Consider the following 57671-nt stretch of genomic DNA (forward strand, 5'->3'; position numbering starts at 1 on the left):
CAGATTGACCGGGCACTTGAGCAGGCCGGCCAGCAACCACGGGCCTTGCGGAAATGGCGCCGGGTGGCCGAGAAAATCCACCGTCACGCTGCGCCCGCCGTGCAGTGGCACGCGGTCACCGGCAATCGCCAGCCACTCGCCGCGTTCCAGCCGTTCATGCAGTTGCAGCATGATCACCGGGTCGAGTTCGCTGACCTGAATCAGGCGCAGATTGGTCGCCCCGGCCTCGCCGAGCAGGCGGTTGAACTGTTCGGCGTGCTTGGTGTGCACCAGCACGTTCATGGTGACCTTTTCGCCGATCTCCGCCAGCGCCCGGCACACTTCGAGATTGCCCAGATGCGCGCCGACCAGCAGTTGCCCGCGACTGCCGCGCAACTGCTTGCGCAGCAGCGCCGGGTCGATGATTTCGATCTGCTCGATGCTCAGCTTGCCGTTCCACACGTCGAGCTTGTCGAGCAGCGAATCGGCAAAGGTCATGAACTGGCCAAACACCCGCCAGTGGCTCGGGCGCAGGTCGTCGCGCCGGCTCCACTCAGCCAGCCGCTGCTGGTACTGCCAGGCACTGCGCCGGGCGACGCGGCCGAAGAGGAAAAAATACAGGACGATGCCGTACAGCAACGGGCTGAGCAGGCGCCGGCCGAGGACTTTGGCGGCGAACGCGGTGAATTTCATCAGCAGGAAACTTCCGCGCTCTTCGCGGTCGGCCCAGTGCTTCTTGTCGACTTCTTCGCTCATGGTTTCCACCGCCGCCAGAGGATCACCGGCCAACGCAGCAACATGCCGAAGAACAGCCGCGTGTGCATGCTGGAAATCAGCGCGTTGTCGTGGAACAGGCGGAAGTGCGACACGCCGTCCAGCGGGTAATGCACGCTGGTCTGCAGCCAGCGCATCGGCTGATTGCGCCAGGCCAGCCGCACAAGAATGTCCGAGTCGAAATCCATGCGCTTGCCGACCTTCGCCGAGTCGATCACGGCCAGAGTCGGCGCCAGCGGATAAACACGGAAGCCGCACATCGAATCGCGAATCTGCAACGACAGGGTGTTGATCCAGACCATCACGTGGGTCAGGTAGCGTGCGTACAAACGCCCTTTCGGCACGCTCTCGTCGAACAGCGGATAGCCACAGATCATCGCCTCGGGATGGGCGCGGGATTCGCCGACGAAGCGCGCGACGTCGTGCAAATCGTGCTGGCCGTCGGCATCGACCTGCAAGGCATGGCTGTAACCCAGACGCGAGGCTTCACGCAGACCGGTCATCACCGCGCCGCCCTTGCCCTGATTGGCCGTCAGGCGCACCAGGAAAACCCTGTCGCGCGCGGCCAGGGCGTCGAGCACCCGCGCGCAGGACGGCTCGCTGGCATCGTCCACCAGAATGCACGGCAGACCTTGTGCGAGCAGGGCATCGACCACGGTGGTGATCGCGGTTTCGTGGTTGTACACCGGGATTACGGCGCAGGGGTTATGCATGGGCAGGCCCCATGAGAATGCGTCCGCTGGAACAGGTCGCCGTGTCGTTGCGATAAGCGAAATACAACTTGCCGCGCTCGGCATCGAAACGCAGATGCAGCTGGATTTCATCACCCGGGCGCACCAGTTGCTGAAACTTCAGCACCTCCATTCCCGCGAACCCGCCATCCAGCTTCAGCAACTGCCGACCCAGATTCAGCGCCCATTCCACCTGCACCACACCGGGCAACACCGGTGCCTTGGGAAAATGCCCGCTGAAGTAGGCCAGATCCGGCGGCACGCTGAGTTGCAGGCTCCACTCGCCGTCGCTTTCGCTTTGCTCCAGCACTTCGGGGGCTTTGGGTCGCGCGGCCAGCAGCAATGCTCCGACGTCGGCTTGCGCCAGTTTGCCCTGGCTGTTCAACGGCATCTGCCGCAGCAGGCGCCAGCGTCGGGGCAGGGCGAGGGCTTCGCAATGCTGGCTCAAATGTTTGCGCAGGGTCTCGGTCAGGCCACGGCGGCCGTGCTCGCGCAGGGCGAACAGACCCGATTCGCTGAGCACCAGCAGCGCGCCGAGCGAGGCGCGGTTTTCCTGGACCACACCGAGCCGCGCCTCGGCGACCCAGTCATGGGCTACCAATGCCTGCTCGAGCATCGGCAGCGAGATGCGTTTTTCTTCCAGTTTGACGATGCGGTCCAGTCGCCCCAGCAGTTCGAAGCGACCATCGGTGGCAATGCGTGCGGCGTCGGCGCTGTGTTCGACGTGACCGGCAGGCAGGTAAGGCGAGGCGATCAACAGGGCACCGTCGCTGTCCTGGCTCAGTTCGACGCCAGCAAACGGCCGCCACAACGAATCGCCCTGACGCCAGGCGATGCCGCCAGTTTCTGAGCTGCCGAGGATTTCCGTCGGCCATTGCTGCAAGCGCTGTTGCAGACTTTGCGCCGCTTCCGACGGCAACGCGCCCCCGGAGGAAAACACCCGGCGCACCGCGCTCAGGGCCGGCCAGTCGAGGTTGTCGCCCATGCGCTTGAGCAGCGCCGGGCTGGCGACCCAGGCGAAGGCCGGGTATTCGCGGCTGGCGCGCTGCAAGTCTTCGGAGAACGCCAGTTGCCGGCGCACGAACGGGCGCCCGGCGCACAATGGCCACAACACGCGAAACAGCAGGCCATAGATGTGTTGCGTGGCGACACTGCCGATGATGCAGGCTTCACCGAGGTCTGCGCCCCACAACTGTTCCAGCGCTTCGACCTCGTTGGCCAATTGGCGCAGGGTCTTGTCGATGCGCTTGGGCTCGCCGCTGGAGCCGGAAGTGCACAGGCTCAGGCGGCATTGATCGAGATCCAGTTGTGCTCCGGGCAGGCCGGGCTGAGTGAAGTCGTCCAGCTGTGCATCGCCTGATTGATCGGTCAGCCATAGATCGACTTCCTGCGACCAGCGCTGACGCGTCTGCGCTTGCAGATCCGCCGGCAGCAACACGCTGACGCCGGCACGCCACGCGCCGAGCAGGGCGATGGCGAGGTCGGCGGCATCTTCCAGATGCACGGCCAGCCTTTTCACGCCTTGGCTTTGCAGACCCGCGGCGACGCTCAGGGCCTGCGCTCGCAGTTGCGTGTGATCGAGTGCCGGCGCCTGGCAGATCGCCCGTGCCGGCAGTGCCTTGAGCAACAGCTGCTCAAGTTTTATCCAATTCATGTACGGCCTCTTACCCGTTGTCGTATCAGCCATTCAATGGCAAACATCAGGCCGATCAATCCGTAGGAGATCAGGCCGGTGTACAACATCCACCAATCCAGCGGCGCCCACAGGGTGAGGAGGGCGGCGCACAAACCGTTGCAGAAGAAAAACACGCTCCAGGCCAGCGTGACCTTGCGTGTGTAGCGAACGGCAACCTCCGGCAGCTCCGGCTCACGCAAGCGAGCCAGACGCTCGACCATCGGCGGGCCGAATTTCAGGCTTGCGCCGAACAGCACCAGCATCAATGCGCTGATCAGCACCGGGTACCAGCGCAGCAGCTGCGGGCTGTCGAACACCGCCAGCAGCAGGCAGAACACCATCGCCACGCACGCCATCCACAGGCTGCCAGGCTTGCGTTCGCCGGTCAGGGCCCGCGCCAGCCACAGGCTGCCCAACAGCAGCGCAAATTGCCACGGGGCGAAATGCTCCATGCCGAAATACACCGCAAAGGGGTACAGCAGACCGGCCAGCAGCAGGCCCAGGCCGATCAGTCGGCTCATGCGGCCGGTTGAACCAGACGGAACACCGCCTCGACCACGTCACCGACGGTGCGCACCGATTTGAACTCTTCGGCGGCGATTTTCTTGCCGGTCTGGCGTTTGATGTGATCGATCAGGTCGACCGCATCGATGCTGTCGATTTCCAGATCCTGATACAGATTGGACTCTAGGTTCACACGGGCCGGATCCAGCTCGAACAGCTCGACCAGGGCATCGCGCAGGGTGTTGAAAATATCGTCACGAGTTTGCATGGTCCGGTCTCAAGCTGCCTTTTTTGCCGTGACGAACGCCGCAAGGCTGGCCACGTTGGTGAAATGGTTGCGGGTGTCCTTGGCATCGGCGTCGATCTTGATGCCGTATTTTTTCTGGATCGCCAGGCCCAGTTCCAGCGCGTCCACAGAGTCCAGGCCGAGGCCTTCGCCAAACAATGTCTGCTCGTCGCCGATGTCCTCGGGGCTGATGTCTTCCAGGCCCAAGGCGTCGATAATCAGCAGTTTGATGTCACGCACCAGGCTAGCGGTGTTCAGTTCGCTCATCTGCGGCGAGCTCCTTAATGAAATAGTCATGCAAATAATCGTTGAGCTTGCGCGAGGCCTGCGGTGCGGGGCCTTGCGCGGCGAAGGTCTGTGGGTCTATATCGGCCCCTACGCGAAAACTGAAGTGCACGCGGCGATGGGGGATGCGATACCACGGCTCGGCTTTGGTCAGGGTGGTCGGGCTGACCTTGATGATCACCGGGGTAACGATTTTCGCACCGCGCAGGGCAATTGCCGCCGCCCCCCGATGAAAGGCCGGCGCCTGCCCCGGCTGGGTGCGGGTGCCTTCGGGGAAAATGATCAGGGTCTGGCCGTCCTGCAATGACTGCGCGGCGGCGTCGAGCATGTCCATGCTGCCGTCGTTGCTGATGTACTCGGTGCGGCGCAGCGGGCCACGGGTGAACGGGTTTTCCCAGAGGGTTTTTTTCACCACGCAATTGGCGTGGCGCACCAGACCGATGAGAAACACCACATCGATCAGCGACGGGTGGTTGGCAATGATCATCTGCCCCGGTCGGCCAAGGCGCTCGGCACCCTCGATGTCGTAGGTGAGCACGCCGGTGCGGGCCATGAAACGCACGAAAAACCAGAACAAGCGACTGACCGTACGCCGCGCGCGCAGGCGATGGACCAGCGCGTCACCGGGCAGGCAGCCGAGCAGCGGAAATACCAGCAGGCGCAGACACAGCCCGCCGAGCCCGAACAAGGCGAAGCTCGCAGCAGTGGCCAGCAGGCGCCAGTAGTAGGCGTCGCGGTGTTTGGCGGTCACGGGTTGCGATGCCAGGTCCATACACGATTTTTCCACGCATGTTGGCAGTCAGGTTGCTGGCCGAGCAGGGTTCGCAGCAGGTTGAGCGCGTGCGGCCAGTGCGCCTTTGACCGGGTTTCGGTGCTGCTGTTCAGGGTCAGCCGCCAGTCGGTACCGGGCGTGAGCAACAAGCCCAGCGCATAAGGGAACGGCACATCATCGACCCACTGCGAATACGCCTCGGGCGGCTGCTCTTCGGTGATCACCAGCAGCACCGCCGGGGCGCCTTCATCAAGCAGTGCCGCTGCTTCGAGCATGCCGTGTTCGAGGCCGTCGCCAGCAGCGGCGAGGGCGGTCATTTCGCTGGTTTCACCGCGCATGATCGACCACAAACCGATGATCGCGTTATGCACCGACAGGCTGAATTGGGTCGGCGACAAGGGCTGCTCGGTGGCCAGATCGCGGAGGATTTCAAACGTGCGGGGGGTTTCGCCGTGCCGCGAGACGAACACCAGCGGCAGGTTGTCCCGCCCGTCGGCCAGCGGCCAGCCAACGCTGAAGGCCATCCGCGCCAGCCTGCTGAGGCGGCGGCGCTGCATGGCCGGCAGAAACGACACATCGGGCGCGGCATCACTGCTCTGCAGCACGACCGGTTGTCGGCTCCAGGCCTGCCAGGCGTCCACGCTGTCGAGCCCCGGGGCCCACGCGCGCCATTGGGCGATGTTGAAGTTGATCACGGACATTCATCCCGCCCCTGCGGGCTTTCGTTGACGCGTTGAGTCGCCAGCGCCGCAGCAGGCTTGGCTTGGCGCAGGGCGCCGGGTGGCGCGCATTATCCCGGTGCGACGGGTGTGTAGCAAATGTTGGTTACATTTTGCCCAACAAAATGTACCGAGCGGTTCGCTGCATGGCTATCACTTGGCCATTATCCGGATTTGACGCGGCGTGTCTGTCAGGTGTCTCCGTAATGGCTGGCGGTTTTTTCCATGCCTGGGCGTCGATTTTTACACCTGACGACGTAGTCCATGTCCGTGAAGGTAGCGAAGCGCGGTCACCGCCAACTACACTCGGTCATTCTTTGATACACGGAGGTTTGGTCATGCGGCGCGTGGTGTTCAATCAGAAAGGTGGCGTGGGCAAATCCAGCATCGCCTGCAATCTGGCGGCGGTCAGCGCCAGCGAGGGTTATCGCACGTTGTTGGTTGACCTCGATGCCCAGGCCAATTCCACTCAGTATCTGACCGGGCTCACCGGCGACGATATCCCGATGGGTATCGCTGACTTCTTCAAACAGACCCTGTCCTCCGGGCCGTTCTCGAAAAAGAATCAGGCGGACATCTACGAAACGCCGTTCGACAACCTGCACATCATTACCGCCACCGCCGAGCTGGCCGACCTGCAGCCCAAGCTCGAGGCGAAACACAAGATCAACAAGCTGCGCAAGTTGCTGGACGAATTGTCCGAGGATTACGACCGGATCTATCTCGACACCCCGCCTGCACTGAATTTCTACGCGGTATCGGCGCTGATTGCCGCGGATCGAGTGTTGATCCCCTTTGACTGCGACAGCTTTTCACGTCAGGCCCTGTATGGACTGATCGCCGAGATCGAAGAGTTGAAGGATGACCACAACGAAGGATTGGAAGTCGAAGGCATCGTGGTCAATCAGTTTCAGGCGCGGGCCAGCCTGCCACAGCAGATGCTCGATGAGTTGATCGCCGAAGGCTTGCCGGTACTGCCGGTGTACCTGAGCAGTTCGGTGCGCATGCGCGAGTCGCACCAGGCCAGCATGCCGCTGATCCACCTCGATCCACGGCACAAGCTCACGCAGCAGTTCGTTGAACTGCACAATCTGCTGGAAGGCCACTGATTCCCCGACTCACACGCAAATCCTGTGGGAGCGAGCCTGCTCGCGAAGAGGCCGGCACATTCAACATCGGCGCTGAATGATCGACCGCCTTCGCGAGCAGGCTCGCTCCCACAGGGGGATCTGTGCTGGATCAGATGCCTTGGCTACGCAGCCACGCCATCAACTGCGGCAATGGCAACGCACCGCTCTGTCGCGCCACTTCCCTGCCGTTTTTAAACAGAATCAGACTCGGAATCGAGCGAATCCCCAACTGCGCCGACAATTGCTGGTTCGCTTCGCTGTCGAGCTTGGCCAGCCGGCACTTGCCTGCCAGCTGCGCCGCAGCCTGTTCGAACACCGGCGCAAACGATTTGCACGGCCCGCACCAGTCCGCCCAGACATCCACCAGTAACGGCAGATCGCCCTTGATCTGACTGGCGTAATCGCCTTGCTTGAGTTCGAAAGGCTTGCTCAGCAGTACCGCAGATTTGCAGCGTCCGCACTTGGGTTGATCGGCGAGACGCTCGGCTGGAATGCGGTTGACGCCATTGCAGGAGGGGCAGGGGATGAGGAGTGGGGTGGTCATGATTGGTTCTCTGATAGGCAGTCTATAGAACTGATTTGGAGTCGATCTGCCAACTTATCAATGTCGCAACTGCTCACATTTTTCTCAAAACAGTTCCGGGATCGATGGCTAGTCTGAAGACCAATTCGGCGTTTTACGCTTGTCGTGAGGAGATCGCTTTGTCTTTATCCGCGTGCTACTTTTGTTGCACTAATCCAGGAATCGATGATTCCTATGCATCAAATCGGAGCGACATAATGTCCGTAACTTCCAAGATACGCCGCCAAGGCGGCGCTGCCGTCATTACGATTCCGCCCACGCTTTTAAAGTTGTTGCATCTGGAGGTTGGCGCACAGCTAGAGCTGAATGTGGTCGATGGCGAACTGATTGCTCGTCCAGCCGTAGCCGCTACGCGTAAGCGTTATAGTTTGTCAGAGCTACTCGAAGGCGCAGAAGAATTGCAGAAACTTAACGCCCAGACTAGCGAGACCCTTGAAGGTGATTCTGTCGGCCGGGAGCTGGGTTGATGGTGCGCCGACAGCCCCCTCAGCGGGGTGACGTTTACTGGATTGATCCAAACCCAGTGGCGGGGCGGGAGATGATGAACAGACATCGCTTTGTGGTGATCACGCCCAGAGAGATCAACGCATTGGGCGTGAGCATGACGGTGCCTATTACTAGCGGTGGGAATTTCAGCCGGTATATGGGTTTGGCGGTCGCCATTACTGGCCACGAAACCAATGGTGTAGCGGTGTGTAATCAGGTTCGCAGTTTTGACATAGAACAACGGGTACGAGACGGCACGGCCAAATTCATCGAGCGACTGGATGACGTGACAATGTCTGACATCGTCGACCGTGTAATCAGTGCAATCGACCCGCTAAGCTGAAGCGCCTACGAAGAACAACTGATCTCCAAATGCTTTCCCCACTCCGGTGGCCGCTCGGCGTAACCCTCCATCCCCGGCTGCTCCTCAAACGGTTTGCTCAGCACCGCATGCAGTCGGCGTACCTCGGCATAATCCCCTTGTTCCGCCGCATCAATAGCCTTTTGCGCCAGATAATTGCGCAGGATGTACAGCGGATTGACTGCATGCATCCGTGCGCGGCGTTGTGCCTGATCGGCATTGCCGTCGCGGCCGACCCGGGCGACGTAGCGTTTGCCCCAGGCATCGAAACCTTTGATATCGACAAAATCGTCGCGCAGGCGGGCGATGGCCTGTTCGGCTGACTCTTCACCGAGGCGGCGGAAGAATAGCGTGTAGTCGACGCCGCTGTTCTGCATCAGTTGCAGCAGGTTTTCCAGCAGTTGCTGATCGTCGTCCTCGGCGGTGGTGAAGCCGAAGCGGCGGCGCATCAGGTCGAGGTAGTGCGCCTGGAACAGCGGCAGGTACAAGCCGAGGGTTTCGCGCAGGGCCTCGACGCTGATGAACGGCGTCAGCGCCTGGGCGAGCGCGCTGAGGTTCCACTGGCCCACCGGCACCTGATTGCTGAACGAGTAGCGACCCTGATCATCGGAGTGATTGCAGATGAAATGCGCGTCGAAGTCATCGAGGAAGGCGAACGGGCCGAAGTCGAAGGTGATGCCGAGGATCGACATGTTGTCGGTGTTCATCACGCCGTGACAGAAGCCGTAGGCCTGCCACTTGGCGATCAGCTCGGCGTTGCGCTCGACGATCTCGCGAAACATCGCCAGATACGGTTCCGGTTGTTCCAGACACTCGGGAAAGTGCATCGCCAGCACATGCTCGCCAAGCTGTTTCTGCTGCTCGGGGCGCTTGGTGTAGTAGAAATATTCGAAGTGGCCGAAGCGGATATGGCTCGGCGCCAGACGCAGCACCATCGCCGCGCGTTCCTGCTTTTCCCGCCAGACCGGCGTGTCGGAGCCGATCACGCAGGCTGCCCGCGAAGATGGAATGTTCAGCGCAAACAGCGCCTCGGAGGCGAGAAACTCGCGAATCGATGAGCGCAGCACCGCGCGGCCATCGCCCATGCGTGAAAACGGCGTCTGCCCGGCGCCTTTGAGGTGCAAGTCCCAATGCTCGCCAGCGTTGTTGTACACCTCACCCAGCAGCAGGCCGCGCCCGTCACCCAGTTGCGGGGTATAACCGCCGAACTGATGCCCGGAATACACCATCGCCCGTGGCTCGGCATCGGCCCACAGCTTGTGGCCGCCAAACAGTTGCGCAAATTCTTCGGTTTCGGCGCTGGCCGGATCAAGATCCAACAGAGCCAGGGCGGCCGGGCTGGCGACCACCAGACGCGGATTGTCGATCGGTTCGGGCAGCACGTGCGCGGAGAACGCGTCGCCCAGGCGGGCGAAGCGATTGTCGAAAGTCAGTTCGTCGAGGGCTTTCACGGGCCGGCTCCAGCAGAATGTCCGAGCATTCTGCTGGGACCATGTCGGTTAGTCGAGTTTGCTCGGTGGCGGTTCCGGCAACGGTTTCTGCCCGTCGACGACCGGCACGATGGTTTTGTTCTCGGGTTCCACAGGCACCATCTTGTATTCCTGGCCGTGCAGGTTCTTCAGATAAACCTCCATCTGCCGGAACGAGATGTTGATGTGTTGCTTCTTGAACTCGCGATTGATGAAGCGGTTGACCTCATCCAGCACCGGGTTGCGGTCACCGAGATCGCGCACATGCATGCGCAGTTCGTGGTCGAGGGTGCTTTCGCCGAAGTTGAGGAAGTACACATGTGGCTCCGGTTCTTTGAGCACACGCGGGTTCTCCCGGGCCGCTTTGAGCAGCAGTTCCTTGACCAGGTCCAGATCCGAGCCGTAATCGACGCCCAGTTTCAACGTGACGCGGGTGATGGTGTCGGTCAGCGACCAGTTGATCAGTTGCCCGGTGATGAACGTCTTGTTCGGGACAATGATGTCCTTGCGGTCGAAGTCGGTGATGGTTGTGGCGCGGATGCGGATCTTGCTCACCGTACCCGAGAGGTTGCCGATGGTGATGGTGTCGCCGATCCGCACCGGGCGTTCGAAGAGGATCATGATGCCGGAGATGAAGTTGGCGAAGATCTCCTGCATACCGAAACCGAGGCCCACCGACAGCGCTGCCACCAGCCATTGCAATTTGTCCCAACTGACGCCGAGGGTCGACAGGGTGGTGACAAAACCAACGCCAGCAATCACGTAGGACAGCAGCGTCGTTGTCGCATACGCACTGCCCTGGGCCAGGTTGAGCTTGGACAGCACGAACACTTCGAGCAGGCCGGGCAAGTTGCGCGCCAGGGCGAAGGTGATGCCGATGATGATCAGCGCGCCGAGCATGTCGCCGATGCTGATCGGCACCATGCTCATGTTGGCGCCGGTGCCGCTGGTGTATTCGTAAAGGGTGATGTTGTCCAGATACGAGAACACCGAAATCAGGTCCGACCAGACCCAGTACAGCGCCGCAATGAAGCCGCCGAGCAGGGCCAAGCGGATCAGACGCAGGGACTGTTCGTTGACCTTTTCGATGTCCAGGGTCGGCTCTTCGATCACCGCTTCGCCGTCGCCGGCCTCTTTTGCCGCCTGCCGCTTGGCCAGCGCGCGCTGGTAAGCCAGACGCCGCGCGGCAACGCTCAGGCCTCGTACGAAGGTGGCCTCGATCACCAGCCAGAACATCAACAGGTACAGGGTATTGATCAAGCGGTCGCTGAGTTTCAGTGCGGTGTAGTAGTAGCCGAAGCACACCGCGACAAACAGGGCGATCGGCAGCAGGGTGAACATCACTCCGACGGCTTTGCGGAACAGCGAAGCGTTCTGGTGCGTCGGGCTGCTGATCAGCAGGCGACTGAGTAGCCATGCCATCAAGGCGTAGCAGGTCAGTACCACCGGCATGCCGAGCACGTCATCGGCCAGCGCCGCCGGTTGCAACTCGGCGACGGCCACCACGGCCACCAGCGCCATGACCACAAGGCCCAATCGACGTACCCAGCCCTGAAGGAACTCGACCTGCGGTTTTTCCCAGCGGAAGTGCAATTCCGCCACGCCACCCGGCGCAAGAATCCGGTACGCGGTGTAGAACACCAGCCAGGCCTGGCCCATCTGCAACAGCGCCGCGCCCATGTTGGCGTTCTGCCCGCGCGCGTCAATCTGCAGGGCCAGACCGCACAGCGCCAGACCCAACGCCACCGGCATCGCCAACAGAATGTTGATCAGAATCGCCTGCGGCGTGTGCCACTGGCTATCGCGCTTGAAGTGGCCGATGTCCTGGTGAACCTTGTTGAGTCTTCCGTACAGCGCTTTGCGTCGCCACAACAGGGCGCCGATCAGCAGCGCCAATGGCAGAAACAGCAATGGCCGCTGGGTCAGGCCGTCAGTCAGTTCGCTCAGACTCGACGCCCAGGGCAGGGTGTTGACCTGTCGCTCGAGACGCTCGGGCACGCCGCGCATCCATTCCACGTCCAGCGGCTTGTTGCTGGGGATCCAGAACATCTGTTCGTCGAGGGTCGCGCGCAGGCTTTGCGCGGTGCTCAGCAATTGTTTCTGGTTGAGCTGCAGGGTGATCGATTCATTGAGCATCGCGCTCAATTCGCGGTTCAGGCGCTCGAGCAGATCAGCACGGGTGTTGGCCAGATCGAGCAGGCTTTTGCGCAGTTGCGGGGTGACCTGCTCTGGCGGCTGCGTGGCCAGCAGATTGTCGACATAGGTCGCCGGATTGCTCAACAGCTCCCGCTGCTGGCTGACATCGAACTGATACAGGCGAATATCGGCAATCTGGTCGGCGAGGTCGCGGTCGACCTTCAAGTGCGGCAGCGCCTGCTTCTGTTTGTAGAGAATTTTCGACAGCAGCAGGCTGCCCTTGAGCACGCTGATCTGTTCGTCCAGTGCCGAATCGCTCTGGGTCAGGGTGTCGAGTTGCTGTTTGGTCTGCAGGTTCTGCTGCGTGACTTCGTTGAGACGGTCGGTGCTCTTGAGCAAATAGTCGGAAAGCTTGAGATTGGTCGCGCTCTCGCTCGCCAGCAGGCTGCTGCCGCCGGCCTTCTGTGCTTCGATCGATTGCTGGGTAACGGTTTCCTGCGACTGCGCCAGACGCTTCTGGTTGATCAGGGTTTGCAGTTCCTGGATCTCGCGGTCGAGGCGATCGGATTTCTCCGAGAGCAAGTCATGCTGAGCGTTGCCCAGATCCTGCAACTGGGTGTTGCCTGCCAGTTCCTGGCGGCGCAATGGAATCAGTGCATTGAGTGCGGCCAGTTCGGCGTTCAACTGGTCGCGCTGTTCGGCGGTGACCGTTTTGCCCGTGTCCTTGCCGGATTTGAGGATGGTGTTGATCTGCTGGATGCGCGTCTGGCTGGCGGAAATCTCCGCCTGCGCACGCTCGGGGCGAGTCTGCGCGGTGATGATCAGACTGTTGGCTTCGGCCAGGGCTTTTTGCAGATCGCTTTGCTGGGTCGAGCGATCGGTGAGGATCTGCTCCAGTTGCTGGATCGACTCTTTCGGAAAACGTTGCGCTACCGGCACCGGTGCGGTGGCCTTGAGGCGGCTCAGTTCGCGGGTATTTTCAATCGTCTGCTTCGGCGCGTTGGCCAGCTGACGCTTGAGATCGATCAGCTTCTGCTCGTAATCACGCTGGTTGTTCAGTTGATTGAGGGTGTTCTGCAGGACGGTCTGCAGGGTCTTCTTGTCGGCGTCCGGCAGTTTGCTGTCAGCCAGCTTGTCGAGGCTGGCCTGCACGGCATCGCTGGACGGTGGTTCGGCAGCATGCAGCGGGCCGACGACAAGACTGAGGCCCAGCAGGGCCGCGGCGAAAAAGGAGCGCAGGGTAGGCATAGAGACCGGTCAAGCAAGTGAGAGTGGAAGCAGTTTAGAGGAAGAGTCCGGGGCCCGGGCGACTTCCTTCGGGGAATCTGACGCCCACTTTGCCGATCTTGTTCCCGTCCATGACCGCAACCGTCCAGTGGGTGTTGTTCCACTCCACCTGGTCACCGACGACGGGTGCACCACCGACTTTCTGGGCGATGAACGCGCCCAGGGTCATGTCCGGATCGATGCCTTCGGCCGGCAAGCCATACAGCGCTGCAACCGCTTTAAGCTGGGCATCTCCTTCGAGTACGAAGTCGCCGAAGAAGCGCAGATCGAGGCCACGTTGCGGCGCCTGGCTGAACAGTTTGCCGAGGGCCGACAAGTTGTGTTCATGGCCAATAACACACAGCAAATCATCGACTTCCAGCACCGTACTACCCGACGGATGGAGCAGTTGCTGGCCACGAAACAGCGCCGCGATGCGTGTGCCCTCGGGCATTTTCAGCTCGCGCAGCGGCGAACCGATGCACCATTTCTCCGCGCCGAGCTTGTAAACGAACAGTTCCCACTCGCTGGTGACGTGCACTTCCAGTGCCGCCCGGGATATCGGCGCGGGTTCTGGCGGAACGGTCACCTTGAGCAATTTGGCCACCCACGGCAGGCTCGTGCCTTGCACTAGCAGCGACACCAGTACGATGAAGAAGGCCAGGTTGAAATACAGCTGCGCTTGCGGCAGCCCGGCCATCAGCGGGAACACCGCGAGAATGATCGGCACCGCGCCGCGCAGGCCGACCCAGGAAATAAAGGCTTTTTCACGACCATGGAAAGCCTTGAACGGCAGCAGGCCGACCATCACCGACAGCGGCCGCGCGAACAGGATCATCCACAGCGCCAGACCGAGGGCGGGCAGGGCGATCGGCAGCAGATCGTGGGGCGTGACCAGCAGGCCCAGCACCAGGAACATGCCGATCTGCGCCAGCCAGGCCATGCCGTCGAGCATGTGCAGAATGCCGTGGCGGCTACGCACCGGGCGGTTGCCGATCACCAGACCGCACAGGTACACGGCGAGGAAACCACTGCCATGCAAGGCGTTGGTCAGCGCGAACACCACCAGACCGCCAGCGATGATCAGAATCGGATAGAGCCCGGCGGCGAGATTGATGCGATTGACCAGTTGCAGCATCACCCAGCCACCGCCCAGACCGATCACACCACCGATGCCGAACTCGCGGATCAGGTGGGTCAGCAGGCTCCAGTGCAGGCCGGTTTCGCCGCTGGCGAGCATGTCGATCAGGGTGACGGTGAGAAACACCGCCATCGGGTCGTTGCTGCCGGATTCGATTTCCAGACTGGCGCTGACCCGTTCGTTGAGGCCTTTACCGCCGAGCAGCGAGAACACCGCAGCGGCGTCGGTCGAACCGACGATGGCGCCGATCAGCAGGCCCTGAATCAGATTGAGGTCGAACAGCCACGCAGCGGCCATGCCGGTCAGCCCGGTGGTGATCAACACCCCGACCGTGGCCAGCGACAGCGCCGGCCATAACGCCACGCGGAAACTCGACACCCGCGTACGCAAGCCGCCGTCGAGCAGGATCACTGCCAGGGCGAGGTTGCCGACCAGATAGGCCGTCGGGTAGTTATCGAAAATGATCCCGCCACCATCGACCCCGGCCGCCATGCCGACCGCGAGAATGATGACCAGAATCGGAATGCCGAGACGTGAAGAAAGAGAACTGACAAGAATGCTTGCGCCTACCAGCAACGCGCCGATCAAGAACAGGCTGTTGATGGTCGTCGCATTCAAAGGCAGTACTCCAGAAGCGTAAAGACGGGGGCACAAACTGACCATGCAGTCTGCGTGCCAGCGATTCTAACCTGTTGAAATGTGATGCTGTCAAAAAGGTTTTCAGGGTGCATCAGGTTTTGCGGCAGGCGGAGGATTGCGGCCCTCACCCTAGCCCTCTCCCGGAGGGAGAGGGGACTGACCGAGGTGTTTGTGCAGGTTACACCGACTTGCAATATCGAGCCGAACTCAAAATCTGAAAGGCCCTCAATCTGCTCCCTTTCCCCCTCGCCCCCTTGGGGGAGAGGGCTGGGGTGAGGGGGGTAGCCTTTGATCTTAGAGGCTGAACCGCCCAACCATGTTGTTCAGATCCAGCGCCAGGCGCGACAGCTCATTGCTCGCCGCGCTGGTCTGATTGGCGCCGGTCGCCGACTGCACCGACAGATCGCGGATGTTGACAAGATTGCGATCGACTTCCCGCGCCACCTGCGCCTGCTCTTCGGCAGCGCTGGCGATGACCAGGTTGCGCTCGTTGATTTCGACGATGGCGCTGTTGATCGTGTCCAGCGACATCCCGGCGCCACGGGCGATGTTGAGCGTCGACTCGGCGCGCTCGGTGCTGTTGCGCATCGAATCCACGGCATGCTCGGTGCCGCTCTGGATGCTGCCGATCATCCGCTCGATTTCGCTGGTCGACTGCTGGGTGCGATGGGCCAGGGCGCGCACTTCGTCGGCCACTACGGCGAAACCACGACCGGCCTCACCGGCACGGGCCGCTTCGATCGCTGCGTTCAATGCCAGCAGGTTGGTCTGGTCGGCGAGGCCACGGATCACGTCGAGCACCTTGCCGATGTCGCGGGATTCATTGGCCAGGTCGCCGATCAGCGAAGCGGTGCTCTGCACATCGGCGCTCATGCGTTCGATGGCACTGACGGTTTCCTGCACCAGATCACGACCGTCGCCCGCCGAAGTGGTGGCGTTTTTCGAGGCTTCCGAAGTGCTGACCGCGTTGCGCGCGACTTCTTCGACGGCGCTGGTCATCTCGTTCACGGCAGTGGCCGCCTGCTCGATTTCGTTGTTCTGCTGGGTCAGGCCGCGAGCACTTTCATCGGTGACGCTGTTCAGCTCTTCTGCGGCAGACGCAAGCTGTGTGGCCGAACCGGAGATGCGCTGCAGGGTATCGCGCAGCTTCGATTGCATCTTCCCCATCGCCGCCAGCAAGCGCCCGGCTTCATCTTCGCCATCGACATGGATCGGCTGGGTCAGGTTGCCTTCGGCGATGGTTTCCGCCGCCTCCAGTGCCTTGGAAATCGGCTTGGTAATGCTCACGGTCAGCAACCAGGCGAACAGCAGGGTCAGGCCGCTGGCGATCACCAGCAAGGTCACCACCAGATTGAACGACATCGAATACTGATCCTTCGCGCCCTGGTCGGTTTCGGCGATCTGCTGGGTGTTGATCTCCAGCAAGCGCGCCAGCGCGGTATTCACCGCTTCCGAATTGCTCAGCAAATCGCTGTTGAGCATCTGCCGCAACTCGTCGATCTGATTGTTGCGCGACAGGGTTTTCATCCGCTCTTCGAGCTGACGGTACTGCGCCAGCAATTGCACGTACTGATCGTACGCCGCACGTTCCTGCGGGCCTTCGATCAGTGGCTCGTATGCGCGTTGCGCATCGGCGATCTGGCGATTGCGCAGGTCGAACAGTTCGATGGTTTTCTGCTGCACGTCGGGTTCGCGGTTGATCAGCAAACGATAGGAGAGCACGCGCAGGCGCAGGGTCAGTTGGGTGAATTCGTCCAGAGCCTTGATCGACGGCACGCTGGCGGTGGCGATGTCTTCGCCGGCCGCGCGGATCTTGCTCATCTGGTTCAGTGCAAACACGCCGAGGATCAACATCAGGCCGCCGATCAGGGCGAAACCGGTGAACGCCCGTGGGGCGATATTCATATTGCGAAGGGACATGGGCGGATACCGAAAAGGGCCGCATCCATGCGGGCTGAGACTGCTGTATGGGTGACTTATCGGTCATACGACTAAAGTCTTGAGGTGGTGTGCGTATTTGTCGCAGACAGGCTTGAGCGACGAAGTGCAGGAACCAGATCGACCAATCACAGTCTTTTAAACTCGCGAGAAGCTTCGCCACCCAGGAAAATCAAGGCCTTGCGCCGGTTTAACCCTGGCATCCGTGGTGACTTTTCTTTATCGTACGCGCCCTTTGAAAAACGCTTGGAAGATCAAAATGTTGGAAGCATCCCTCAGCCAATTGGAACAGCTCGTCAGCGACCTGGTGCAACAGAACCAGACCTTGCTGCAGACCAACCAGACCCTGTCCACGGAACTGGCCCAGGCCAAGGATGAAAACGAAAACCTGCAACTGAACCTGATGGAGCAGGAAGAAAAACACGGCGCCACCGCCGCGCGCATCCAGGCGCTGGTTGATCGCGTCAATGCCGGTCCTGTCAGCGCATGAACCACGGCACAGCAGGGGTAAAAGTCATCTCCATTCTCGGCGAGGACTATTCGATCAAGGCACCGGCCGGGGAAGAACAGACCCTGTTGGACGCGGCGATGATGCTCAAGGCGGCGCTGGAAGACACCAAGCGCAAATACCCGACGCTGATCGGCGATCGTTTGCTGGTGCTGGCGGCGATGAATCTGTGCTCGCAGCAGATCGAAATGAAGAAGCAGCACAAAGCAGAACTCGAGCGTTATCAAGAGCAAGTCAGCGCCACGGTCGAGACGATTGCCAAGACCATCAGTCAGGGCTGATGAAGTTGCGCACAACCAAGGAATAGATTGTCGGTTGGGATGTATACAATCGGCACGGCTGTTGCAGTGTTTCGGCCACTTATTCCTTGGGGGTGCTCCATGCAGTGGTGGCGACGCAGTATTCAGTGGCAGTTGATTCTCGGCATGGGCACGGCCCTGCTGATCAGCATCGTGATCGTGGTTGGCATTTATACCCTGGTGGTCAACCGCCTCGCCCAGAGCTATCTGGTCGAACAGGCGCTGCCGTCGAGCATTGAAGCGACGCGCAACGATATCGAACGCATCCTCGTACAACCGCTCACCGCCGCCAAGGACATCGCCAGCAACAGCATGGTGCGTGACTGGCTGGCGACAGGCGAGGACAGCAGCAAAACTGCTCTCTTCGCGCAGTATCTGGAAGGCATCCGCGCTGAACACAAGGCTTTCACCGCGCTGATCATCGGCACCGAATCCAACCACTACATCACCGAAAAAGGCCTCGATCGCACCCTCAGTCGCGCGAAACCGGCCGACGCCTGGTTCTATTCCTTTCTCGACAGCAATCAGCCGCGCACCCTCAATATCGACAACGACGGCGCCACTGGCGAGCTGGCCCTGTTCATCGATCTGAAGGTCAAGCAGGCCGGCAAAGTTGTCGGTGTCGCCGGGCTCGGGCTGAGCATGAAAGAGCTGTCGGAGCTGATTCACAACTTCAGTTTCGGCGAGCGCGGCAAGGTCTATCTCGTGCGCTCCGACGGTTTGATTCAGGTCCATCCTGAGGCGCAGTTCAGCGGCAAGCGCACCTTGACCGAGCAGATCGGTGCCAACGCGGCGCAAGCGCTGATGGGGCACAAATCCGCAGTGAACAGCAGCTTCCAGCGCGAGGGTGAAGACTTCCTCGCTTTCAGCCTGCCCCTGCGCGATCTCGGCTGGACGCTGGTGGCCGAAGTGCCGCAGTCGCAGATCTACGCCGAAGCACGGAAAGCGATGTGGATGAGCGGCGGCATCGGTCTGGTGGTGGCGCTGGTCTGCCTGGCGTTGGTGGTGTGGCTGGCGCAGGGGCTGGTGCGACCGATTCGACAAGTAACACGAGCGCTGGTGGCCATCGGTAGCGGTGGTGGAGATTTGACTCACCGGTTAGATTCCAGTCGTGCCGATGAGCTCGGCGACCTCGCGCGCGGCTTCAATCGTTTCCTCGACAGCCAGCGCGCGATGATCGGCGAAGTGCTGACCACCAGCGAGCGCCTGCGCACAGCCGTGGGGCAAGTGGCGAAGGTGGTGGACAACACCGCCGAGCGTTCCGGCCGGCAGCAGGAAATGACCGACATGGTAGCCACCGCCGTCCACGAAATGGGCCTGACCGTGCAGGAAATCGCGCAGAACGCTGGCAACGCCGCGCTTGCCTCGCAAACCGCGCGCGATGAGGCGTTGCAGGCACGGGAAGTGGTTGGTGGCTCGATCCGTCATATCGAGAGCATGTCCGATGAGATCGGCGTGGCGGCAGGGGCGGTGGGTGAGCTGGCGCAGCAAGTGGCGTCGATTGATTCGGTGCTGGCGGTGATTCGTGGCGTTTCCGAACAGACCAATCTGCTGGCACTCAACGCCGCCATCGAAGCCGCCCGCGCTGGCGACATGGGCCGCGGCTTCGCGGTGGTCGCCGATGAAGTGCGCACCCTCGCGCGCAGGACCCAGGCCTCGACCGACGAAATTCAACTGATGATTGGCAGCCTCAAGCAAGGCGCGGAAAACGCCGTGTCATCGATGCGCACCGGCCAGGCCGCGACCGGCACCGGGGTTGAATCGAGCCAGCGGACCGGCGCGTCGCTGACGGCGATCACCGGCCAGGTCGAGCGCATCAGCGATATGAACCATCAGGTGGCGACGGCAACCGAAGAGCAGTCCGCGGTGACTGAAGAGATCAACCGCAACGTGCAGGGGATTTCCGATCTGGCGCGGGCGACGGCGGGGGAGGTTCGTGCGTGTCGTGAGGATTGTCAGATGTTGCAGCGGCTGGCGGATGATCTGGCGCGGCAGATGGGTGGGTTCAAACTGAGTTGAGTATCAGACCTGAAAAGCCCCTCACCCTAGCCCTCTCCCGGAGGGAGAGGGGACTGACCGAGGCGTCTATCGCTATACGTCGACCTGAAAACACCAGTCGATTATGGATCCGGCAAGGCCCTTTCAGGTCGGCGTACTTCTTGAATATCCCCCATTCGGCCCCCTCTCCCTCCGGGAGAGGGCTGGGGTGAGGGTAGCGTTTCAGAACCACGCATCCCGCATCCCCAGACACGTATCATCCCGCGCCTCCAGCAAGTCCAGCTCATGCTGGCACCCCGGCACTTCCCATGTCAGGAAATACCGCGCCGCCTGCAACTTGCCCTTATAGAAGTCGACATCCGCCGCATTCCCTTTGGCCAGGCCTTCCTCGGCGCGAATCGCCTGCTCCAGCCAGCGCCAGCCGATCACTGCGTGGCCGAACACTTTCAGGTACAGCGCCGAGTTCGCCAGGCTGCTGTTGACCTTTCCTTGGGCCAAATCGGTGAGCAGGCCGATGGTCACGGTTTGCAGGCGGGCAACGAGTTTTTCCAGCGGTTCGCGCAGGGTGGTCAACGAATCGTATGCAGTGGCACGTTCGGCCGTGTTGGCGATCAATCGAATCAGTTGCTTGAGACCGGCGCCACCGTTCTGCGCCAGTTTGCGCCCGAGCAAATCCAGTGACTGGATGCCGTGGGTGCCTTCGTGGATCGGATTCAAGCGGTTGTCGCGGTAGTACTGCTCCACCGGGTACTCACGGGTGTAGCCGTGGCCGCCAAGAATCTGGATCGCCAGTTCGTTGGCTTTGAGGCAGAACTCCGAAGGCCAGGATTTTACGATGGGCGTCAGCAGGTCCAGCAGCTCATGAGCCTGTTTGCGTTCGGCTTCGGTTTCCAGCGTGGTGGTGTCATCGAACAACCGCGCGGCGTACAGACCGAGGTCAAATGCCCCTTCGACGTAGGATTTCTGCGTCAGCAACATGCGTCTGACATCGGCGTGCTGAATGATCGCCACCGGCGCGGTGGTCGGATCCTTGCTGTCCGGCACCCGACCCTGCGGCCGCTCGCGCGCATATTCCAGTGAATACAGGTAACCGGCATAACCGAGCATGACCGCGCCCATGCCGACGCCGATCCGCGCTTCGTTCATCATCTGGAACATGTAGCTCAAACCATGGTGCGGTTTGCCCACCAGATAGCCGACGCACTCACCGTTATCGCCGAAGTTCAGCGCCGTCGATGTGGTGCCGCGCCAGCCCATCTTGTGGAACAAACCGGCGAGCAGCACGTCGTTGCGCTGGCCGAGGCTGCCGTCGTCGTTGACCAGAAACTTCGGCACGATAAACAGCGAAATACCTTTCACCCCCGGCGGGGCGTCCGGCAGTTTGGCCAGAACCATGTGCACGATGTTTTCCGACAGCGGGTGATCGCCGCCGGAAATGAAGATCTTGTTGCCCTTCAGGCGATAGGTGCCGTCGGACGCAGGCTCGGCGCGGGTACGAATGTCCGACAGCGATGAACCGGCATGCGGCTCGGTCAGGGCCATGGTGCCGAAGAAACGCCCGTCGATCATCGGTTGCAGGAAGCGCTGTTTCTGCTCTTCGCTGCCGAAGCTCTCGATCAGGTTGGCCGCGCCCATGGTCAGGAACGGGTACGAGGTCGACGCTGCGTTGGCGGACTGAAAGTGCGCGAAGCAGGCTTGCGACAGCAGGGTCGGTAATTGCATGCCGCCCGCTTCAAAACTGCGTGCGGCGTTAAGAAATCCGGCTTCGAGAAAGGCATCCACCGCCGGTTTCACTTCGGGAATCAGAATGGCTTGGCCGTCTTCATAGCGCGGCTCGTTTTCATCGCTTTTGCGGTTGTGCGGTGCGAAATACTTCTCGGCGATGTTGCGCGCGGTGCCGATGGCGGCGTCGAAGGTCTCGCGATTGTGCTCGGCAAAGCGCTCGCGCCGGGTCAGGCCCTCGGCATCGAGGACTTCGTACAGCTCGAAAGCCAGATTGCGGGAACTGAGCAGCGTCTCGGACATGGCGGCCTACCTGGAAATTGGGGTTGGGCCGAGTCTAAGTCGGTGGAATAGAGGCTGGATAGGATGATTGATGAGAGTGATGCAGAAGCAAAAGATCGCAGCCTTCGGCAGCTCCTACATTTGGAATGCGTTTCCCTGTAGGAGCTGCCGAAGGCTGCGATCTTTTGATCTTCTGTGGAAGCGAGCCTGCTCGCGAAAGCGGTGGGTCAGGCAACATTGATGTCGACTGAAACGCCGTCTTCGCGAGAAGGCTCGCTCCCACAGAGTATTGCGTACCAGGCGACCATTGCGGTCGCCTGGATTTACAGCGGTTTAACCGATCGTCATCAAGCTGGCGTTACCCCCCGCCGCAGCGGTGTTCACGCTCAATGCCCGCTCGATCACCAGGCGCTCCAGGGCAATGTTGGTCTCGCCTTGGGACAGTCCCTGAACGCCAACGATCGCGCCGCCACGCTGGGCGATCTGCTGGCAGACGCCGCGCAACTGGTCGGAGTGGCCGTGATGCAGCACGGCATCGAACACCACTTCGTCCTTGTTCCAGTCGGCAACGCGTTTGATCCGCGCCTGGACTTCCTTCGGCAGACGGGCGAGCAACGCCTTGGTCAGCTCGGTTTCCGGCCACACCGCCGAACCGCCAACCGCCAGCACCGCCGCCAGTTGCGTCAGCAGATCACCTTCAACTTCCGCCAGGCACAGCACGTGTTCGCGCGGCAGAATGGCGTAGCTGTTTTTCTCGCCGGTCGGGCCAGCCAGCACGCGGGTGATGCCGCTCTGCGATTGTGCTGCGTATTGCACGCACAGGGTGCTCAGATCGGCGAACTTGTTGTTGTCGGCCCAGGCTTTCAGAGCGTTCAACGATTGGCTCATGGCATCGCGCAAGCGCACGTCCGGGGCGACGATGGCGTCACCGCGAGCGAAGGATTGCTCGATGGCGTCGCTAGGACGCGTCGACAGCAAACGGTACAGATACAGCGGGCCGCCGGCTTTCGGGCCAGTACCCGACAGGCCTTCGCCGCCGAATGGCTGCACGCCGACCACGGCACCGACGATGTTGCGGTTGACGTAGACGTTACCGGCGTTGACGTTGTCGATCACCTTGGCGATGGTCTCGTCGATGCGCGTGTGCACGCCCAGCGTCAGGCCATAACCGGAGGCGTTGATCTGGCCGATCAGTTGATCCAGCTCTTTGCGCTTGTAGCGCACCACGTGCAGTACCGGGCCGAAGATTTCGCGTTGCAGTTCGTCGAAGCTTTCCAGCTCGATCAGGGTCGGCATGACGAAGGTGCCGCGCTTGATCTCTTCGCTGTCGGCAATCGCCACCTGGTAAACATTGCGACCCTTATCGCGCATACCCTGGATATGCTTGTCGATACCGGCCTTGGCTTCGGCGTCGATCACCGGGCCGATGTCCACGGACAGACGCTCGGGGTTGCCGAGACGGCTTTCGGCCATGGCACCCTTGAGCATTTCGATGACGCGATCGGCGGAATCTTCCTGCAGGCACAGCACGCGCAACGCCGAGCAGCGCTGACCGGCGCTGTCGAAGGCCGACGACACTACGTCGATCACGACTTGTTCAGTCAAAGCCGAGGAATCGACGATCATCGCGTTCTGGCCACCGGTTTCGGCGATCAGCGGAATCGGACGGCCCTGGCTGTCGAGACGGCCAGCGATGTTGCGTTGCAGCAAGCGCGCGACTTCGGTGGAACCGGTGAACATCACGCCTTTGACGCGCTCGTCACCGACCAGACCGGCGCCGACGGTTTCACCGCGCCCCGGCAGCAGTTGCAGCACGCCTTCCGGGATGCCGGCTTCGAGCATCAGGCGCACAGCCTGAGCCGCTACCAGCGGAGTCTGCTCGGCCGGTTTGGCCAGTACCGGATTACCGGCAGCCAATGCCGCAGCGACCTGGCCGCTGAAGATTGCCAGCGGGAAGTTCCACGGGCTGATGCACACCACCGGGCCCAGTGGGCGGTGGGCGTCGTTGCTGAAATCGTTGCGCGCCTGCACTGCGTAATAACGCAGGAAGTCGACGGCTTCGCGGACTTCGGCGATGGCGTTGGCGTAGGTCTTGCCGGCTTCGCGAGCCAACAGGCCCATCAGCGGCTGGATCTCGCCTTCCATCAAGTCAGCGGCACGTTCCAGAATCGCCGCACGTTCGGCCGGCGGGGTGGCCTGCCAGATCGGCGCGGCGTTCAGCGCGCATTGAATGGCGTTGTCGACATCTTCGACCGTAGCTTCTTGAACGTGACCGACCACATCGCGGTGATCGGACGGGTTCAGCACGGCGACCGGCGTTTCGTTACTGGAGGCGCAACCGAGCATCGGCGCGGCTTTCCAGTCGTTGTGTGCAGTGGCGAGCAAAGCGCAGGACAGCGAGGCCAGACGATGTTCGTTGGCCATGTCGATGCCGCTGGAGTTGGCGCGCTCGGCGCCGTACAGATCACGCGGCAGCGGAATGCGCGGGTGCGGCAAGCCGAAACCGCCTTCCACGGTGGCCATCTGCTCGATCTGCGCAACCGGATCGGCCACCAGTTCCTGAATCGAAATCGACTGGTCGGCGATACGGTTGACGAACGAAGTGTTGGCACCGTTTTCCAGCAGACGACGCACGAGGTACGCCAGCAGGGTTTCGTGGGTGCCGACCGGTGCGTACACGCGGCACGGACGGTTCAGCTTGCCTTCGGCAACCTTGCCGACAACCTGCTCGTAGAGCGGTTCGCCCATGCCGTGCAGGCACTGGAATTCGTACTGGCCCGGGTAATAGTTCTGACCGGCGATGTGGTAGATCGCCGACAGGGTGTGGGCGTTGTGCGTGGCGAATTGCGGGTAGATGACTTCCGGTACCGACAGCAGTTTGCGTGCGCAAGCAATGTAGGAAACGTCGGTGTACACCTTGCGGGTGTAGACCGGATAGCCTTCCAGGCCTTCAACCTGGGCGCGCTTGATTTCGCTGTCCCAGTACGCGCCTTTTACCAGGCGGATCATCAGGCGATGGCGGCTGCGGCGGGCCAGATCGATCACGTAGTCGATCACGTACGGGCAACGCTTCTGGTAAGCCTGGATGACGAAACCGATGCCGTTCCAGCCAGTCAGTTGCGGCTCGAAGCACAGACGTTCGAGCAGATCCAGCGACAGCTCGAGGCGGTCGGCTTCTTCGGCGTCGATGTTCAGGCCGATGTCGTATTGCTTGGCCAGCAGGGTCAGCGACAGCAGGCGCGGGTACAGCTCGTCCATCACGCGCTCGTACTGCGCACGGCTGTAGCGCGGGTGCAGCGCCGAGAGCTTGATGGAGATGCCCGGGCCTTCATAAATTCCACGACCGTGGGACGCTTTGCCGATCGAGTGGATCGCTTGTTCGTACGAGGCCAGGTATTTTTGCGCGTCGACTTCAGTGAGTGCCGCTTCACCGAGCATGTCGTAGGAGTAACGGAAGCCTTTGGCTTCGAACTTGCTCGCATTGGCCAGTGCTTCGGCGATGGTTTCGCCGGTAACGAACTGCTCGCCCATCAGGCGCATGGCCATGTCGACGCCCTTGCGGATCATCGGCTCGCCGCTCTTGCCGATGATGCGGCTCAGCGACGAAGTCAGGCCGGCTTCGTTGTGGGTGGAGACCAGTTTGCCAGTCAGCAGCAGACCCCAGGTCGCAGCGTTGACGAACAGCGAAGGGCTGTTGCCCAGGTGCGGATGCCAGTTGCCGGTGCTGATCTTGTCGCGGATCAGCGCATCGCGGGTGCCTTTGTCCGGGATGCGCAGCAGCGCTTCGGCCAGGCACATCAGCGCCACGCCTTCCTGGGACGACAGGGAAAATTCCTGCAGCAGGCCCTGAACAATGCCCGCACGACCGCCGGCACTCTTCTGGTTACGCAGTTTTTCCGCGATGGTCGCCGCGAGCTTGTTGGTGGCTTCGGCCATCGGGGCCGGCAGGCGTGCCTGCTCGATCAGCATTGGCACCACTTCCGGCTCAGGACGGCGGTAAGCAGCGGTGATGGAAGCGCGCAGCACCGATTGCGGCAGGATGCTTTCAGCGAATTCGAGGAAGCATTGGTGAGCGTGATCGGTCTGCACTTCGCCTGCGTCATCGGCGTCTTTGGCGGTCAAACCGTTCAACTCGGTCAGGGTTGCACCACCCTCGAGTTTTTCCAGGTAATTGAAAATTGCCTGCTTGATCAGCCAGTGCGGCGTGCGATCAATCGAGGTTGCGGCAGCCTTCAGGCGCTCGCGGGTCGGGTCATCGAGTTTGACCCCAAGGGTGGTGGTAGCCATATTTTTATCCTCATGGTTGCCACAGTTGCGTGGCATCAGCTGGCCGCAAGATTAGCCGTGCGCTGAATGAGGTGCAACCGGGTGCAACCCTTTTTTTGCCGGAATAATACGCAGATCGTCAGAAATAATTTCTGGTACGAAAGTGCTGCTCCTGCTTGGTGCTTTTGCTTCTAGCAAAGAGGCGTGACTGCCACAAAAGGGAGCAAAAACGGGGTGATCGTCGATTAATCCGACTGGGTGCAACTAATTCTCGCGAAACTGGTTGCACCTTATTTGCTTTGTTGCATAGCATTCGCCGCCAAGGTGCAACCGGGAATAACCCGGTGTACCGGCTGATGGCTTTCCTGGGGAAACATCAGTCTTAAATGCGCGGGATCCCGGATCGTCTGCCAAACGTCGTCGTTTGCGAGCGGTTCACTACCGCCGCTACATAAAAACAAAGCCAGGGCGTAACTCAATGAGCGTAAGCAATCCAACCCTGATCACGTTCGTGATCTACATCGCAGCAATGGTGCTGATCGGCTTGATGGCCTATCGCTCCACCAACAACCTTTCTGACTATATTCTCGGTGGTCGCAGCCTCGGCAGCGTCGTCACCGCGCTGTCTGCCGGTGCCTCCGACATGAGCGGCTGGTTGCTGATGGGCCTGCCGGGCGCCATCTACATGTCCGGTCTGTCCGAAAGCTGGATCGCCATCGGCCTGATCGTCGGTGCCTACCTGAACTGGCTGTTCGTCGCCGGCCGTCTGCGGGTGCAGACCGAGCACAACGGCGATGCACTGACTCTGCCGGACTACTTCTCCAGCCGTTTCGAAGATAAAAGCGGCTTGCTGCGGATTATCTCGGCGGTGGTGATTCTGGTGTTCTTCACCATCTACTGCGCTTCCGGCATCGTCGCCGGTGCGCGTCTGTTCGAAAGCACCTTTGGCATGTCCTACGAGACGGCGCTGTGGGCCGGTGCTGCGGCGACCATTGCTTACACCTTCGTCGGCGGTTTTCTCGCGGTGAGCTGGACCGACACCGTACAAGCGACCCTGATGATCTTCGCGCTGATCCTTACGCCGATCATCGTCCTGCTGGCCACCGGCGGCGTCGACACCACGTTCCTGGCCATCGAAGCGCAGGATCCGAGCAACTTCGACATGCTCAAAGGCACCACCTTCATTGGCATCATCTCGCTGATGGGTTGGGGTCTGGGCTACTTCGGCCAGCCGCACATCCTCGCGCGTTTCATGGCGGCGGATTCGGTGAAGTCGATCGCCAAGGCGCGTCGCATTTCCATGGCCTGGATGATCCTGTGCCTGGGCGGCACCGTGGCGGTGGGCTTCTTCGGTATCGCTTACTTCTCGGCGCACCCGGAAGTGGCCGGTCCGGTCACCGAGAACCCGGAGCGCGTGTTCATCGAACTGGCGAAAATCCTCTTCAACCCATGGGTTGCCGGTGTGCTGCTGTCGGCCATTCTGGCTGCGGTAATGAGCACCCTGAGCTGCCAGTTGCTGGTGTGCTCAAGCGCCCTGACCGAAGACTTCTACAAGACCTTTCTGCGCAAGTCCGCCTCCCAGCTTGAGCTGGTCTGGGTCGGTCGTGCCATGGTGCTGCTGGTAGCCTTGATTGCCATCGCGATGGCTGCCAACCCGGAAAACCGCGTACTGGGTCTGGTGTCCTACGCCTGGGCCGGTTTCGGTGCTGCGTTCGGTCCGGTGGTGCTGATCTCGGTCGTCTGGAAAGACATGACCCGCAACGGCGCACTGGCCGGTATTCTGGTCGGCGCAATCACCGTGGTGGTCTGGAAGCATTTCGAACTGCTGGGTCTGTACGAAATCATTCCTGGCTTCATCTTCGCCAGCCTGGCCATCTACTTTGTCAGCAAGGCGGGTGAACCGACTCGCGGCATGGTTGAGCGTTTCGAGGCAGCGGAAAAAGACTTCCATCTGAACAAGTGATGGACTGAGCTTCGGCTCACATGAAAACGGCCCGCTTCCTACCGGAGGCGGGCCGTTTTTTATGGCCTGTGATTTCTCGAATCCTGTGGAAATCCATTGTGGGAGCGAGCCTGCTCGCGAATGCGATTGATCATTCAATGAATGTATCGACTGACATGCCGCTTTCGCGAGCAGGCTGAACTGGTCAAGTAATATTGGACACCAGTTAGGGTTTTTCAGGCCGCCATTTTCTCCATGGCGACCGGTGACCGGTAGTTGTTGTAGCTATGGAGTCTGGTGTTGTTGTAGCGCATTAGGTAGCGCTGCAAATCAACCCGTGCTTCGTACTCGGAGCGGTACCCCGCTTCAGGTACCCACTCCGATTTCAGACTTCCAAAGAAACGCTCCATCGGTGCGTTGTCCCAACACTCTCCCTTGCGACTCATGCTCTGCCTCAGCCCGTGCGCTAGCAGCTCATTCCTGAATTTATGGCTGGTGTACTGGCAGCCTTGATCGGAGTGAAACAGCACGTCTTTAGGTCTGCCTCGCAACTCAACGGCCATTCGTAAGGCCTCACAGGTCAGTTCCGCATCCGAGATCATTGAAAACGCCCAACCCACCAGTCGGCGGGCGAAGAGATCCAAAACCGCAGCGAAATACATCCACCGGGTGCCGACCTTGATATACGTGACATCGGCGCACCACACCTCATTGATTGATGTGACATCGAACTGGCGCTTGAGCACGTGCGGTGCGACCAAAGCCTCTACGCCTGATGATTTGTATTTATGGCGCCGGCGCTGACGGCTAGTCACTCCGGCTTCACGCATCAAACTACGAGCCATGTACCGCCCGACTCGATGTCCTTTGGCCTGTAGTTCCCGGGAAAGGGTGCGTGCCCCGGCCGATGCTCTCGATTCCTTATGATGCTCAACCAGCATGGCTTTGAGTTTCTCCCGCTCAGGACTCACCTTGCCTTGGCGCTGACGCCAGGCATAAAAGCTGCTGCGGCAAACATCAAACACACGGCAACAGTCGTTAACGCCGTATAGCTCTGCCAGCTCATTGATCAATGAGAATGATCTTTGGCGTCCAATAGCAGCAGAGCACTGGCTTTTTTTAGGATTTCAATATCCCGGTCTTTTTGCCTGAGCAAGGCTTTGAGTTCTTGAATCTCTCGGTGGTCAGCTGTAATCGCTTTGGCCCCCACCGGCGTTGTACCCAGGCGCTCTTTGCGAACCTGGGCGACCCAGCGACGCAACGCGGTAGGGCCGATGTCTAGACTGGCACAGACTTCGGGAACCGATATCCCCTCGTCCAATACCATGCCGACAGCCTTGAGTTTGAATTCAATTGAATAAGAGTTACGCATATCCGAACACCTCAGATTTGGACGCCATCATAGCGCCTGATTGAAGTGTCCAAAATCATTAGGCCAGTTCAGGCTCGCTCCCACAGGGTGGGTGGCAGGTTTGATTGAATTGTCTGTAGTCGAACGGCCGAATTAACAAGGTCCTTTCAGCAAACCACGTAGGGCAAATCTGAATTTCCCGTCACCTGCTCATCACCCCTTGCCCCTCATGCAGAATCGCCCGCCCTCACACTGCAGAGAGACATCGGATGTTCGCGCCTGCCAATCAACCGCGTTTCACGTTGACCCTCGAAGGCGCCCAGCATGACCTCAAGGTCCTTGAGTTCACGGGCAGGGAAGCCATCAGCCAACCCTTTCGCTTCGAGCTGGAACTGGTCAGCGAGCGGCCGGACCTGGATCTGGAAAGCCTGCTGCATGGTCAGGCGTTTCTGAGTTTCGATGCTCAGGGTTGCGGTATTCATGGTCAGATTTATCAGGTCGGGCAGGGCGATTCCGGGAAACGTCTGACACGCTATCACCTCAGCCTTGTCCCGCGTCTGACGTATCTGGGGCATCGCATCAACCAGCGGATTTTTCAGCATCAGAACGTGCCGCAAATTGTCACGCAGATCCTCAAGGACCATTCGATCCTGCGCGATGCCTTTGAATTTCGCCTGGGCAGCGAATACCCGGAGCGCGAATACTGCGTGCAATACGCCGAAAGCGATCTGGCCTTCATCCAGCGTCTGTGTGCCGAAGTCGGCATTCATTACCACTTTCAACACAGCCCCGAAGGCCATTTGCTGGTATTCGGCGACGACCAGACCGTGTTCCCCAAGCTGCCCGAGCCGACGCTGTATCTGCCGGGCAGCGGCATGTCGGCGGGCGCGCCGGCGATTCAGCGTTTCAATGTGCGCGTGGAAACCCGCACCAGCGTCGTCACCCGGCGCGACTACAACTTCGAAAAACCACGCCTGTCGCTGGAAAGTCGCAGTGACGGCGAGCAGCGTCCAGTGCTGGAGGACTATCACTTTCCCGGTCAATTCAATGATCGCGAAACCGGCAAAGGCCTGACGCGCCGCGCGCTTGAACGTCATGTCGCCGATTACCGTCAAGCCGAAGGCACCAGCGACGAATCCTCGCTGGTCTGTGGGCATTTCCTGCAACTCACCGGGCATCCGCGCAGCGACTGGAATGATCTGTGGTTGCTCACCTGTGTCGAGCATCGCGGCCGTCAGCCGCAGGTGCTTGAGGAATCGGTGACCAGCGATGGCGAATCCTTCCAGGGCTACCGCAATACTTTCGTCGCCACGCCGTGGGACGTGGTCTTTCGTCCGGCGCTGTGCCCGGAAAAACCGCGCATGTCGGGCTACCAACCTGCCGTGGTCACCGGCCCGAAAGACCTTGAGATCCATTGCGATGAATACGGCCGGGTCAAAGTGCAACTGGCCTGGGACCGCGATGGCGAATTGAGCGAGCACTCCAGTTGCTGGCTGCGCGTTGCGACCGGTTGGGCTCACGATCACTACGGCAGCGTGTTGATTCCGCGCGTCGGCATGGAAGTTTTGGTCGGCTTCATTGATGGCGATGCCGACAAGCCGCTGGTCATGGGTTGCCTGCCGAATGCGGCGACCCCGGTGCCGCTGGATCTGCCGGCAGACAAGACCCGCAGTATCTTCCGCAGCCAGAGCAGCCCTGGCGGTGGCGGTTATAACGAACTGCGCATCGAAGACAAAAAAGGCGCCGAGGAAATCTACCTGCGTGCCCAGCGCAACTGGACCCAGCATGTGCTCAACGACCAGCAGCTGCAGGTCGATAATCAGCGCAGTGTGGTGGTCACCGGCACCGCCCGCCATGAACTCAAGGCCGACGAGCAACGCATCACCCACGGCCAGCGCCAGACCGAAGTCAGGCAGGATGATCATTTGTCCGTGCTCGGCGACCGGCAGGTGCGGGTGAACAGCCAGGCCACCAGCGCCTCGGCGCAGATCCATATCAGCGCAGGCCAGCAAGTGGTCATTGATGGCGGCGCGAGCGCGACGATTCAGGCCGGGGGACAGTGGATCAACATTGGTCCCGGCGGAATTTTCAGCAGCGTGCCAATTGTTGTGGGCGGCGCGCCGATGGCGGCGACCAGCGCTGCGCCGGTGGTGCCGGGATTGCCGGAGAAACTGGCCGCTGCGCCGGCGGCGATTCTCACCGCCGCACAGATCATGAGTCTCAAAGGTGATGCGCCATTCTGCGAGGAGTGTGAGCGTTGTAAGGATGGTGTTTGTGCAGCGTGAGGAATTGACGCCCGAACAATGGCTGGCGCGGCAGCCGCTGCATGCGTCGGAACAACTGTTCGCCATTTTCAGCCGCGCCAGCGACGCCGATGCCTTCAAAGCCTGGCAGGGCACGGCGAATCCGGTCTGGGCCGAGACCATTTATGCCGAGTGGGACGCGGTGATGCCCTACGTGGGAATTGTCGCTGCAGACAGTGAGTTTTTACGTTGGGTGGCGGAAACAGAATCCCGGGATTGGGGATGGTTGGCGGTGTCTTCGGCGGATCTTGACGTGCTGGTCGAACATTTCCGCAGCCTCACTCAGGTGCTGATGCCGGACGGTAAAGCCGTGTTTTTCCGCTTTTGGGATGGTCGTTTTTTACTGCCTCTTTTGCACTCTGACGAGGTCATTCCCGCGCAATGGCTGCCAGTCGTTTCACGAGCCTTGATCAATGGCCAAGCCATTGAAATCGGGGGCCGTGCGCTGGTTTCGGGGCGGGTCTTTCCGTGGTGGAGCGTGCCGCAATCGCTGTTGGCGCAGACAGATGCAAGCGTACGCATCGCCAATGCTTTGCAATGGCTGAGCGAGGAGCAACCGGCCGTGTTCGAGGCGTTTCCCGAGGCTGTTTTGCGCTGCAAGGTCGGGCAGTTTTTCAAATTATCGATGTCGGAAGATTCGTCACGATCGTCCCTTCTGGAGTTTTTGCTGGCAGAGGCAGAGTGAAATTTCGGGGCAAACGCTTCGGACGTTTCCTTCGAATCGCGGCGGTTTTCATGAACTGGTGCGTGGTGGGTTGCAGAGATAGTCTTTTCGTTGTCACCGCGAGAGTGGTGGCAGGGTGAAGGATTCCCGCATTCATGACGTTACAGTTCGTTGGCTTTTTGCGGCACTTGGTTCAAGTCCGTAAGATCGTTCGCGGCGGCTGTGCGTGGGGCACGCTTCGGCGTGGCCGAGGTCCATGATTGCTCGGTTCCTACTCCCGCGCACAGCTGCCACCCTAACCCGTAGGAAGGTGTGATGGCGGCTCACGTTTATCAATCATGGGACCCGGAAAATGACCAATATGCATACTGATTCACCCTACGAAAAAATCACTCCTCACCCCGACAACCGCTTCATGGCCCTCACCGGCAATTGCAGTGACATGCCCAGCCTGTTCGTCGACACCCACGTGCCCCTCGACATCCTCATGGACGCCGCCAACCATCGCATCCGCGCCGTGGTCCAGGTCCTGGAAAACATGTGCATGCGCGGCTCGATCGAATGCGACTCCGTGATCCTCAGCGACTTCGCCCTGCTGTGCGCCATCCCATTGCGCGATGGCTGTGATGTGCTGGACGTCATCGGCAGACGCTTGCGCAGCATGCCCGCCTGAAGATCAGAAGATCGCAGCCTTCGGCAGCTCGTACAGAGTGAACGCGTATCCCGTGTAGGAGCTGCCGAAGGCTGCGATCTTTTGATGTTGAGGCCCGCTCGGCTGCGAACCCCTGACTTGCCGACCGGTAAAAGGTAAACTTTGCGGCCCTCGCAGGAGCAGCCATGAATTATCGTCACGCCTTCCATGCCGGCAATCACGCCGATGTGTTCAAACACCTGACCTTGACCCGCCTCATCGCTCTGATGTCGCGCAAGGAGCAGCCGTTTGCCTATCTCGACACGCACGCCGGCATCGGTCTGTATGACTTGCAGGGCGATCAGGCCAACCGTACCGGCGAGTACCTGGAAGGCATCGCGCGGTTGTGGGATCAGCCGGACCTGCCGGCGCTGACCGCTGATTACATGAAGGTGCTGCACGAGATGAACCCGGATGGCCAGTTGCGCTATTACCCGGGTTCGCCCGAGCTGGCGCGGCGCCTGACGCGGCCGCAGGATCGGGTGATGCTCAATGAGAAGCACCCGGAAGATGGCGTGCTGCTCAAGGACAATATGGCTGGCGATCGTCGGGTGAAGGTCCATTTGGGCGAGGGCTGGCACGTGGCGCGGGCGATGTTGCCGGTGCAGGAGAAGCGCGCGGTGATGCTGATCGATCCGCCGTTCGAGCAACTGGACGAGATGCAGCGCTGCGCGGCGTCGATGAAAGAAGCCATCGGCCGCATGCGCCAGACCGTGGCAGCGATCTGGTATCCGGTGAAGGATCAGCGTGCATTGCGGCGTTTCTATCAAGACCTGGCGGGCACGGGTGCGCCGAAGTTGCTGCGTGTGGAGCTGCTGGTGCATCCACTGGACACGCCGAACAGCCTGAACGGTTCCGGGCTGGCGATCGCCAATCCGCCGTGGGGGCTGGAAGAAGAATTGCGTGAGCTGCTGCCGTGGTTGTCGAAGAAGCTGGGGCAGACCCAAGGTGGCTGGCAGATGGATTGGTTAATTGCCGAGAGCTGATCGCCGAGCGATCGTTCCCACGCTCCGCGTGGGAATGCCTCAATGGACGCTCTGCGTCCGCTGTCAGGACGCGGAGCGTCCCGGGCTGCATTACCACGCAGAGCGTGGGAACGATCAGGCGGGGTTAATTGCCCGCAAGGCTCGCAGGCATGCACACGCCGGTGCCGCCAATCCCGCAATAACCCTCAGGGTTCTTCGCCAGATATTGCTGGTGATACGTCTCGGCGAAGTACACGGTCGGTGCCAGTTCGATCTCGGTGCTGATTTCGCCCAGACCCGCCTTCGACAGTTCCGCCTGATACACAGCCTTGCTCTTCAGCGCCGCGTCCAGATGCTCAGGCGAGGTCGCGTAGATCACCGAGCGGTACTGGGTGCCGATGTCGTTGCCCTGACGCATACCCTGAGTCGGGTTGTGCAGTTCCCAGAACATCGCCAGCAGTTCTTCGTAACTGACTCGGGCCTTGTCATACACCACCAAGACCACTTCGGCGTGGCCGGTCAGGCCCGAGCAGACTTCTTCATAAGTCGGATTTGGCGTGAAACCGCCGGCGTAACCGACCACGGTGCTGACCACACCTTCGCGCTGCCAGAAACGTCGTTCCGCGCCCCAGAAGCAACCCAGACCGAAAATCGCAAAGTCGACGTCCTGAAAGAATGGACCGAGCAGCGGGGTGTCTTCGAAGACAAAGTGTTTTTCCGGCAGGGTCATCGCGGTTTCGCGGCCGGGCAGGGCTTGTTCTTTGGTTGGAAGCACGTTTTTGTTCACCAGAATTTCCGAGCGCAGAACCATGAGCGTTCCTCTCAGTCAGGTTGGAGGTAAAAAGTCAGACCGCCAGTGTGCCGAATGATGCCGGAATTCGCACTATCAAAACTGTGGGAGCGAGCCTGCTCGCGAAAGCGGGGTGTCAGGCGACGAAGATGTCGACGGTTTTATCGCCTTCGCGAGCAGGCTCGCTCCCACAAGGGATCTTCATAGAGGCAGGCTTTAGAGGCACAGCGGCCCACGCGGGTAGCGCTTGAGGGCTTTGATCAACTCGTCACCGGGAATCGGTCGGTCGAACAGATAACCCTGACCGACGTCGCAACGATGCCGGCGCAGGAACGCCAGTTGCTCGGCGGTTTCGATGCCTTCGGCGACCACCTTGAGTTTCAGGTTATGGGCCATGGCAATCACCGCGGAGGTGATTTCCATGTCGTCCTGATTGTCAGGGATTTCATGGATGAAGCTGCGATCGATCTTGATGATGTCGATCGGGAATTTCTTCAGATAGCTCAACGATGAATAACCGGTGCCGAAGTCATCCATGGCCAGGGTCAGGCCGAGGCGCTTGAGCTGGTCGAGTTGCAAATGCGTGTCTTCGGTGGCTTCCAGCAGCAGGCCTTCGGTCAGCTCGAGTTCGAGCAGATTGGCCGGCAGCGCTTCTTCCCTGAGGATGTTGGCGATCGAGGCGACCAGATCCGGATCAGAGAACTGTTTCGGTGACAGATTGATTGCCACCTGCAGATTGCCCAGGCCGGCAGCGGTCAAGGATTTGCTCATGCGGCACGCCTGACGCGCGATCCACTTGCCGATCGGAATGATCAGGCCGGTTTCCTCGGCGACGCTGATGAACTGATCCGGGCGAATCATGCCGCGCTCCGGGTGGTTCCAGCGCAACAGCGCTTCCATCCCCAGCAGACGACCGCTGCGCAGGCACAGTTTCGGCTGGTAGAACACGTCCAGCTCGTTCTGCGTCAGGGCGCGGCGCAGGTTGTTCTCGACGAACAGTTTGTAACTGGCCTCGGCGTTCAGCGCCTCAGTGAACACCTGCAACTGGTGTTTGCCGTTGGCCTTGGCCTTGTGCAGTGCCAGACCGGCGTTGCGCATCAGGGTTTGCGGATCGCGCCCGTGCAGCGGCGCGCAGGCCAGACCGACGGAGCCGGTGACGCTGATCAACTGATTGTCGACGAACATCGGCTTGTCGAGGGTCATCAGCAATTGACTGGCGATCTGCTGCCCGGCTTCAAGATCGGTGTCGTCGAGCAACACGGCGAACTCGTTACTGGCAAAACGCGCCAGGCTGCCACTCGGGCTGAGGCTGTTGCGCAAGCGCCGGGCGAGGCTGATCAACAGTTTGTCGCCGGTCTGGTGACCGAGGCTGTCGTTGATGCGCTTGAAGTTGTCGATGTCCACCAGCAACAGGCTGATCGGCGTATCGCTGTCGCGGGCGAAACGCTCATCGAGATTGCGGATGAATGCCGGACGGTTGCCGAGGTTGGTCAGGTTGTCGGTATAGGCCAGGCGCTCGATACGTTGCTGCGCGAGTTTGGTCTGGGTGATGTCTTCGTAGATGCCGATGTAATGCGTCAGCTCACGGTTATCGCCATAGACCTTGGAGATCGACAGCTGGCCCCAGTACGGTTCGAGGTTCTTGCGTCGGCTCTTGAATTCGCCCTGCCAGCTGTTGCTCTGGGCCAGCGCCGAGGGCGCATCGAACAGCAGCTCGCTGAGATTTTCCAGGGCGGGCAGTTCCGACAGGCGCTGGCCGTGGACTTCCTCGGTGGTGTACTGGGTGATCGCAGTGAAGCTCGGGTTGACGTACTCGACCACGCCGTCGCAGTTAACCAGCAAAAAGGCGTTGGCGCTTTGCTCGACCGCGCGCTGAAACAGGTGCAGGGCGCTGGTGGCGGTGCGCCGGTCGTGATTGTTGATCACTTGTGCGAACTGGTCGGCCAGCTCACCGGCGAAGGCGATTTCGTCGGACTGCCAGGCACGGGTGACGCCGGTCTGTTCCAGGCACAACACGCCGACAACCTGGCCGTCGACGCGAATGCTGGCATCGAGCATGGCGTTGACGTCACGCGGACGCATCGCCTCGGCCATCTCGCGGGTGCGCGGGTCGTGCATGGCGTTGTGGGCATCGATGGCGCGGCTGCTGTGCAGGGCTTCCATGTAGTCGGGGAAGCCGCTGATATCGATCGGCTCCGGCAGGATGTATTCCTGGGTCGCGCGATGGTAAGCGGAGATCGGCAGCAAGCGCTGGCCTTCGAGGTTCCACAGGCTGGCGCAGTCGATCTCGTAGATATCGCAGGCGCAGCGGGTGATCAGTTCGGCGGCTTCCTGCAGCGAGTTGTGCGTGCTGTAGCGCTGGCGTGCGAGCAGCAGAATCAGATCCTGCTGGGCACGCACGCGTTCCAGATGCTGCAGTTGTTCCTGCTGGGCACGCTGGTTCAGCTCAAGGGCGATTTGCAGGCGCGAGTTCTGGGTTTCCAGGTCGACCGAAGGCAGCGCCTGGGTTTCGTCGAACACCTCGTCGACCGCCAGCAGGTAGCCGCGCAGCAAGTGCCGGTTGTGCTGTTTGTAGGCTTCGCCCAACTCGAGGATGTTCAACGCGCCAGCGGCGGTGTGCAGGGTGTAGCGCACCACGTAATGGGCGCTTTTGCTCAACTGCTGCTGGATCGCATCGTGCAGTTGATAGCGCGCCTCGGGTTCCATCAGGCTGGCGTAGGGCGAGCCGACCAGCGCGCAGAGCTCGACGGCCGGCTGGCCGAACTGGCGTTCGCAGTTGGGATCGAGGAACAGCATTGCCCAACTGGCTTCATTCAAGCGCTCGAAACGCAGCATGCCGAGCCGCGAGGGCACAGGCAACTGCGTCACTACCTCGGCCGCCATACGGCTGGCGGCATCGGGCTGGCTCTTCATGAAGGAAACTCGCTTGGAAATATGCTGAATGCGCCGGGCTCTCGCCCTCTTGTCTGTTGGCTGCGGCAAGGTTGCATCATTGCGGCACCGACTGACAAGAGAGATGAAGGCCAAGTGCTATAAGAATATGTCGGCTGCAGTGAACATTTCTCCAGTGCACAACTGAAATGAGCAGAAGATCGCAGCCTTGAACAACTCTTGCAGGCGCCACGTAGCCATATAGGAGTTGCCGAAGGCTGCGATCTTTTGGTGTTTCAACGCAATTTCATACTGATCGACTGCAACTTCTTGCCATCGCGGTCATGGTAATTGACCAATATCTGATCAGCCTCAACGACCACATGCGCAAAATTGTCCTGACTCACCACCGCACTGGTGAGCTCGTGCCGATAATCCCCGGCTGCCGTGCGCACCAGCGGTTGATCGAGGATAAACGTTGAAGCCTTGGCATACGGCAGCAATTTGCTGTTGTGCAACGGCGAGGACACGATGGTGTGCACCTCGAAATCGGTGTCCTCGCTGTGACTCAAGCGACTGGTCAGCGAGCCATGGACGTCGCCGGAGACGAACACCACGTTCTTGATCCGGTGAGTGCGGATGGTTTCCAGCAGGCGCAGACGCTGCTCGGGAAAAGCTTTCCAGGCATCGTCACCGTTGAACTTGCGATCGGGATAGAACATCACGCTGGTCACCACGAACTTCACTCGTGCCGGGCTATGGATCAGCCATTGCAGCAGGGCCTGTTCCTGCTCGATGTCGAGAATGCGCCGGTCTTCTTTCGAGAGGTTGCGTCGGGTGCGGCTGTCGGTGACGAACCAGGCGATATCGCTGTCGCCAAACTGATACCAGTAATGCTTCAACGTATCCCGGTCTATCTGACCCTTCTCATTACATGCATAAACCGGGCTGTGGCTGGCTTGATAAAGTTCATAAGCGGCCATGGCGTTGCGATATAAGTCCTCGTCCGCTGCGGTGGCATTGGCAGGCCAGTTATCTTCTATTTCATGATCGTCGAGCATCATGTAAGTCGATGTATTGGACATCAGTCGCTGAATATTCGGTTGCGAAAATGCCGTTCGATATTTCTTCAGGATGTCTTTGGCTTCGCGATCCGGAGCAATGACATTCAAATCATCTACATACACTTGATCTCCGGTCATGATCACCGCGCTGACGGGTAGATGACTGTTCTCGACCAGTCGATTGATCGAGCCAAAGATGCGGTCGCCCAGTTGCGGCAAGGAAGCGACGCCAGCGGTAATCCGCAGATAACGACACGAACCGACGACAAAGCCCCGAGGCTGGCTGGCTTTCGCGGTGCGGGTGCGAAAGCGGTGGAGCTGTCGCGGCCATTGCAATGGAAACTCAATGACCGTGTCGATGGTATGCACCGGATTCATCGGACTTAACCAGCCGGCTTGATATTCGTATTCACAATCAGCTTCGAGATCCTGCAATACCAGTACACCCGACATGTCATTGGCCGGGTTCAAAAGTGCAAATACGCTGTTCGACCATTTTTCCGTGCCGGCCTTGCGAGCGCGAACTCCGGCAAATACACGTTTTTTGTCCTGTTGTTCGCCGCGCATGAAAATGCGCACTTCGTTAGTTGTGGCGTGGCCCACGATGGGGCCGATAGTCGGTTTGAACATGATCGATTCCGTTCGAGATTTTAATAAACAAGATTTAAATAAGCGGAGCGCGTTGAAGCAACTTTCCTGAGCAGAGGTTAGTTGGCCAGCGGCGGAAAATATTGGCGTTAAGTGGACCAGACCTGTGGCCGATGTCAGCGCAGGTTGTAGGAAAGAGGCGCGATCCGGTTTATTTCAGGCAAAAAAAAGCCCCGTCAATTGACGGGGTTGAGGTACGAGCGTGTGGCGCTCGAAAGGGTGCAGCAAGCGGCCCTCCGTCGCCGGAGGGCCGTTGGAGTTACAGCAGGATGGTGCGGATGTCGCCCAACAGACTGCCCAGACGCTGAGTAAAGCGTGCAGCTGCAGCGCCGTTGATCACGCGGTGATCGTAGGACAGCGACAGTGGCAGCATCAGCTTCGGCTGGAAGGCTTTGCCGTCCCAGACGGGCTGGATGGTTGCCTTGGACACACCGAGGATCGCCACTTCCGGCGCGTTGACGATCGGCGTGAAGCCGGTGCCGCCAATATGGCCGAGGCTGGAAATGGTGAAGCAGGCGCCTTGCATCTCGTCCGACGACAGCTTCTTGGTGCGGGCTTTTTCAGCCAGCGAAGCCGCTTCGGCAGCGAGTTGCAGCAGGCTCTTCTGGTCGACGTTCTTGATGACCGGCACCAACAGGCCATCCGGAGTGTCGACGGCGAAGCCGATGTTCACGTATTTCTTGCGGATGATCGCCTTGCCGCTTGGCGCCAGCGAACTGTTGAAGTCCGGCAGCTCCTTGAGCAAGTGCGCGCAGGTCTTGAGCAGCAGCGGCAGGATGGTCAGCTTGACGCCAGCCTTCTCGGCCACGGCTTTTTGCGCAACACGGAAGGCTTCCAGCTCGGTGATGTCCGCCGAGTCGAATTGCGTCACGTGTGGCACGTTCAGCCAGCTGCGGTGCAGGTTGGCGGCGCCGACCTGCATCAGGCGGGTCATCGGCACTTCTTCGATTTCGCCGAAACGGCTGAAATCGACCACCGGGATCGGCGGAATGCCCGCACCACCGGTAGCGCCGCCGGCAGCGGCCGGGGCTTCCTTGGCCTTCTGCATCATCGCCTTGACGTAAACCTGCACGTCTTCCTTGAGGATGCGACCGTGCGGACCGCTGGCGCCAACAGCGCTCAGCTCGACGCCGAACTCACGGGCCAGTTGGCGCACGGCAGGGCCGGCGTGAACTTTCGCGCCCGGCTTGGCCGGTGCGGCGGCTGGAGCGGCGGCAGCAGGTGCAGCGGCCGTAGCAGCAGCGGCAGGTGCCGGAGCGCTCGGAGCTGCGGCAGCTGGAGCCGGGGCAGCAGCAGGGGCCGCGCCTTTGACTTTCAGCTTGAGGATCAGGTCGCCGGTACCGACTTCGTCATCCAGCTTGATGGAAACGCTTTCCACCACGCCAGCGGCAGGCGATGGGATTTCCATGCTTGCCTTGTCGGATTCCAGGGTGATCAGCGACTGGTCGGCTTCAACGGTATCGCCCGCCTTGACCAACACTTCGATGATCTTGGCTTTGCCAGCCGAGCCGATGTCCGGAACGTGGATGTCCTGAACACTGTCGGCAACCGGTGCTGCTGGCGCGGCTGCCGGAGCAGGCGCAGCGGCAGCGGCCGGTGCAGCAGCCTGGGCCGGAGCGGCAGCCGCAGGGGCCGCAGCACCCGCCACTTCCAGATCCAGAATCAGGTCGCCAGTGCCGACTTCGTCGTTGAGCTTGACGCTGATGGCCTTGACCACGCCAGCGGCAGGCGACGGGATTTCCATGCTGGCCTTGTCGGATTCCAGGGTGATCAGCGATTGATCAGCTTCGACGCTGTCGCCGACCTTGACCTGAATCTCGATGATCTGTGCCTTGCCCGACGAACCGATGTCCGGCACGTGCACTTGCTGTACCGAAGCGGCAGCAGGAGCAGCGGCTGGTGCGGCAGCAGCAGGAGCGGCAGCCGGTTTTTCCTCGGCTTTCGCAGCAGGCGCAGCGGAAGGCGCAGGTGTCGCTTCAGCGGCGCCCTCGACTTCCAGCTCAAGCAGTTCGTCGCCTTCTTTCAGACGGTCGCCCAGCTTCACTTTCAGGCTCTTGATGACGCCGGCTTTCGGGGCCGGCACTTCCATGCTGGCCTTGTCCGATTCCAGGGTCAGGATGCTCTGGTCGGCTTCGATGCGGTCGCCGACCTTCACAAACAGTTCAATTACTTCACCTTCACCGCTGCCGATGTCAGGTACGCGAATGAGTTCGCTCACAAAATGTCTCCTCAGCAGTCCAGTGGGTTGCGTTTTTCCGGGTCGATGCCGAACTTGACGATGGCCTCGGCCACGACTTTAGGTTCGATATCACCACGGTCAGCCAGTGCTTCCAGGGCTGCCAACACCACGAAATGACGGTCGACTTCGAAGAAATGACGCAGTTTCTTGCGGCTGTCGCTGCGGCCGAAACCGTCGGTGCCCAGGACTTTGAATTCCTTGGACGGTACCCACTGACGGATCTGCTCGGCGAACAGCTTCATGTAGTCGGTAGAAGCAATGACCGGACCTTTACGGCCGTTCAGGCACTCTTCGACGTAGCTCAGCTTAGGCTTCTGGCCAGGCTTGAGGCGGTTGCTGCGCTCTACGGCCAGACCGTCGCGACGCAGTTCGTTGAAGCTGGTAACGCTCCACACGTCAGCGCCGATGTTGAACTCTTCACGCAGGATCTTCGCCGCTTCACGCACTTCACGCAGGATGGTGCCGGAGCCCATCAGCTGAACGTGGTGCGCCGCATCGCGGGTGTCTTCCTCGAGCAGGTACATGCCTTTCTTGATGCCTTCTTCGGCACCGGCCGGCATGGCTGGCTGCTGGTACGACTCGTTCATCACGGTGATGTAGTAGAAGATGTCCTGTTGCTCCTCGGTCATCTTCTTCATGCCGTCCTGAATGATCACCGCCAGCTCGTAGCCGTAGGTCGGATCGTAGGTGCGGCAGTTCGGGATGGTCGCGGCCAGCAGGTGGCTGTGACCGTCTTCGTGCTGCAGACCTTCACCGTTCAGGGTGGTACGCCCGGCGGTGCCGCCGATCAGGAAGCCACGGGTACGGCTGTCGCCAGCGGCCCAGGCCAGGTCGCCGATACGCTGGAAGCCGAACATCGAGTAGAAGATGTAGAACGGCAGCATCGGCTGGTTGTGGCTGGAGTACGAAGTACCGGCAGCGATGAACGAGCTCATGGCGCCTGCTTCGTTGATGCCTTCTTCAAGGATCTGACCTTTCTGGTCTTCCTTGTAGAACATCACCTGGTCCTTATCGACTGGCTCGTAGAGCTGGCCGACGGAGGAGTAGATACCCAGCTGACGGAACATGCCTTCCATACCGAAGGTACGGGCTTCGTCCGGGATGATCGGGACGATGCGCGGGCCGATTTCCTTGTCCTTGACCAGTTGCGCGAGGATCCGCACGAAAGCCATGGTGGTGGAAATTTCACGGTCGCCCGAGCCATCGAGGATGGCTTTGAGGGTGTCCAGATCCGGGGTCGGTACGCTGAAGCTCTGCGCGCGGCGCTGCGGCACGAAACCGCCCAGGGCAGCACGGCGCTCGGCGAGGTAGCGGGCTTCGGCGCTGTTCGGCTCTGGTTTGAAGAACGGCAGGTTCTCCAGTTCTTCGTCCTTGACCGGGATGTCGAAGCGGTCGCGGAACAGCTTCAGGCTGTCGACGTCGACTTTCTTGGTGTTGTGCGCAGTGTTTTTCGCTTCGCCGGCACCGGTGCCATAACCCTTGATGGTCTTGGCGAGGATGACGGTCGGTTGTTCCTTGTGGTTGACCGCTTCGTGGTACGCCGCGTAGACCTTGTACGGGTCGTGGCCGCCACGGTTGAGTTTCCAGATCTCGTCGTCGGACAGATCGGCAACCATTGCCTTGAGTTCAGGCGTGTTGAAGAAGTGCTCGCGAACGAATGCGCCGTCTTTGGCTTTGTAGTTCTGGTATTCGCCGTCGATGACTTCGTCCATGCGGCGTTGCAGGATGCCGTCGACGTCTTTGGCCAGCAGCGGGTCCCAGAAACGGCCCCAGATGACTTTGGTCACGTTCCACTGCGCACCACGGAACACGCCTTCGAGTTCCTGGATGATCTTGCCGTTGCCGCGAACCGGGCCGTCGAGGCGCTGCAGGTTGCAGTTGATGACGAAGATCAGGTTGTCCAGCTTCTCGCGGCCGGCCAGGGAGATCGCGCCCAGGGATTCCGGCTCGTCGCACTCGCCGTCGCCCAGGAAGCACCAGACTTTCTGTTTGCCCGGCTGGATGAAACCGCGATGCTCCAGGTACTTCATGAAGCGCGCCTGGTAGATCGCCTGGATCGGACCCAGACCCATCGATACGGTCGGGAACTGCCAGAAGTCAGGCATCAGCCAAGGGTGCGGATAGGACGACAGGCCTTGACCATCGACTTCCTGACGGAAGTTGTTCATCTGGTCTTCGGTGATGCGGCCTTCCATGAATGCGCGGGCGTAAACGCCTGGCGAGGTGTGGCCCTGGAAGTAGATCAGGTCGCCGCCATGTTCGTCGGTCGGGGCCTGGAAGAAATAGTTGAAGCCGATGTCATATAGGGTCGCACTGGAAGCGAAGCTGGAGATGTGACCACCCAGGTCCGAATCTCGCAGGTTCGTGCGCATTACCATGGCCATCGCGTTCCAGCGTACCAGCGAGCGAATGCGGCGTTCCATGAACAGGTCGCCAGGCATGCGTGCTTCGTGGGTAACGGGGATCGTGTTGCGGTAAGGCGTGGTGATCGCGTAAGGGAGCTGCGAGCCGCTGCGGGTCGCGAGTTCGCCCATACGGGTCATCAGATAGTGAGCACGGTCTTCGCCTTCTTTGTCGAGAACCGATTCCAGGGCGTCCAGCCATTCCTGGGTTTCGACGGGATCGAGGTCTTGCATGGCTTGCTCCAGGGCGGAAAGGCTTCCAGAATCGGTTGCCTGAGTTTGCGACTGGCCTTGTGGGCAGACGATTTAAAATTCTTGGATTGCCGACAGGTTGTTCCGGCGGCGTGTAGTTTTACTACAAATCTTCCGGCATTTCAGCCTTTCGAATGTATAGACGAGTAGTAAAACTACAGATGAAAGGCTTGTGGCCTCCGACTGCGTTGTGAGAATAATCGTTAAGGCGGGTCGATTTCCATCCGAATAAGGTGAAAGTTTGATGCTGAATGCCAAAGAAGAAGAAATTTCAGCTATTTCTAACTTTTGTTCGACAGTCCTTCACGTAGCGGGTTTTCATCATTCACTACAAGCGGCCCTTATTACGCCGATCAAGGATAGACCATGACCCTGCCCGTGCTTGCCGAACTGCCCGCCATTCTCCTGCCGTTGGTCAGCCGATCCGAGCAGTCGTTCCGTACGTCCGTCGCCGCCCTTGAAGACGATCACGGCCTGTCGAACTGGACGCCGGAGCGCTGGGCGCAATTCGCCCGCGTCAGCGCCGCCAGCGAATTTGTCATTGAACAGAGCATTCGTGACCCTTTGATGTTGCTGTCGCTGGTGGCGTCCGGTGAACTTGATCGGGCATTTGCGCCCGGCGAACTGTGCGCACAGATCGCCGCCGCCGTGAACAGCGCGCAGAGCGAAGACGAACTCGGCCGCGCCTTGCGCCGCCAGCGCGCACGCCATCAGGTGCGGATCATCTGGCGCGACCTGACCCGTCAGGCCGATCTGGTGCAGACCTGCCGCGACCTCTCGGACATGGCCGACGCCACCATCGATCAGGCTTATCAATGGCTGTACAGCCGCCATTGCGAGCAATTCGGCACACCCACCGGCCGGCGCAGCGGTGAGCCGCAGCAGATGGTCATCCTCGGCATGGGCAAACTCGGCGCGGTCGAGCTGAATCTGTCTTCCGACATCGACCTGATCTTCGCCTACCCCGAAGGCGGCGAAACCGTCGGCGTGAAACGCTCGCTGGATAATCAGGAATTCTTCATCCGCCTCGGCCAGCGTCTGATCAAGGCCCTCGATCCGATGACCGTCGACGGCTTCGTGTTTCGCGTCGACATGCGCCTGCGCCCCTACGGATCGTCCGGCGCGCTGGTGCTCAGCTTCAATGCGCTGGAGCAGTATTACCAGGATCAGGGCCGCGACTGGGAACGCTACGCGATGATCAAGGCGCGGGTGGTGGCTGGCGATCAGGTTGCCGGCGCGCAGTTGCTCGACATGCTGCGGCCGTTCGTCTACCGCCGTTACCTGGATTTTTCGGCGATCGAAGCGCTGCGCACCATGAAGCAGCTGATCCAGCAGGAAGTGCGCCGCAAAGGCATGGCCGACAACATCAAGCTCGGCTCCGGCGGCATTCGTGAAGTCGAGTTCATCGCTCAGGCCTTTCAGTTGATCCACGGTGGCCGCGATCTGAGCCTGCAACAGCGTCCTCTATTAAAGGTGTTGAGCACGCTGGAAGGGCAGGGCTATCTGCCGCCGGCGGTGGTCAGTGAACTGCGCGAGGGTTACGAGTTTCTGCGTTACACCGAACATGCCATTCAAGCGATTGCCGACCGTCAGACGCAGATGCTGCCGGACAGCGCGCAGGATCAGGCGCGGATCGCCTTCATGCTGGGCTTCGCCGATTGGTCGGCGTTCCATGAACAACTGATGTACTGGCGCGGGCGCGTAGCCTGGCATTTCGCCCAGGTGATCGCCGATCCCGACGAAGAAGAGGGCGGCGAAAGCGAAGTGGTGGTCGGTGGTGAGTGGCTGCCACTCTGGGAGGAAGAACAGGACGAAGAGGCCGCGTGCCGACAGTTGCAGGAGGGCGGTTTCGTCGATGCCGGCAAAGCCCTGAAAGCGCTGGCCGGTTTGCGTGGCAGTCCGCAATTGCGCGCGATGCAGCGGCTGGGGCGCGAGCGTCTCGATGCTTTTATTCCTCGACTGCTTGCGCAAGCGGTGGAGCATGAAAATCCCGATCTGGTGCTCGAGCGCGTGCTGCCGCTGGTGGAAGCGGTGGCGCGGCGTTCGGCGTATCTGGTGTTGCTCACGGAAAACCCCGGCGCGCTGCGCCGCCTGCTGACCTTGTGTGCGGCGAGCCCTTGGATTGCCGAGCAGATCACGCGCTTCCCACTGCTGCTCGACGAATTGCTCAACGAGGGTCGGCTGTTCAAGCCGCCGCTGGCGCCGGAACTGGCGGCCGAGTTGCGCGAACGCCTGACGCGAATTCCCGAGGACGACCTCGAGCAGCAAATGGAAGCCCTGCGCCATTTCAAACTGGCGCACCGCTTGCGCGTCGCCGCCTCGGAAATCGCCGGCAGCCTGCCGTTGATGAAAGTCAGCGATTACCTGACCTGGCTGGCCGAAGCGATTCTCGAACAGGTGCTGGCCCTGGCCTGGCGGCAGACCGTGGCCAAGTACGGCACGCCGCTGCGCACCGACGGTACGCTGTGCGATCCCGGCTTCATCATTGTCGGTTATGGCAAAGTCGGCGGTATCGAATTGGGGCATGGTTCCGATCTGGATCTGGTGTTCATCCATGACGGCGATCCGCAGGCGGAAACCGACGGGCCGAAATCCATCGACGGCGCGCAGTTCTTCACGCGCCTGGGGCAGCGGATCATTCATCTGCTCACAGCGCAGACCAATTCCGGCCAGCTGTATGAAGTGGATATGCGCCTGCGACCGTCCGGCGCTTCCGGGCTGTTGGTGAGCTCCCTCGGCGCATTCGCCCGCTATCAGGAAAATGAAGCCTGGACGTGGGAGCATCAGGCCTTGGTGCGCGCGCGGGTGCTGGTGGGCAGTCAGGATGTTGGCCAGGCCTTCGAAAAAGTCCGTGCGCAAGTATTGGGCAAACCTAGGGATCTGGCCAAGCTGCAACAGGAAGTCAGCGAGATGCGCGCCAAGATGCGCGACAACCTCGGCACCCGCAGCACCGCAGCCGGCACGGCGGCGAATGCGTTCGACGCGGGCGTGCCGTTCGACCTCAAGCAGGACGCCGGAGGTATCGTCGATATTGAATTTATGGTGCAATACGCGGCCCTGGCGTGGTCGCACAGCCATCCGCCGCTGCTGCGCTGGACCGATAACATCCGCATTCTGGAAGAGCTGGAACACGAAGGGCTGATGCCCGCCGAAGATGCCAGTCTGTTGCGCGAGGCCTACAAGGCCTACCGCTCCGCCGCCCACCGGCAGGCCTTGCAGAAGGACGCCGGGGTGATACCGGGCGACCAGTTTGCCGACGAACGCCGGCAGGTTTTGCGGATATGGAAAGAGATGGGGCTAAGCTGAAAGCGGTTTATGCAGCACCCAATACCCTGTGGGAGCGAGCTTGCTCGCGAAGGCGGAGTGTCAGACGACACCGATGTCGGATGTGATGGCCCCTTCGCGAGCAAGCTCGCTCCCACAGTGATCTGCGCTGAAATGCAGATGTTGAAACAGATGCAAAACCCTGTGGGAGCTGGCTTGCCAGCGATAGCGGAGTATCAGACGACAATAATGTTGAATGTGAAGACCCCATCGCGGGCAAGCCCGCTCCCACAGTAGATCTACAGTGTTTGTAGAATTCTCGAGGCGGGGAGGCGTAAATGCCTCCCCGGTTCGTTTTTGGAAACCACATGAATATTCTGATCGTTGGGCCCAGTTGGGTCGGTGACATGGTGATGGCGCAGACACTGTTTCAGTGTCTCAAGCAGCGCCACCCGCAATGCGCAATCGACGTGCTGGCGCCCGAATGGAGCCGGCCGATCCTTGAGCGCATGCCCGAAGTGCGCAAGGCCTTGAGCTTCCCGCTCGGCCACGGCGCGCTGGAACTGGCGACGCGCCGGCGCATCGGCAAATCCCTGCGCGGTCAGTACGATCAGGCGATCCTGCTGCCCAACTCGCTGAAATCGGCGCTGGTGCCGTTTTTCGCCGGCATCCCGAAACGCACTGGCTGGCGCGGCGAATTCCGCTATGGCCTGCTCAACGACGTGCGCACTCTCGACAAAGAACGCTACCCGCTGATGATCGAGCGCTTCATGGCCTTGGCCTATGAAGCCAACGCCGAGCTGCCGAAGCCGTACCCGCGCCCGAGTCTGCAAATCGACCCGGTGACCCGCGAGGCGGCACTGGCCAAGTTCGGCCTGAGCCTCGATCGCCCGGTCCTGGCCCTGTGCCCCGGCGCCGAGTTTGGCGAATCCAAGCGCTGGCCGTCCGAGCATTACGCCAAGGTCGCCGAAGCGCGCATCCGCGAAGGCTGGCAGGTGTGGCTGTTCGGCTCGAAAAACGATCACGCTGTCGGTGAAGATATCCGCGCACGTTTGATCCCGGGCCTGCGCGAAGAATCGGTCAACCTCAGCGGCGGCACCTCGCTGGCCGAGGCCATTGACCTGCTGTCCTGCGCCGATTCCGTTGTGTCCAATGACTCCGGCCTGATGCACGTCGCTGCGGCATTGAATCGTCCGCTGGTCGCGGTATACGGCTCGACCTCGCCGGGCTTCACCCCGCCGCTGGCCGAGCAGGTCGAGATCGTACGCCTGGGCATCGAATGCAGCCCGTGCTTCGATCGCACTTGCCGGTTCGGCCATTACAACTGCCTGCGTCAGCTGATGCCGGAAGCGGTCAACGATGCCTTGCAGAAGTTGCAGGGCTCCGTGGTCGAGGTTCATTAACTTGCGGGTATTGCTGATCAAGACCTCATCGCTGGGCGACGTGATTCACGCGTTGCCGGCGCTGACCGACGCTGCACGCGCGATCCCGGGGATCAAGTTCGACTGGGTGGTGGAAGAGGGCTTCGCCGAGATTCCGAGCTGGCACCCGGCGGTCGATAAAGTGATTCCGGTGGCGATCCGCCGCTGGCGCAAGAATCTTTGGAAAACCATCACCAGCGGCGAGTGGAAACGCTTCAAGCAAAGCGTGCGCGCCAATAAATACGATCTGGTGATCGATGCCCAAGGCCTGCTGAAAAGTGCCTGGCTGACCCGCTACGTCAAAGCCCCGGTGGCCGGCCTCGATAAAACCTCCGCGCGCGAACCGATAGCCGCGCGCTTCTACGATCGCAAACTCGCTGTCGCCCGTGGTCAGCACGCCGTCGAGCGCGTACGCCAGTTATTCGCCATCGCTCTGGGTTACGACTTGCCCAAAGGCCTCGGCGATTACGGCCTCAACGTCGAGCGACTGGTCGAGTTGCCACGCAAGAACGCTTACGTGGTGTTCCTCCACGGCACCACTTGGGACACCAAGCACTGGCCGGAAATCTACTGGCGCGAGCTGACCGAGCGGGTCGGCTACCTCGGCGTTGGCGTCAGGCTGCCATGGGGCAACCCTCAGGAAAAGGCCCGCGCCGAACGCATCGCTGCCGGCTTCAAACACGCCGAAGTGCTGCCGAAGCTCAATCTGGCCGGCGTCGGCAAAGTCCTCGCCGGCGCGCAAGCCTGCGTGGCAGTGGACACCGGGCTCGGCCATCTGGCCGCTGCACTGGATGTGCCGACGATTTCGTTGTTCGGCCCGACCAACCCGGGCCTGACCGGCGCTTACGGCAAGCTGCAGATTCATCTGGCCAGCGACTTCCCGTGCGCGCCCTGCATGCAGAAAAAATGTACCTATCAACCGACCGCGCAGGATGCCCGTCAGTTTGACCTGAAACGCGAGCAGCCTTTGTGCTTCACGCGTGTGAACCCCGAGCGTGTCGCCAGCCGACTGAGCACGTTGTTAATGGCTGAGGAGCTGCGCTGATGCAATTGGCATTTGTCCTGTACAAATATTTCCCGTTCGGTGGCTTGCAGCGCGACTTCATGCGCATCGCTCTCGAATGCCAGAAGCGCGGCCATCAGATTCGCGTCTACACGCTGATCTGGGAAGGCGACGTGCCGCCGGGTTTCGAAGTGCTGGTGGCGCCGGTCAAAGCGTTCTTCAACCACCGTCGCAACGAAAAGCTCAGCGCGTGGATGGCAGCGGATCTGGCCAAGCGTCCGGTCGATCGCTTGATCGGCTTCAACAAGATGCCGGGCCTGGACGTCTACTACGCCGCCGACGGCTGCTTCGAAGACAAGGCGCAGAACCTGCGCAACTCGCTGTACCGCCGTTGGGGCCGCTATCGCCACTTCGCCGAGTATGAGCGCGCGGTGTTCGCCAAGGACGCGAAGACCGAAGTGCTGATGATTTCCGAAGTGCAGCAGCCGCTGTTCATCAAGTATTACGACACGCCGCTCGAGCGCTTCCACCTGCTGCCGCCGGGCATTGCCCAGGACCGTCGGCGGCCGGCGGATGCCGATGAGATTCGCGCCGGTTTCCGCGCTGAATTCAATCTCAAGGACGACGAGTTGCTGCTGGTGCAGATCGGCTCCGGCTTCAAGACCAAGGGTGTCGATCGCAGCCTCAAGGCGCTGGCCGCGCTGCCGGCCGAGTTGAGAAAACGCACCCGGCTGTTTGTAATCGGCCAGGATGACCCCAAATTGTTCCAGATGCAGAGTGCGACGCTGGGCATGGGCGACAATGTGACCTTCCTCAAAGGCCGCAGCGATATCCCGCGTTTCCTGCTCGGTGCCGACCTGTTGATTCACCCGGCCTACAACGAAAACACTGGCACCGTGCTGCTTGAAGCACTGGTGGCCGGTTTGCCGGTGCTGGTCAGTGCGGTCTGCGGTTACGCCCATTACATCGCCGAGGCTGATGCCGGGCGAGTGCTGGACGAGCCGTTCGAGCAGGCGCAGCTGACCCGATACCTGACCGAGATGTTGAGCGACGACGCTGCACGGGCGGCCTGGAGCCGCAACGGTCTGGCCTTCGCCGAGACGGCCGACCTCTACAGCATGCCGCAGCACGCGGCGGATGTGATTCTGGCGGAGCACGCTTAATGAAGTTGATGCTGGCTGAACCGTTCAAAAGCCTTTGGGCCGGACGCGACCCGTTCGCCGAAGTCGAAGGCTTGCAGGGCGAGGTGTACCGCGAGCTGGAAGCGCGCCGGACATTGCGCACGGAAGTCGACGGCAACGGGTTTTTTGTGAAAATCCACCGTGGCATCGGCTGGGGCGAGATCTTCAAGAACCTGCTGACCGCCAAGCTGCCGGTGCTCGGCGCGGGTCAGGAGTGGAAAGCCATTCAGCGTCTGCAGGAAGCCGGCGTGCCGACCATGACTGCCGTCGCCTACGGCGAGAAAGGCAGCAACCCGGCGGATCAGCATTCGTTCATCGTCACCGAAGAACTCGCGCCGACCATCAGCCTCGAAGACTTCAGCATTGACTGGGTCAAGCAGCCGCCGGAGCCAACACTCAAGCGCGCGCTGATTGCCGAAGTCGCGCGGATGACCGGGATGATGCACCGCGCCGGGGTCAATCACCGTGACTGCTACATTTGCCATTTTCTGCTGCACACCGACAAACCGGTCACGCCGCAGGATTTCAAACTCTCGGTGATCGATCTGCACCGAGCCCAGACCCGCGCAAAGATCACTCAGCGCTGGCGCAACAAGGATCTGGCGGCGCTGTACTTCTCGGCGCTGGACATCGGCCTGACCCGTCGCGACAAACTGCGTTTTCTCAAAGGCTATTTCCAGCAACCAGTGCGGCAGATTCTGGCGGAAGAAGCGCCATTGCTGAGCTGGCTGCAAGGCAAGGCCGACAAGCTCTACGAGCGTAAACAGCGTTACGGGGATGCGCTCTGATGGCGGGTTGGACACTTGAGCCGCAGTACGGCGAACTCGCCGAAGATTTCGGCAGCCTCGAAGCCGTATTTGCCTTGCAGGGCGAACGCCTCACCCGCGATCCGCTGTCGGAGGTGGTTCGGGTGCAGCGCGACGGCGTCAATTATTACGTCAAACGCTACGTCGGCGCCGGTAAGGGCCTGCGCCGTTACCTCGGCAAGCCGCGCGTAAAAATGGAATGGCAGAACCTCAAGCGCTTCGCCAAGTGGGGCATCCCCACTGCCGAGGTGGTGGCCTGGGGGCTGGAGCGGCGGGGCGCGGCCTACGATCGGGGCGCGATGATCACCCGTGAACTGCCCAATACCGAAGACCTCTCGGCGCTGGCCGAGCGCAAGGATCCCAGGCTCAAGGATCGCGCCTGGGTCGACGGTGTCAGCCAGCAATTGGCCGGTTACACCCGGACCATGCACGACCATCGGTTTACGCATAACGATTTGAAATGGCGCAACCTGCTGATCGACGATCAGGCGCGCATCTTCCTCATCGACTGCCCCAACGGCGAATTCTGGCGCGGCTTCTGGCTCAAGTACCGGATCACCAAGGACCTCGCCTGTCTCGACAAACTGGCCAAATATCACCTGTCCAACACCCAGCGCCTGCGCTTCTACAAGCAGTATCGCCAGTGTGATCGGCTCGATGTCGCCGACAAGAAGCGGATTCGCCACGTGGTGAGATTTTTTGAGGGGCGCGAATGACTGATTTTCTTGCCGAACAGGACCGCGCACTGCTGGAGCGCCACGGTCTCGGCAATTTCGATGCACTGTGGGCCAAACAGCTTGAAGCTGTGGATGAGCCCAACACTGCCGGTGGCGGCTGGAGCAGCGTGTTCCGTCTCGATCTTGAGGGCCAGGGCTATTACCTCAAGCGCCAGAGCAATTATCTGACCCGAACTTTGCAGGCGCCGTTTGGCGAGCCAAGCTTTGCCCGCGAATTTCGCAACATCAGCCGTTACCGCAAGTTGGGCATTCCGGCGTTGCAGGCGGCGTTTTTCGGTGAGCGCAAGGTCGCCGGGGAAGTACGCGCCATTCTGCTCACCCGTGCACTGGACGGCTGGAGCGACCTGGATTCGTTGCTGGCGTGCTGGGCGCAGCTCAGTGCCGCTCAGCATTCGGCGATTCTCAAGGCTTGCGGGCTGCTGGCGCGGCGGCTGCACGGCGCGCGTCAGGTGCATGGCTGTTTCTATCCCAAACATATTTTCCTGCGCGCCACCGGCGACGGCTATGAGGCGCAGCTGATCGATCTGGAGAAAACCCGGCCGTTGCTGTTCGGCATGCGTGATCGGGTCAAGGATCTGGAACCGTTGCAACGGCGAGCGCCGCAATGGAGCGAGGCAGACTTGCGCCAGTTGCTCGCGGCTTATCTCGATCAGCCGACTGACAGCTCGCTGCTCGACAGCTGGCTGACCCGACTGACAGCGCGGCGCAGCCATAAGGAGACCCGCTGATGCAATTGTCCGAGCTGGCCCGCTCCGGGCGTACCCCCTCACTGCCGCTGACCGTGACCCTGGCGGACGCCGCCGGTGTTGCGGATTTGCAGTTGCTGAGCCTGCTGCGGGTGTTGCCCGGCCAGCGCTATGTCGGCGCCGGCGTCTGGCGCGGTCGGCCGGTATTGGCCAAGTTGCTGGTCGGCAGCAAGGCCGCCCGACATTTTCAGCGGGAGCTGGACGGTGTGCGCCTTCTCGCGGCGCAAGGCCTGACCACGCCGCTGCTGTTGGCCGATGGACTGAAAGACGGTGAGGGTGGCTGGCTGCTGTTCGAATTCCTCGAGGGTGCCGAGAGCCTCGGTGATGCCTGGGCCGAGGTCGAGTCTCTGCCGGCACTGGCCGATGAGCAGACCGCCGTTCTGGCCGAAGCGCTTGACGCTATCGGTCGGATGCATGGCAAAGGACTCTGGCAGGAGGATCTGCACCTGGACAATCTGCTGCGTCACGGCGGTCAGTTGTACCTGATCGATGGCGCCGGAGTTCGTGCGGAAGCTGCGGGCCAGCCACTGTCCCGACAAAAAGTGCTGGAAAATCTCGGGGTGTTTTTCGCTCAGCTTCCGAAGTCACTCGAGCCGTTCACCGAAGAGTTGCTGGTCTATTACCTGTTGAGCAACAGCGAACATGCTTTGCCGCTGGAGGCGTTGCAGAAACAGATCGACAAGGTGCGCAGTTGGCGACTCAGGGATTATCTGAACAAGGTCGGCCGCGAATGCACATTGTTTGCCGTGCAGCGCGGTGCATTCGCCTTGCGCGCCGTTCGCCGTGAAGAAGAAGCGGCCATGCTGCCGGTGCTTGAGCAGGCCGACGCCTTGCTTGATCAGGGGCATCTGTACAAGACCGGCGGCGCGGCCAGCGTCGGCAGAGTCGAGGTGGCCGGGCGAGCTCTGGTTATCAAGCGCTACAACATCAAGAATTTCGCCCATTGGCTCAAGCGCTTCTGGCGCCCGAGCCGGGCCTGGCATTCGTGGCGTGAAGGCAATCGCCTGGCGTTCCTGGGCATCGCCACGCCGAAACCGCTGGCGGTACTGGAAAAGCGTTTTTTGTGGCTGCGCCGCAGTGCCTATCTGGTCACCGAATACCTGCCCGGGCCGGACATCATCGAGCGCTTTGCGCCGTACGTGGAAAATGGCCAGGCGCCGGAAGCCGAGTTGCTGGCGCTTGATCAATTGTTTGCCCGATTGATCGCCGAGCGCATCAGTCATGGCGACTTCAAAGGCCACAATCTGTTCTGGCAGACGGATCGCTGGGCGCTGATCGACCTCGACTCCATGTGTCAGCACTCATCGGTCGGCAGTTTTGCCCCGGCTTACGCCCGCGATCGCGCGCGCTTCATGCGCAACTGGCCTGAAAACAGCGCGTTGTACCAGGTCATTGATCAGCGGTTGCCGAAAGAAGTCTCCAGCGCAGGGTGATTCCTTCTCACGAGCAGACTCGTTCTTGCAATGGACCTGGTCCACTGCGAAACGGAGTCTGTGGGCAGTAGCGGACAAAATACAGCGATTTGTCCTACAACTTCTCCAGAAGCCATGAACTGTGCCCTGCTCGGGCTCGATGCTAATTTGCCTGACGATCTCGGAGGGCGAATCTTGAGCATGAAAAAAATTCTGATGCTGGGCGTAATTTCTGTGGTGCTCTCAGGCTGTGGCAGTGTCTCGACCGTTTTACAGGGCGACGCCGATGCTGCCCGTGACCTGCGCAAAAAGAAGACCTACTGCCAATCGATTCCGCGCATCTACAGTGGTCTGGCCTTCGATTTTTGCACGCTGAATGCGCCGCCTGATCCTACGGGTATGCTGGCGCCCTTTGTGTTGCTCGATCTTCCGCTGTCCGCCGTGTTCGATACCGTTTCCTTGCCCTATACGATTTACCGGCAAATCGAGGATGGCAATCTCAGTATCTATTGGCGTCCCAATCGCGGGTGACGTTGTGCAGTTTTCTCGTTTTGAAAATCGGGGCGAGGTGCGCGAGGTTCTTGAAGGCGTAGAGCCTCAGCTCTGGCGCTCGGCTTCTGTCTTGAAACTTTGTACGATTTTTTATCTGAGAAGGGTCAGCACCGCGCATCAACACATGTGATTTTTGAACGCCGAGGAAAGCGGGAAGATAACGAGTTGGAGCTAGAGTTTCGCAGAATGTGCGGTGGTGCCAATCGAATGGGCGTGCAACTGCCGTTCGAAATAGTCTTCGCCACAAAGCAGGTCAATTCCACCGGCTTACAGCTGGCTGATCTTGTTGCGAGACCCATTGGTATGAGTGTTTTGAGAGCGGGTCAGGAAAATCGCGCTTTCGAGGTGCTCAAACGCAAGTTTTATTGCAGCGGTGGGCGCATAAACGCTGGAGAAGGTTTCGAAAATTGGGGCTTGAAGATTTTCCCGCCTCCAAAAAGCGAAAAGCCCCGGTGATCTCACCGAGGCATTAGCGCCGACCGGGATCCCCCAGTCCATTTGAGTTGGAGTCTATTGCGACGTCCAAAGCCTGTCAACGTGGCGACTGCCTGTTCCTGCTAGAGGCTTGCGGGCGCTTTTACGCTATAATCCCGCCCTTTAGCTGCCACTCGCCCTGTGCGAGGGCACATCAATTTTCAAGGCGCATCGCGCCTGCATGCAGACTAAAGAGGCTAGACCCCTGTGGCATTGACGATTCTTGGCCTGTCCGGCGCCCTTAGCCATGATCCTTCCGCAGCCTTGTACATCGACGGCAAGCTGGTCGCGGCGGCTGAGGAAGAGCGCTTCGTACGCGATAAACATGCAAAGAACCGCATGCCCTACGAATCGGCGAAATTCTGCCTCGAGCAAGCCGGCATCAAACCGTCCGACGTTGACGTGGTGGCGATTCCTTTCGCCCCGATCAGCCTGTTCGGCAAGGCCCGCTGGCACTACGCCAAGCGCTACTGGTACGCCCCGGATCGTGCTCTCGATGCGATCCTGATGGGCAACCGTCGCTACAAGCGCTATCGCAACAAGATCGTCTGGTGCCTCGAGCAACTGGGCTTCGATCCGAAGAAAATCAAGATCGAGCCGGTCGAGCATCACCTGGCACATGCCTCCAGTGCTTATCACTGCTCCGGTTTCAAGGAAAAAACCGCAATCCTCGGCATCGACGGTAAAGGCGAATACGCCACGACCTTCTTCGGTTACGGCGAAAACGGCAAGATCCACAAGATCAAGGAATTCTTCGACCCGGATTCCCTCGGTGGTCTGTACGGTGCGATCACCGAATTCCTCGGTTTCGAGATGCTCGACGGCGAGTTCAAGGTCATGGGCATGGCGCCATACGGCGATGCCAGCAAGTACGATTTCTCACGTCTGGCCTCGTTCGAAAATGGCGAGCTGGTGATCAACACCGACTACGCCAACGTGATCGGCCTGCGTCGCTATAAAGAGAAGGGCAAGGGTTTCTACTTCTCGCCAAAGCTGATCGAGTGGCTGGGTCCGAAGCGCGAAGGCGACATTGCCGACGAGCCGTACATCCACTACGCCGCGAGCATGCAAGCACTGTTCGAGAAGCTCGCGTTGCAGATGATCGACCACTATCTGGGCGACGTGCTCAAGGAAACCGGCAAACTGGCTTTCGCTGGTGGCTGTGCGTTGAACGTCAAGCTGAACCAGAAAATCATCGCTCGCGACGACATCAAAGAGCTGTTCGTACAGCCTGCGTCCGGCGATGCCGGCACCGCAGTCGGCGCTGCCGCTTACGTGTCGCACGCCCGTGGCGTACCGGTCGAGAAGATGGAACACGTCTACCTCGGCCCGTCGTACAGCAACGAGGACGTGATTGCCGCGTGTGCCCGGCACGAGAACAAGCCGACCTGGCGCAAGCTCGACAACATGCCGGAGCAGATCGCCCAGATCATGGTCGATGGCAACCCGGTCGCCTGGTTCCAGGGCCGTATGGAATTCGGTCCGCGCGCGTTGGGTGGTCGTTCGATCATCGGTTGCCCGAGCGTGGCCGGTGTCGCCGACCGCATCAACCATCAGATCAAGTTCCGCGAGCGCTGGAGGCCTTTCTGCCCGTCGATGCTCGACACCGTCGCTCCACAGATGATCAAGATCGATCACCCGGCGCCGTTCATGACCTTCACCTTCGAAGTCGCCGAAGAATGGAAAACCCGCGTGCCGGAAGTCGTTCATGAGGACGGTACTTCCCGTGCCCAGGTGCTCAAGCGCGAATACAACCCGCGCTACTACGACATGATGAAGGCGCTGGAAAACCTCACCGGTAACGGCGTGTCGCTGAACACTTCGCTCAACCGTCGTGGCGAACCGATGATCTGCTCGCCGACCGACGCGCTGAACATGTTTTTCGGCTCGGATCTGCAGTACCTGATCATGGAAGATATTCTGGTGGTCAAAGAGGGCGCCAAC

The 57671-nt window shown here is 60.5% G+C and carries 43 protein-coding genes and 3 pseudogenes (2 of these 46 running past the window's edge); 23 read left to right on the forward strand and 23 right to left on the reverse strand.

What is annotated here, in order from left to right; translation table 11 throughout:
* The 8 genes in view from AB4N41_RS10960 to AB4N41_RS10995 are tightly spaced (at most 9 nt apart) and all read right to left on the reverse strand, a layout consistent with a single transcriptional unit that may run on beyond the window.
* Nucleotides 1-735, reverse strand: the 5' portion of a protein-coding gene (locus AB4N41_RS10960) for an LpxL/LpxP family acyltransferase (RefSeq protein WP_252877294.1). The gene continues 213 nt to the left of window position 1, outside the view; the window shows 735 of its 948 coding nt (coding positions 1-735); the start codon lies at nucleotides 733-735; its stop codon lies beyond the left edge, outside the window.
* Nucleotides 732-1466 (reverse strand): glycosyltransferase family 2 protein, encoded by a 735-nt coding sequence (locus AB4N41_RS10965; RefSeq protein ID WP_252877295.1) that lies wholly within the window; start codon nucleotides 1464-1466, stop codon nucleotides 732-734. The genes AB4N41_RS10960 and AB4N41_RS10965 overlap by 4 nt, the downstream gene beginning before the upstream one ends.
* Nucleotides 1459-3138 carry an acyl-CoA synthetase family protein gene (locus AB4N41_RS10970; protein ID WP_252877296.1) on the reverse strand — a complete coding sequence of 560 codons (1680 nt, stop codon included), beginning with the start codon at nucleotides 3136-3138 and terminating at the stop codon, nucleotides 1459-1461. Before AB4N41_RS10970 ends, AB4N41_RS10965 begins: the two co-directional genes overlap by 8 nt.
* Entirely contained in the window at nucleotides 3135-3680 is a 546-nt protein-coding gene (locus tag AB4N41_RS10975; RefSeq protein ID WP_252877297.1) for a COG4648 family protein, read from the reverse strand. Before AB4N41_RS10975 ends, AB4N41_RS10970 begins: the two co-directional genes overlap by 4 nt.
* Nucleotides 3677-3931: an acyl carrier protein gene (locus AB4N41_RS10980; protein WP_056787400.1), complete on the reverse strand. Its 255-nt coding sequence runs from the start codon at nucleotides 3929-3931 to the stop codon at nucleotides 3677-3679. Before AB4N41_RS10980 ends, AB4N41_RS10975 begins: the two co-directional genes overlap by 4 nt.
* 9 nt (nucleotides 3932-3940) lie before the next feature.
* Nucleotides 3941-4216, reverse strand: coding sequence for a phosphopantetheine-binding protein (locus tag AB4N41_RS10985; protein WP_095181011.1), 276 nt, complete (start codon nucleotides 4214-4216; stop codon nucleotides 3941-3943).
* Nucleotides 4194-5006 (reverse strand): lysophospholipid acyltransferase family protein, encoded by an 813-nt coding sequence (locus tag AB4N41_RS10990; RefSeq protein WP_041477597.1) that lies wholly within the window; start codon nucleotides 5004-5006, stop codon nucleotides 4194-4196. Before AB4N41_RS10990 ends, AB4N41_RS10985 begins: the two co-directional genes overlap by 23 nt.
* Nucleotides 4982-5707, reverse strand: a complete 726-nt coding sequence (locus tag AB4N41_RS10995; RefSeq protein ID WP_041477598.1) for a beta-ketoacyl synthase chain length factor — start codon at nucleotides 5705-5707, stop codon at nucleotides 4982-4984. The genes AB4N41_RS10990 and AB4N41_RS10995 overlap by 25 nt, the downstream gene beginning before the upstream one ends.
* Before the next feature lie 356 nt (nucleotides 5708-6063).
* Here AB4N41_RS10995 and AB4N41_RS11000 point away from each other — a divergent pair, with 356 nt between their 5' ends.
* On the forward strand, nucleotides 6064-6834 hold the full coding sequence (locus tag AB4N41_RS11000; protein ID WP_056787407.1) for a ParA family protein: 771 nt from the start codon (nucleotides 6064-6066) through the stop codon (nucleotides 6832-6834).
* A 130-nt stretch (nucleotides 6835-6964) separates the two neighbouring features.
* Here AB4N41_RS11000 and trxC read toward each other — a convergent pair whose 3' ends face one another.
* On the reverse strand, nucleotides 6965-7399 hold the full coding sequence (gene trxC / locus AB4N41_RS11005; protein WP_095181008.1) for a thioredoxin TrxC: 435 nt from the start codon (nucleotides 7397-7399) through the stop codon (nucleotides 6965-6967).
* Between the two features lie 236 nt (nucleotides 7400-7635).
* Here trxC and mazE point away from each other — a divergent pair, with 236 nt between their 5' ends.
* Complete coding sequence (mazE, locus tag AB4N41_RS11010) at nucleotides 7636-7905, forward strand: type II toxin-antitoxin system antitoxin MazE (protein WP_008077592.1); 270 nt, start codon at nucleotides 7636-7638, stop codon at nucleotides 7903-7905.
* Complete coding sequence (mazF, locus tag AB4N41_RS11015) at nucleotides 7905-8267, forward strand: type II toxin-antitoxin system toxin MazF (protein WP_252877298.1); 363 nt, start codon at nucleotides 7905-7907, stop codon at nucleotides 8265-8267. Before mazE ends, mazF begins: the two co-directional genes overlap by 1 nt.
* Nucleotides 8268-8272: 5 nt before the next feature.
* On the opposite strand, the gene selO is transcribed toward mazF, so the two are convergent.
* From selO to AB4N41_RS11040, 5 genes and pseudogenes are all read right to left on the reverse strand, one after another.
* Nucleotides 8273-9736: a protein adenylyltransferase SelO gene (gene selO / locus AB4N41_RS11020; protein WP_252877299.1), complete on the reverse strand. Its 1464-nt coding sequence runs from the start codon at nucleotides 9734-9736 to the stop codon at nucleotides 8273-8275.
* Between the two features lie 48 nt (nucleotides 9737-9784).
* Nucleotides 9785-13138, reverse strand: coding sequence for a mechanosensitive channel MscK (gene mscK, locus AB4N41_RS11025; RefSeq protein WP_252877300.1), 3354 nt, complete (start codon nucleotides 13136-13138; stop codon nucleotides 9785-9787).
* A 34-nt stretch (nucleotides 13139-13172) separates the two neighbouring features.
* Nucleotides 13173-14915: a potassium/proton antiporter gene (locus tag AB4N41_RS11030; protein ID WP_217851103.1), complete on the reverse strand. Its 1743-nt coding sequence runs from the start codon at nucleotides 14913-14915 to the stop codon at nucleotides 13173-13175.
* 315 nt (nucleotides 14916-15230) lie between these two features.
* Complete coding sequence (locus tag AB4N41_RS11035; protein ID WP_435405994.1) at nucleotides 15231-16103, reverse strand: methyl-accepting chemotaxis protein; 873 nt, start codon at nucleotides 16101-16103, stop codon at nucleotides 15231-15233.
* A 30-nt stretch (nucleotides 16104-16133) separates the two neighbouring features.
* Nucleotides 16134-16856: pseudogene (locus AB4N41_RS11040) on the reverse strand (MCP four helix bundle domain-containing protein); the annotation flags it as partial.
* Nucleotides 16857-17133: 277 nt separating this feature from the next.
* On the opposite strand from AB4N41_RS11040, the gene AB4N41_RS11045 reads away from it, so the two are divergent.
* The 4 genes and pseudogenes from AB4N41_RS11045 (at nucleotide 17134) to AB4N41_RS11060 (ending at nucleotide 19700) form a co-directional block, all read left to right on the forward strand.
* On the forward strand, nucleotides 17134-17364 hold the full coding sequence (locus AB4N41_RS11045; protein ID WP_016772015.1) for a hypothetical protein: 231 nt from the start codon (nucleotides 17134-17136) through the stop codon (nucleotides 17362-17364).
* Nucleotides 17361-17663, forward strand: coding sequence for a cell division protein ZapA (locus tag AB4N41_RS11050; protein ID WP_073471627.1), 303 nt, complete (start codon nucleotides 17361-17363; stop codon nucleotides 17661-17663). The genes AB4N41_RS11045 and AB4N41_RS11050 overlap by 4 nt, the downstream gene beginning before the upstream one ends.
* 144 nt (nucleotides 17664-17807) lie before the next feature.
* A pseudogene (locus tag AB4N41_RS11055) lies at nucleotides 17808-18785 on the forward strand (cache domain-containing protein); the annotation flags it as partial.
* 207 nt (nucleotides 18786-18992) lie between these two features.
* Entirely contained in the window at nucleotides 18993-19700 is a 708-nt protein-coding gene (locus tag AB4N41_RS11060; protein ID WP_370695131.1) for a methyl-accepting chemotaxis protein, read from the forward strand.
* A gap of 201 nt (nucleotides 19701-19901) precedes the next feature.
* Here the strand turns inward: AB4N41_RS11060 and AB4N41_RS11065 are convergent, their stop codons facing one another.
* Complete coding sequence (locus AB4N41_RS11065; RefSeq protein ID WP_252877303.1) at nucleotides 19902-21704, reverse strand: acyl-CoA dehydrogenase; 1803 nt, start codon at nucleotides 21702-21704, stop codon at nucleotides 19902-19904.
* Between the two features lie 312 nt (nucleotides 21705-22016).
* A complete protein-coding gene (gene putA / locus AB4N41_RS11070) occupies nucleotides 22017-25970 on the reverse strand; it encodes a trifunctional transcriptional regulator/proline dehydrogenase/L-glutamate gamma-semialdehyde dehydrogenase (protein WP_252877304.1) in 3954 nt (1317 codons plus the stop codon).
* Between the two features lie 457 nt (nucleotides 25971-26427).
* On the opposite strand from putA, the gene putP reads away from it, so the two are divergent.
* On the forward strand, nucleotides 26428-27912 hold the full coding sequence (gene putP / locus AB4N41_RS11075; RefSeq protein ID WP_252877305.1) for a sodium/proline symporter PutP: 1485 nt from the start codon (nucleotides 26428-26430) through the stop codon (nucleotides 27910-27912).
* Between the two features lie 215 nt (nucleotides 27913-28127).
* Here the strand turns inward: putP and AB4N41_RS11080 are convergent, their stop codons facing one another.
* Both AB4N41_RS11080 and AB4N41_RS11085 read right to left on the reverse strand, forming a co-directional pair.
* The gene (locus AB4N41_RS11080; protein ID WP_041475818.1) at nucleotides 28128-28964 is read right to left on the reverse strand and encodes an IS3 family transposase; all 837 of its coding nucleotides are present in this window, start codon (nucleotides 28962-28964) and stop codon (nucleotides 28128-28130) included.
* The gene (locus AB4N41_RS11085; RefSeq protein WP_252876575.1) at nucleotides 28961-29263 is read right to left on the reverse strand and encodes a transposase; all 303 of its coding nucleotides are present in this window, start codon (nucleotides 29261-29263) and stop codon (nucleotides 28961-28963) included. The genes AB4N41_RS11080 and AB4N41_RS11085 overlap by 4 nt, the downstream gene beginning before the upstream one ends.
* 248 nt (nucleotides 29264-29511) lie before the next feature.
* Here AB4N41_RS11085 and AB4N41_RS11090 point away from each other — a divergent pair, with 248 nt between their 5' ends.
* The 4 genes from AB4N41_RS11090 to AB4N41_RS11105 all read left to right on the forward strand — a co-directional run bounded on the left by AB4N41_RS11090 (nucleotide 29512) and on the right by AB4N41_RS11105 (nucleotide 33886).
* A complete protein-coding gene (locus AB4N41_RS11090) occupies nucleotides 29512-31527 on the forward strand; it encodes a type VI secretion system Vgr family protein (protein WP_252877306.1) in 2016 nt (671 codons plus the stop codon).
* Nucleotides 31508-32230 carry a DUF4123 domain-containing protein gene (locus AB4N41_RS11095; protein ID WP_435405986.1) on the forward strand — a complete coding sequence of 241 codons (723 nt, stop codon included), beginning with the start codon at nucleotides 31508-31510 and terminating at the stop codon, nucleotides 32228-32230. The genes AB4N41_RS11090 and AB4N41_RS11095 overlap by 20 nt, the downstream gene beginning before the upstream one ends.
* A 331-nt stretch (nucleotides 32231-32561) precedes the next feature.
* A complete protein-coding gene (locus AB4N41_RS11100) occupies nucleotides 32562-32882 on the forward strand; it encodes a hypothetical protein (protein ID WP_056787448.1) in 321 nt (106 codons plus the stop codon).
* 164 nt (nucleotides 32883-33046) lie between these two features.
* Entirely contained in the window at nucleotides 33047-33886 is an 840-nt protein-coding gene (locus AB4N41_RS11105) for a 23S rRNA (adenine(2030)-N(6))-methyltransferase RlmJ (RefSeq protein WP_016772007.1), read from the forward strand.
* A 124-nt stretch (nucleotides 33887-34010) separates the two neighbouring features.
* Here the strand turns inward: AB4N41_RS11105 and msrA are convergent, their stop codons facing one another.
* The 5 genes from msrA to aceE form a co-directional block, all read right to left on the reverse strand.
* A complete protein-coding gene (gene msrA / locus AB4N41_RS11110) occupies nucleotides 34011-34676 on the reverse strand; it encodes a peptide-methionine (S)-S-oxide reductase MsrA (protein WP_150638085.1) in 666 nt (221 codons plus the stop codon).
* A gap of 195 nt (nucleotides 34677-34871) precedes the next feature.
* Complete coding sequence (locus AB4N41_RS11115; RefSeq protein ID WP_460138390.1) at nucleotides 34872-37568, reverse strand: putative bifunctional diguanylate cyclase/phosphodiesterase; 2697 nt, start codon at nucleotides 37566-37568, stop codon at nucleotides 34872-34874.
* 254 nt (nucleotides 37569-37822) lie between these two features.
* Nucleotides 37823-39220: an alkaline phosphatase D family protein gene (locus AB4N41_RS11120; RefSeq protein ID WP_252877307.1), complete on the reverse strand. Its 1398-nt coding sequence runs from the start codon at nucleotides 39218-39220 to the stop codon at nucleotides 37823-37825.
* 277 nt (nucleotides 39221-39497) lie between these two features.
* Entirely contained in the window at nucleotides 39498-41456 is a 1959-nt protein-coding gene (gene aceF, locus AB4N41_RS11125) for a dihydrolipoyllysine-residue acetyltransferase (RefSeq protein ID WP_252877308.1), read from the reverse strand.
* Nucleotides 41457-41467: 11 nt separating this feature from the next.
* A complete protein-coding gene (gene aceE / locus AB4N41_RS11130; RefSeq protein WP_041477616.1) occupies nucleotides 41468-44113 on the reverse strand; it encodes a pyruvate dehydrogenase (acetyl-transferring), homodimeric type in 2646 nt (881 codons plus the stop codon).
* Nucleotides 44114-44497: 384 nt separating this feature from the next.
* On the opposite strand from aceE, the gene glnE reads away from it, so the two are divergent.
* From glnE to AB4N41_RS11185, 11 genes and pseudogenes are all read left to right on the forward strand, one after another.
* Nucleotides 44498-47437, forward strand: a complete 2940-nt coding sequence (glnE, locus tag AB4N41_RS11135; protein WP_252877309.1) for a bifunctional [glutamate--ammonia ligase]-adenylyl-L-tyrosine phosphorylase/[glutamate--ammonia-ligase] adenylyltransferase — start codon at nucleotides 44498-44500, stop codon at nucleotides 47435-47437.
* Between the two features lie 326 nt (nucleotides 47438-47763).
* Nucleotides 47764-48798, forward strand: coding sequence for a lipopolysaccharide heptosyltransferase II (gene waaF, locus AB4N41_RS11140; RefSeq protein WP_056787465.1), 1035 nt, complete (start codon nucleotides 47764-47766; stop codon nucleotides 48796-48798).
* 1 nt (nucleotide 48799) lies between these two features.
* On the forward strand, nucleotides 48800-49861 hold the full coding sequence (gene waaC, locus AB4N41_RS11145) for a lipopolysaccharide heptosyltransferase I (protein ID WP_252877310.1): 1062 nt from the start codon (nucleotides 48800-48802) through the stop codon (nucleotides 49859-49861).
* Nucleotides 49861-50982 (forward strand): glycosyltransferase family 4 protein, encoded by a 1122-nt coding sequence (locus AB4N41_RS11150; protein WP_252877311.1) that lies wholly within the window; start codon nucleotides 49861-49863, stop codon nucleotides 50980-50982. The genes waaC and AB4N41_RS11150 overlap by 1 nt, the downstream gene beginning before the upstream one ends.
* The gene (gene rfaP, locus AB4N41_RS11155) at nucleotides 50982-51788 is read left to right on the forward strand and encodes a lipopolysaccharide core heptose(I) kinase RfaP (RefSeq protein ID WP_252877312.1); all 807 of its coding nucleotides are present in this window, start codon (nucleotides 50982-50984) and stop codon (nucleotides 51786-51788) included. Before AB4N41_RS11150 ends, rfaP begins: the two co-directional genes overlap by 1 nt.
* Nucleotides 51788-52522: a lipopolysaccharide kinase InaA family protein gene (locus AB4N41_RS11160; protein ID WP_041477623.1), complete on the forward strand. Its 735-nt coding sequence runs from the start codon at nucleotides 51788-51790 to the stop codon at nucleotides 52520-52522. Before rfaP ends, AB4N41_RS11160 begins: the two co-directional genes overlap by 1 nt.
* Nucleotides 52519-53271, forward strand: a complete 753-nt coding sequence (locus AB4N41_RS11165; RefSeq protein WP_236168152.1) for a lipopolysaccharide kinase InaA family protein — start codon at nucleotides 52519-52521, stop codon at nucleotides 53269-53271. The genes AB4N41_RS11160 and AB4N41_RS11165 overlap by 4 nt, the downstream gene beginning before the upstream one ends.
* A complete protein-coding gene (locus AB4N41_RS11170) occupies nucleotides 53271-54722 on the forward strand; it encodes a lipopolysaccharide kinase InaA family protein (protein ID WP_252877313.1) in 1452 nt (483 codons plus the stop codon). Before AB4N41_RS11165 ends, AB4N41_RS11170 begins: the two co-directional genes overlap by 1 nt.
* Before the next feature lie 180 nt (nucleotides 54723-54902).
* Nucleotides 54903-55232, forward strand: coding sequence for a YceK/YidQ family lipoprotein (locus tag AB4N41_RS11175; protein ID WP_371915143.1), 330 nt, complete (start codon nucleotides 54903-54905; stop codon nucleotides 55230-55232).
* Nucleotides 55233-55304: 72 nt separating this feature from the next.
* A pseudogene (locus AB4N41_RS11180) lies at nucleotides 55305-55709 on the forward strand (DUF3800 domain-containing protein); the annotation flags it as partial.
* A gap of 225 nt (nucleotides 55710-55934) precedes the next feature.
* Nucleotides 55935-57671, forward strand: partial view of a carbamoyltransferase family protein gene (locus AB4N41_RS11185; RefSeq protein ID WP_024011327.1) — the 5' portion only. The gene runs 21 nt beyond the window's last position; 1737 of the gene's 1758 nt are visible here — the first part of the coding sequence; its start codon is at nucleotides 55935-55937; the stop codon falls past the right edge of the window.

This window comes from Pseudomonas sp. S2_A10 (assembly GCF_054668465.1).

What these genes read in the sequence shown, in the direction of transcription:
- AB4N41_RS11000 (WP_056787407.1), top strand. Translation starts at nt 6,064, where the DNA reads ATGCGGCGCGTGGTGTTCAATCAGAAAGGTGGCGTGGGCAAATCCAGC.
- putP (WP_252877305.1), top strand. Translation starts at nt 26,428, where the DNA reads ATGAGCGTAAGCAATCCAACCCTGATCACGTTCGTGATCTACATCGCA.
- AB4N41_RS11115 (WP_460138390.1), bottom strand. Translation starts at nt 37,568, where the DNA reads ATGAAGAGCCAGCCCGATGCCGCCAGCCGTATGGCGGCCGAGGTAGTG.
- mscK (WP_252877300.1), bottom strand. Translation starts at nt 13,138, where the DNA reads ATGCCTACCCTGCGCTCCTTTTTCGCCGCGGCCCTGCTGGGCCTCAGT.
- AB4N41_RS11045 (WP_016772015.1), top strand. Translation starts at nt 17,134, where the DNA reads ATGTTGGAAGCATCCCTCAGCCAATTGGAACAGCTCGTCAGCGACCTG.
- AB4N41_RS11105 (WP_016772007.1), top strand. Translation starts at nt 33,047, where the DNA reads ATGAATTATCGTCACGCCTTCCATGCCGGCAATCACGCCGATGTGTTC.
- AB4N41_RS10985 (WP_095181011.1), bottom strand. Translation starts at nt 4,216, where the DNA reads ATGAGCGAACTGAACACCGCTAGCCTGGTGCGTGACATCAAACTGCTG.
- AB4N41_RS11150 (WP_252877311.1), top strand. Translation starts at nt 49,861, where the DNA reads ATGCAATTGGCATTTGTCCTGTACAAATATTTCCCGTTCGGTGGCTTG.
- AB4N41_RS11085 (WP_252876575.1), bottom strand. Translation starts at nt 29,263, where the DNA reads ATGCGTAACTCTTATTCAATTGAATTCAAACTCAAGGCTGTCGGCATG.
- AB4N41_RS10970 (WP_252877296.1), bottom strand. Translation starts at nt 3,138, where the DNA reads ATGAATTGGATAAAACTTGAGCAGCTGTTGCTCAAGGCACTGCCGGCA.
- AB4N41_RS11160 (WP_041477623.1), top strand. Translation starts at nt 51,788, where the DNA reads ATGGCGGGTTGGACACTTGAGCCGCAGTACGGCGAACTCGCCGAAGAT.
- mazF (WP_252877298.1), top strand. Translation starts at nt 7,905, where the DNA reads ATGGTGCGCCGACAGCCCCCTCAGCGGGGTGACGTTTACTGGATTGAT.
- aceE (WP_041477616.1), bottom strand. Translation starts at nt 44,113, where the DNA reads ATGCAAGACCTCGATCCCGTCGAAACCCAGGAATGGCTGGACGCCCTG.
- AB4N41_RS10975 (WP_252877297.1), bottom strand. Translation starts at nt 3,680, where the DNA reads ATGAGCCGACTGATCGGCCTGGGCCTGCTGCTGGCCGGTCTGCTGTAC.
- putA (WP_252877304.1), bottom strand. Translation starts at nt 25,970, where the DNA reads ATGGCTACCACCACCCTTGGGGTCAAACTCGATGACCCGACCCGCGAG.
- rfaP (WP_252877312.1), top strand. Translation starts at nt 50,982, where the DNA reads ATGAAGTTGATGCTGGCTGAACCGTTCAAAAGCCTTTGGGCCGGACGC.
- glnE (WP_252877309.1), top strand. Translation starts at nt 44,498, where the DNA reads ATGACCCTGCCCGTGCTTGCCGAACTGCCCGCCATTCTCCTGCCGTTG.
- AB4N41_RS11120 (WP_252877307.1), bottom strand. Translation starts at nt 39,220, where the DNA reads ATGTTCAAACCGACTATCGGCCCCATCGTGGGCCACGCCACAACTAAC.
- AB4N41_RS10990 (WP_041477597.1), bottom strand. Translation starts at nt 5,006, where the DNA reads ATGGACCTGGCATCGCAACCCGTGACCGCCAAACACCGCGACGCCTAC.
- AB4N41_RS11165 (WP_236168152.1), top strand. Translation starts at nt 52,519, where the DNA reads ATGACTGATTTTCTTGCCGAACAGGACCGCGCACTGCTGGAGCGCCAC.
- AB4N41_RS11090 (WP_252877306.1), top strand. Translation starts at nt 29,512, where the DNA reads ATGTTCGCGCCTGCCAATCAACCGCGTTTCACGTTGACCCTCGAAGGC.
- AB4N41_RS11100 (WP_056787448.1), top strand. Translation starts at nt 32,562, where the DNA reads ATGACCAATATGCATACTGATTCACCCTACGAAAAAATCACTCCTCAC.
- waaF (WP_056787465.1), top strand. Translation starts at nt 47,764, where the DNA reads ATGAATATTCTGATCGTTGGGCCCAGTTGGGTCGGTGACATGGTGATG.
- AB4N41_RS11050 (WP_073471627.1), top strand. Translation starts at nt 17,361, where the DNA reads ATGAACCACGGCACAGCAGGGGTAAAAGTCATCTCCATTCTCGGCGAG.
- AB4N41_RS10965 (WP_252877295.1), bottom strand. Translation starts at nt 1,466, where the DNA reads ATGCATAACCCCTGCGCCGTAATCCCGGTGTACAACCACGAAACCGCG.
- AB4N41_RS11175 (WP_371915143.1), top strand. Translation starts at nt 54,903, where the DNA reads ATGAAAAAAATTCTGATGCTGGGCGTAATTTCTGTGGTGCTCTCAGGC.
- msrA (WP_150638085.1), bottom strand. Translation starts at nt 34,676, where the DNA reads ATGGTTCTGCGCTCGGAAATTCTGGTGAACAAAAACGTGCTTCCAACC.
- AB4N41_RS10980 (WP_056787400.1), bottom strand. Translation starts at nt 3,931, where the DNA reads ATGCAAACTCGTGACGATATTTTCAACACCCTGCGCGATGCCCTGGTC.
- mazE (WP_008077592.1), top strand. Translation starts at nt 7,636, where the DNA reads ATGTCCGTAACTTCCAAGATACGCCGCCAAGGCGGCGCTGCCGTCATT.
- AB4N41_RS11060 (WP_370695131.1), top strand. Translation starts at nt 18,993, where the DNA reads ATGGGCCTGACCGTGCAGGAAATCGCGCAGAACGCTGGCAACGCCGCG.
- AB4N41_RS11065 (WP_252877303.1), bottom strand. Translation starts at nt 21,704, where the DNA reads ATGTCCGAGACGCTGCTCAGTTCCCGCAATCTGGCTTTCGAGCTGTAC.
- trxC (WP_095181008.1), bottom strand. Translation starts at nt 7,399, where the DNA reads ATGACCACCCCACTCCTCATCCCCTGCCCCTCCTGCAATGGCGTCAAC.
- AB4N41_RS11170 (WP_252877313.1), top strand. Translation starts at nt 53,271, where the DNA reads ATGCAATTGTCCGAGCTGGCCCGCTCCGGGCGTACCCCCTCACTGCCG.
- AB4N41_RS11095 (WP_435405986.1), top strand. Translation starts at nt 31,508, where the DNA reads ATGGTGTTTGTGCAGCGTGAGGAATTGACGCCCGAACAATGGCTGGCG.
- AB4N41_RS11035 (WP_435405994.1), bottom strand. Translation starts at nt 16,103, where the DNA reads ATGGGGAAGATGCAATCGAAGCTGCGCGATACCCTGCAGCGCATCTCC.
- AB4N41_RS10995 (WP_041477598.1), bottom strand. Translation starts at nt 5,707, where the DNA reads ATGTCCGTGATCAACTTCAACATCGCCCAATGGCGCGCGTGGGCCCCG.